The sequence below is a fragment of the Brevundimonas sp. genome (assembly GCF_029946145.1).
In the GTDB taxonomy this organism is placed as follows: Bacteria; Pseudomonadota; Alphaproteobacteria; order Caulobacterales; family Caulobacteraceae; genus Brevundimonas.
In genome coordinates, this window is record NZ_JAQSDY010000001.1 from 1 (window position 1) to 55338 (window position 55338).

Annotated in this window: 53 protein-coding genes, 1 tRNA gene and 1 other RNA gene (1 of these 55 only partly in view); 30 read left to right on the plus strand and 25 right to left on the minus strand. The window is 68.9% G+C overall.

Going from position 1 to position 55338, the window contains the following annotated elements; translation table 11 throughout:
- Nucleotides 1-291: 291 nt before the first annotated feature.
- Nucleotides 292-477 carry a hypothetical protein gene (locus PSV23_RS00005; RefSeq protein WP_300465333.1) on the minus strand — a complete coding sequence of 62 codons (186 nt, stop codon included), beginning with the start codon at nt 475-477 and terminating at the stop codon, nt 292-294.
- 90 nt (nt 478-567) lie between these two features.
- Here PSV23_RS00005 and argB point away from each other — a divergent pair, with 90 nt between their 5' ends.
- From argB to dapD, 3 genes are read left to right on the plus strand one after another with little or no spacing between them, the layout of a single operon-like run.
- Nucleotides 568-1494: an acetylglutamate kinase gene (argB, locus tag PSV23_RS00010; RefSeq protein ID WP_300465335.1), complete on the plus strand. Its 927-nt coding sequence runs from the start codon at nt 568-570 to the stop codon at nt 1492-1494.
- Entirely contained in the window at nt 1491-2183 is a 693-nt protein-coding gene (locus PSV23_RS00015; protein WP_300465337.1) for a pyrimidine 5'-nucleotidase, read from the plus strand. The genes argB and PSV23_RS00015 overlap by 4 nt, the downstream gene beginning before the upstream one ends.
- Nucleotides 2183-3043: a 2,3,4,5-tetrahydropyridine-2,6-dicarboxylate N-succinyltransferase gene (dapD, locus tag PSV23_RS00020; protein ID WP_300465339.1), complete on the plus strand. Its 861-nt coding sequence runs from the start codon at nt 2183-2185 to the stop codon at nt 3041-3043. Before PSV23_RS00015 ends, dapD begins: the two co-directional genes overlap by 1 nt.
- A gap of 45 nt (nt 3044-3088) precedes the next feature.
- On the opposite strand, the gene PSV23_RS00025 is transcribed toward dapD, so the two are convergent.
- On the minus strand, nt 3089-4312 hold the full coding sequence (locus PSV23_RS00025) for a PQQ-dependent sugar dehydrogenase (RefSeq protein WP_300465341.1): 1224 nt from the start codon (nt 4310-4312) through the stop codon (nt 3089-3091).
- A gap of 185 nt (nt 4313-4497) precedes the next feature.
- Between PSV23_RS00025 and PSV23_RS00030 the strand changes: the two genes are divergently transcribed.
- The 5 genes from PSV23_RS00030 (at nt 4498) to aguB (ending at nt 9998) form a co-directional block, all read left to right on the plus strand.
- A tRNA-Met gene (locus PSV23_RS00030) sits at nt 4498-4574 on the plus strand.
- A 233-nt stretch (nt 4575-4807) separates the two neighbouring features.
- Nucleotides 4808-7510 (plus strand): TonB-dependent receptor, encoded by a 2703-nt coding sequence (locus PSV23_RS00035; RefSeq protein ID WP_300465343.1) that lies wholly within the window; start codon nt 4808-4810, stop codon nt 7508-7510.
- A 140-nt stretch (nt 7511-7650) separates the two neighbouring features.
- The gene (locus PSV23_RS00040) at nt 7651-8655 is read left to right on the plus strand and encodes an agmatine deiminase family protein (RefSeq protein WP_300465347.1); all 1005 of its coding nucleotides are present in this window, start codon (nt 7651-7653) and stop codon (nt 8653-8655) included.
- Between the two features lie 60 nt (nt 8656-8715).
- On the plus strand, nt 8716-9093 hold the full coding sequence (locus PSV23_RS00045) for a four helix bundle protein (RefSeq protein ID WP_300465350.1): 378 nt from the start codon (nt 8716-8718) through the stop codon (nt 9091-9093).
- Nucleotides 9094-9128: 35 nt separating this feature from the next.
- Nucleotides 9129-9998: an N-carbamoylputrescine amidase gene (aguB, locus tag PSV23_RS00050; protein WP_300465352.1), complete on the plus strand. Its 870-nt coding sequence runs from the start codon at nt 9129-9131 to the stop codon at nt 9996-9998.
- Here aguB and PSV23_RS00055 read toward each other — a convergent pair.
- The 5 genes from PSV23_RS00055 to PSV23_RS00075 form a co-directional block, all read right to left on the minus strand.
- Entirely contained in the window at nt 9965-10744 is a 780-nt protein-coding gene (locus PSV23_RS00055; RefSeq protein WP_300465354.1) for a PA-phosphatase, read from the minus strand. The two genes, aguB and PSV23_RS00055, sit on opposite strands and share 34 nt — an antisense overlap.
- A complete protein-coding gene (locus PSV23_RS00060) occupies nt 10741-11238 on the minus strand; it encodes a hypothetical protein (RefSeq protein WP_300465356.1) in 498 nt (165 codons plus the stop codon). The genes PSV23_RS00055 and PSV23_RS00060 overlap by 4 nt, the downstream gene beginning before the upstream one ends.
- 110 nt (nt 11239-11348) lie before the next feature.
- Nucleotides 11349-11684 carry a ribonuclease gene (locus PSV23_RS00065; RefSeq protein WP_300465358.1) on the minus strand — a complete coding sequence of 112 codons (336 nt, stop codon included), beginning with the start codon at nt 11682-11684 and terminating at the stop codon, nt 11349-11351.
- Nucleotides 11685-11806: 122 nt separating this feature from the next.
- Entirely contained in the window at nt 11807-12859 is a 1053-nt protein-coding gene (locus tag PSV23_RS00070; protein ID WP_300465360.1) for a deoxyhypusine synthase, read from the minus strand.
- Nucleotides 12860-12958: 99 nt separating this feature from the next.
- Nucleotides 12959-14224 (minus strand): type III PLP-dependent enzyme, encoded by a 1266-nt coding sequence (locus PSV23_RS00075; protein WP_300465362.1) that lies wholly within the window; start codon nt 14222-14224, stop codon nt 12959-12961.
- 384 nt (nt 14225-14608) lie between these two features.
- Between PSV23_RS00075 and phnC the strand changes: the two genes are divergently transcribed.
- From phnC to phnE, 3 genes are read left to right on the plus strand one after another with little or no spacing between them, the layout of a single operon-like run.
- Nucleotides 14609-15406: a phosphonate ABC transporter ATP-binding protein gene (phnC, locus tag PSV23_RS00080; RefSeq protein ID WP_300465364.1), complete on the plus strand. Its 798-nt coding sequence runs from the start codon at nt 14609-14611 to the stop codon at nt 15404-15406.
- Nucleotides 15403-16404: a phosphate/phosphite/phosphonate ABC transporter substrate-binding protein gene (phnD, locus tag PSV23_RS00085; protein ID WP_300465366.1), complete on the plus strand. Its 1002-nt coding sequence runs from the start codon at nt 15403-15405 to the stop codon at nt 16402-16404. The genes phnC and phnD overlap by 4 nt, the downstream gene beginning before the upstream one ends.
- Before the next feature lie 56 nt (nt 16405-16460).
- Nucleotides 16461-17219, plus strand: coding sequence for a phosphonate ABC transporter, permease protein PhnE (gene phnE / locus PSV23_RS00090; RefSeq protein ID WP_300465468.1), 759 nt, complete (start codon nt 16461-16463; stop codon nt 17217-17219).
- Nucleotides 17220-17384: 165 nt separating this feature from the next.
- On the opposite strand, the gene thrS is transcribed toward phnE, so the two are convergent.
- From thrS to PSV23_RS00110, 4 genes are read right to left on the minus strand one after another with little or no spacing between them, the layout of a single operon-like run.
- Nucleotides 17385-19307 (minus strand): threonine--tRNA ligase, encoded by a 1923-nt coding sequence (thrS, locus tag PSV23_RS00095; RefSeq protein ID WP_300465368.1) that lies wholly within the window; start codon nt 19305-19307, stop codon nt 17385-17387.
- The gene (yidD, locus tag PSV23_RS00100) at nt 19304-19552 is read right to left on the minus strand and encodes a membrane protein insertion efficiency factor YidD (protein WP_300465370.1); all 249 of its coding nucleotides are present in this window, start codon (nt 19550-19552) and stop codon (nt 19304-19306) included. Before yidD ends, thrS begins: the two co-directional genes overlap by 4 nt.
- A gap of 44 nt (nt 19553-19596) precedes the next feature.
- A complete protein-coding gene (locus PSV23_RS00105; protein ID WP_300465372.1) occupies nt 19597-20082 on the minus strand; it encodes an iron-sulfur cluster assembly scaffold protein in 486 nt (161 codons plus the stop codon).
- A gap of 18 nt (nt 20083-20100) precedes the next feature.
- Nucleotides 20101-20922, minus strand: coding sequence for a tetratricopeptide repeat protein (locus tag PSV23_RS00110; RefSeq protein WP_300465374.1), 822 nt, complete (start codon nt 20920-20922; stop codon nt 20101-20103).
- 93 nt (nt 20923-21015) lie between these two features.
- Between PSV23_RS00110 and PSV23_RS00115 the strand changes: the two genes are divergently transcribed.
- Together PSV23_RS00115 and PSV23_RS00120 are read left to right on the plus strand one after the other, a co-directional pair.
- Nucleotides 21016-22416, plus strand: coding sequence for a leucyl aminopeptidase family protein (locus tag PSV23_RS00115; protein WP_300465376.1), 1401 nt, complete (start codon nt 21016-21018; stop codon nt 22414-22416).
- Between the two features lie 54 nt (nt 22417-22470).
- Nucleotides 22471-23256, plus strand: coding sequence for an NlpC/P60 family protein (locus tag PSV23_RS00120; protein ID WP_300465378.1), 786 nt, complete (start codon nt 22471-22473; stop codon nt 23254-23256).
- Between the two features lie 59 nt (nt 23257-23315).
- Here PSV23_RS00120 and PSV23_RS00125 read toward each other — a convergent pair whose 3' ends face one another.
- Complete coding sequence (locus tag PSV23_RS00125; RefSeq protein ID WP_300465380.1) at nt 23316-24062, minus strand: cytochrome c family protein; 747 nt, start codon at nt 24060-24062, stop codon at nt 23316-23318.
- 137 nt (nt 24063-24199) lie between these two features.
- Here PSV23_RS00125 and PSV23_RS00130 point away from each other — a divergent pair, with 137 nt between their 5' ends.
- On the plus strand, nt 24200-24952 hold the full coding sequence (locus PSV23_RS00130) for a 3-deoxy-manno-octulosonate cytidylyltransferase (RefSeq protein WP_300465381.1): 753 nt from the start codon (nt 24200-24202) through the stop codon (nt 24950-24952).
- 10 nt (nt 24953-24962) lie between these two features.
- Here PSV23_RS00130 and nudC read toward each other — a convergent pair whose 3' ends face one another.
- On the minus strand, nt 24963-25928 hold the full coding sequence (gene nudC, locus PSV23_RS00135) for an NAD(+) diphosphatase (protein ID WP_300465383.1): 966 nt from the start codon (nt 25926-25928) through the stop codon (nt 24963-24965).
- A gap of 56 nt (nt 25929-25984) precedes the next feature.
- On the opposite strand from nudC, the gene ffs reads away from it, so the two are divergent.
- Nucleotides 25985-26078: signal recognition particle sRNA small type (gene ffs / locus PSV23_RS00140), an RNA gene on the plus strand.
- 9 nt (nt 26079-26087) lie between these two features.
- Here ffs and PSV23_RS00145 read toward each other — a convergent pair.
- Entirely contained in the window at nt 26088-26708 is a 621-nt protein-coding gene (locus PSV23_RS00145) for a hypothetical protein (RefSeq protein WP_300465385.1), read from the minus strand.
- A 129-nt stretch (nt 26709-26837) separates the two neighbouring features.
- On the opposite strand from PSV23_RS00145, the gene PSV23_RS00150 reads away from it, so the two are divergent.
- From PSV23_RS00150 to PSV23_RS00160, 3 genes are all read left to right on the plus strand, one after another.
- A complete protein-coding gene (locus tag PSV23_RS00150; protein WP_300465387.1) occupies nt 26838-27221 on the plus strand; it encodes a DUF3597 domain-containing protein in 384 nt (127 codons plus the stop codon).
- Nucleotides 27222-27304: 83 nt separating this feature from the next.
- Complete coding sequence (locus PSV23_RS00155; protein ID WP_300465389.1) at nt 27305-29194, plus strand: DNA polymerase III subunit gamma/tau; 1890 nt, start codon at nt 27305-27307, stop codon at nt 29192-29194.
- 149 nt (nt 29195-29343) lie between these two features.
- Nucleotides 29344-29886, plus strand: a complete 543-nt coding sequence (locus PSV23_RS00160; protein ID WP_300465391.1) for a hypothetical protein — start codon at nt 29344-29346, stop codon at nt 29884-29886.
- 24 nt (nt 29887-29910) lie between these two features.
- On the opposite strand, the gene PSV23_RS00165 is transcribed toward PSV23_RS00160, so the two are convergent.
- Entirely contained in the window at nt 29911-30495 is a 585-nt protein-coding gene (locus PSV23_RS00165) for a malonic semialdehyde reductase (protein WP_300465470.1), read from the minus strand.
- A 163-nt stretch (nt 30496-30658) separates the two neighbouring features.
- Between PSV23_RS00165 and PSV23_RS00170 the strand changes: the two genes are divergently transcribed.
- The 7 genes from PSV23_RS00170 to PSV23_RS00200 all read left to right on the plus strand — a co-directional run bounded on the left by PSV23_RS00170 (nt 30659) and on the right by PSV23_RS00200 (nt 35253).
- The gene (locus PSV23_RS00170) at nt 30659-30988 is read left to right on the plus strand and encodes a YbaB/EbfC family nucleoid-associated protein (RefSeq protein ID WP_300465393.1); all 330 of its coding nucleotides are present in this window, start codon (nt 30659-30661) and stop codon (nt 30986-30988) included.
- 11 nt (nt 30989-30999) lie between these two features.
- Nucleotides 31000-31431, plus strand: a complete 432-nt coding sequence (locus PSV23_RS00175; protein WP_300465395.1) for a nuclear transport factor 2 family protein — start codon at nt 31000-31002, stop codon at nt 31429-31431.
- A 6-nt stretch (nt 31432-31437) separates the two neighbouring features.
- Nucleotides 31438-32040 (plus strand): recombination mediator RecR, encoded by a 603-nt coding sequence (gene recR / locus PSV23_RS00180; RefSeq protein WP_300465398.1) that lies wholly within the window; start codon nt 31438-31440, stop codon nt 32038-32040.
- 172 nt (nt 32041-32212) lie between these two features.
- Nucleotides 32213-33481 carry a DNA recombination protein RmuC gene (locus tag PSV23_RS00185; protein ID WP_300465400.1) on the plus strand — a complete coding sequence of 423 codons (1269 nt, stop codon included), beginning with the start codon at nt 32213-32215 and terminating at the stop codon, nt 33479-33481.
- A 78-nt stretch (nt 33482-33559) separates the two neighbouring features.
- Nucleotides 33560-34009 (plus strand): hypothetical protein, encoded by a 450-nt coding sequence (locus PSV23_RS00190; RefSeq protein WP_300465402.1) that lies wholly within the window; start codon nt 33560-33562, stop codon nt 34007-34009.
- A 10-nt stretch (nt 34010-34019) separates the two neighbouring features.
- Nucleotides 34020-34211 (plus strand): helix-turn-helix transcriptional regulator, encoded by a 192-nt coding sequence (locus PSV23_RS00195; protein ID WP_300465404.1) that lies wholly within the window; start codon nt 34020-34022, stop codon nt 34209-34211.
- A gap of 58 nt (nt 34212-34269) precedes the next feature.
- Complete coding sequence (locus PSV23_RS00200) at nt 34270-35253, plus strand: TraB/GumN family protein (protein WP_300465406.1); 984 nt, start codon at nt 34270-34272, stop codon at nt 35251-35253.
- Between the two features lie 14 nt (nt 35254-35267).
- Here the strand turns inward: PSV23_RS00200 and PSV23_RS00205 are convergent, their stop codons facing one another.
- Nucleotides 35268-36764, minus strand: coding sequence for a carotenoid oxygenase family protein (locus tag PSV23_RS00205; protein WP_300465408.1), 1497 nt, complete (start codon nt 36762-36764; stop codon nt 35268-35270).
- A 151-nt stretch (nt 36765-36915) separates the two neighbouring features.
- Between PSV23_RS00205 and PSV23_RS00210 the strand changes: the two genes are divergently transcribed.
- From PSV23_RS00210 to PSV23_RS00220, 3 genes are all read left to right on the plus strand, one after another.
- The gene (locus tag PSV23_RS00210; protein ID WP_300465410.1) at nt 36916-38802 is read left to right on the plus strand and encodes an AMP-binding protein; all 1887 of its coding nucleotides are present in this window, start codon (nt 36916-36918) and stop codon (nt 38800-38802) included.
- 37 nt (nt 38803-38839) lie between these two features.
- Complete coding sequence (locus tag PSV23_RS00215) at nt 38840-39652, plus strand: DUF1295 domain-containing protein (RefSeq protein ID WP_300465412.1); 813 nt, start codon at nt 38840-38842, stop codon at nt 39650-39652.
- Between the two features lie 70 nt (nt 39653-39722).
- Nucleotides 39723-40940 (plus strand): acetyl-CoA acetyltransferase, encoded by a 1218-nt coding sequence (locus PSV23_RS00220; protein ID WP_300465414.1) that lies wholly within the window; start codon nt 39723-39725, stop codon nt 40938-40940.
- Here PSV23_RS00220 and PSV23_RS00225 read toward each other — a convergent pair.
- The 8 genes from PSV23_RS00225 to PSV23_RS00260 are packed head-to-tail and all read right to left on the minus strand — an operon-like array spanning nt 40937 to nt 51077.
- Nucleotides 40937-41404, minus strand: coding sequence for a PaaI family thioesterase (locus PSV23_RS00225; RefSeq protein WP_300465415.1), 468 nt, complete (start codon nt 41402-41404; stop codon nt 40937-40939). The genes PSV23_RS00220 and PSV23_RS00225 overlap by 4 nt on opposite strands.
- Nucleotides 41404-42342, minus strand: coding sequence for a nitronate monooxygenase (locus PSV23_RS00230; RefSeq protein ID WP_300465417.1), 939 nt, complete (start codon nt 42340-42342; stop codon nt 41404-41406). Before PSV23_RS00230 ends, PSV23_RS00225 begins: the two co-directional genes overlap by 1 nt.
- Nucleotides 42339-44054 carry a class I adenylate-forming enzyme family protein gene (locus PSV23_RS00235; RefSeq protein ID WP_300465419.1) on the minus strand — a complete coding sequence of 572 codons (1716 nt, stop codon included), beginning with the start codon at nt 44052-44054 and terminating at the stop codon, nt 42339-42341. The genes PSV23_RS00230 and PSV23_RS00235 overlap by 4 nt, the downstream gene beginning before the upstream one ends.
- Entirely contained in the window at nt 44051-45556 is a 1506-nt protein-coding gene (locus PSV23_RS00240; RefSeq protein WP_300465421.1) for a class I adenylate-forming enzyme family protein, read from the minus strand. Before PSV23_RS00240 ends, PSV23_RS00235 begins: the two co-directional genes overlap by 4 nt.
- The gene (locus PSV23_RS00245; protein ID WP_300465423.1) at nt 45553-46779 is read right to left on the minus strand and encodes a thiolase family protein; all 1227 of its coding nucleotides are present in this window, start codon (nt 46777-46779) and stop codon (nt 45553-45555) included. The genes PSV23_RS00240 and PSV23_RS00245 overlap by 4 nt, the downstream gene beginning before the upstream one ends.
- Nucleotides 46776-48434 carry an aldehyde dehydrogenase family protein gene (locus tag PSV23_RS00250; RefSeq protein WP_300465425.1) on the minus strand — a complete coding sequence of 553 codons (1659 nt, stop codon included), beginning with the start codon at nt 48432-48434 and terminating at the stop codon, nt 46776-46778. Before PSV23_RS00250 ends, PSV23_RS00245 begins: the two co-directional genes overlap by 4 nt.
- Nucleotides 48435-48451: 17 nt before the next feature.
- Nucleotides 48452-49606: an acetyl-CoA C-acyltransferase gene (locus PSV23_RS00255; protein ID WP_300465427.1), complete on the minus strand. Its 1155-nt coding sequence runs from the start codon at nt 49604-49606 to the stop codon at nt 48452-48454.
- Between the two features lies 1 nt (nt 49607).
- On the minus strand, nt 49608-51077 hold the full coding sequence (locus PSV23_RS00260) for a carotenoid oxygenase family protein (protein WP_300465429.1): 1470 nt from the start codon (nt 51075-51077) through the stop codon (nt 49608-49610).
- A 140-nt stretch (nt 51078-51217) separates the two neighbouring features.
- Here PSV23_RS00260 and PSV23_RS00265 point away from each other — a divergent pair, with 140 nt between their 5' ends.
- Nucleotides 51218-52153, plus strand: a complete 936-nt coding sequence (locus PSV23_RS00265) for a helix-turn-helix domain-containing protein (protein WP_300465431.1) — start codon at nt 51218-51220, stop codon at nt 52151-52153.
- Nucleotides 52154-52216: 63 nt separating this feature from the next.
- Here PSV23_RS00265 and PSV23_RS00270 read toward each other — a convergent pair whose 3' ends face one another.
- Nucleotides 52217-54442 (minus strand): TonB-dependent receptor, encoded by a 2226-nt coding sequence (locus tag PSV23_RS00270; RefSeq protein ID WP_300465433.1) that lies wholly within the window; start codon nt 54440-54442, stop codon nt 52217-52219.
- A gap of 168 nt (nt 54443-54610) precedes the next feature.
- Between PSV23_RS00270 and PSV23_RS00275 the strand changes: the two genes are divergently transcribed.
- On the plus strand, nt 54611-55338 hold the 5' portion of the coding sequence (locus PSV23_RS00275; protein WP_300465435.1) for a DUF1295 domain-containing protein. 178 nt of this gene lie beyond the right edge of the window; the window shows 728 of its 906 coding nt (coding positions 1-728); its start codon is at nt 54611-54613; the stop codon falls past the right edge of the window.

Consider the following 55338-nt stretch of genomic DNA (forward strand, 5'->3'; position numbering starts at 1 on the left):
AGCCGGCGTCAATCGCCCCATACCAGCCGTTCGGCTCAGCCGCCGCAGCACCGGCCGACAGGGCCAGAGCCCCGGCCGCGCTGGTGGCCATGATGAAAGTCTTTACGCGCATGGGTGGATGCCCTCCGCAGCCCAAATGAATTTTGTGACGGCAGACGAGCAGCCGCTGAGGTCTCTTAACAGCCTCGCCGGCCAAGGTCGAGCGGGGTAAGCGGGATAAGCGGGCAGCGTGGCCATATAGTTACAACCCTGAAATCCGCCTCCGGGTGAGATTCAAGGCGGGCGTGTGCCTCAGCCGCCGCCTGTTCGCCCGGTGGCCTTGCCAGTCCCTTCGCAGACGGCGCAGGTCTCGCCTGAAAAGCTGACGCCGGCGCCCTGGCACTCGGGACAGAGGGTCGGATCGGGGTGCTGCAGCGAGGCGGGATCCGTCGGACTGGACGGAGTCAGATCGCTGTCGTCGATATCGTGCGGGTTCATGCCGATGGAACGGCGCAGGGCCCGTCCGGTTTCATGAGGGCCGGTTTCATGATGACAGCGGCCAGCCTTGGCTTTACGGACCCGCTCATCATGGACGAGACCGAACGGCAATCCGAAGAACGCGGCTGGGATACGGCGAAGACGCTGGCCGAGGCCCTGCCGTACATCCAGATCTATGACCGCAAGACGGTGGTGATCAAATACGGCGGCCACGCCATGGGCGAAAGCGCCGTGGCCAAACAGTTCGCCGCCGACGTGGTCCTGCTGAAGCTGATGGGCGTCAATCCGGTCGTCGTCCACGGCGGCGGGCCCCAGATCAGCGCCATGCTGGACAAGGCCGGGGTCCGCTCCAGCTTCGTCGACGGCCTGCGGGTGACCGACGCCGACACCATGCAGGTCGCCGAAATGGTCCTGTCCGGAGCGGTCAACAAGGAGATCGCCCACTGGATCACCATGGCCGGGCGCGAGGCGGACGTGCGCGGCATCGGCCTGTCGGGCAAGGACGCAGGCCTGCTGACAGTGGAAAAGACCCGCCGGACCAAACGCGACCCCGACAGCATGATCGAACACGAGGTCGATCTGGGTCTGGTCGGCGAGCCGACGAAGGTGGATCCCAAGCTGATCGTGCGCCTGCTTGAGTCCGACGCCGACTGGGTGCCGGTGATCGCGCCGATCGGCGTGGCCGAGGACGGCCAGACCTTCAACGTCAACGCCGACACGGTCGCCGGGGCCCTGGCCGGCTCGCTTAAGGCCAAGCGCATGCTGCTGCTGACCGATGTGGCGGGGGTCAAGGGCGCCGACGGCGAGATCATTCGCCAGATGACCGTCGGCGAAGCCTCGAAGCTGATCGACGACGGCGTCGCGACCGGCGGCATGATTCCCAAGCTGCAGACCGCCATGGCGGCCGTGCGCGACGGGGTCGAGGCCGTGGTCATCCTCGACGGCCGCCGTCCGCACGCCATGCTGGTCGAGCTGTTCACCGAACACGGAGCCGGCACCCTGGTGAAGGCGGAATGAGCGCCGAGGCTTTCGAGGCGACGGAACTCGGAGCCGATCTGCGCCACATCCGCAGCTGGATCTTCGACCTGGACGACACCCTGTATCCGCCCGAGTCGCAGTTCATGCGGCTGATCCAGCAACGCATCAACGACTATGTGGTGCGCACCTCCGGCCTGCCGGCCGACGAGGCCATGGTGGTCCAGAAGGGCTATCTGCATGATTACGGCACCTCGCTGGCCGGGCTGATGGCCCATCATGAGATCGATCCCCACGACTTCCTGGCCGAGGTGCATGACGTGCCCCTGGACGTGCTGACGCCCGATCCGGGTCTGCGCGCGGCGCTGGAACGGCTTGAGGGGCCGCGCATCGTCTTCACCAACGGATCGACGGCCCATGCCCGGCGCGTCATCGAACGGCTGCAGCTGGCGGACCTCTTCGACGGCCTGTTCTCGCTCGAGGACGGCGATCTGATCCCCAAGCCCGATCCCCGTACCTTCGCCCGGATGGCAGAGCGGTTCGGCATCGCGCCCGCCTCGGCCGCCTTCTTCGAGGACACGGTGCGAAACCTCGAACCGGCCCACGCCCTCGGCATGACGACCGTGCTTGTCGGACAGCGGGCCCACGACGCCGACCTCCCCTTCGTCGATCACCGGGCGGCCACGCTCGGCCCCTTCCTCGCCACCGCCCGCCTGCCCGGAGACGCCTGATGCTGGATCGCGCGCACCTTGAAGCCGTCATCGAAACCGCCTGGGGGGGCCGGGCCGACATCTCGGTCTCCACCCACGGCGAGGTCCGCAAGGCCGTGGAACAGGCCCTGGCCATGCTGGACTCGGGCGAGGCGCGGGTCGCGTCACGGGGCGCGGACGGCGTCTGGACCACGCATCAGTGGCTGAAGAAGGCCGTGCTGCTGTCGTTCCGGCTGAACCCGAACGTCCGCATGGGCTCAGCCGTAGGGGCGACCATGGGCGTCACCGACCCCACGCCCGGCCCTTACTGGGACAAGGTGCCGGTCAAATGGGCCCACTGGACCGAGGCGGACTTCGAACGCGCCGGCTTCCGCGCCGTGCCGGGCGCAGTCGCGCGTCAGGGCGCCTTCATCGGCCGCAACGTCGTGCTGATGCCGAGCTTCGTGAACATCGGCGCTTACGTGGACGAGGGTTCCATGGTCGACGCCTGGGCCACGGTCGGATCCTGCGCCCAGATCGGCAGGAACGTGCACCTGTCAGGCGGGGCGGGCATCGGCGGGGTGCTGGAGCCGCTGCAGGCCAATCCGACCATCATCGAGGACGGCTGTTTCATCGGCGCCCGCGCCGAGGTGGCCGAGGGCGTGATCGTGCGCGAGGGCGCCGTGCTGGCCATGGGCGTCTATCTGTCGGCCTCGACGAAGATCATCGACCGGGCGACCGGCGAGGTCTTCCGGGGCGAGGTGCCGGCGTATTCCGTGGTGGTGCCGGGCAGCCTGCCCGACCCGAACGGCGGGCCGTCACTGTACTGCGCCGTCATCGTCAAACGGGTCGACGCGCAGACGCGGGCGAAGACCGGAGTCAACGAACTGCTGCGGGACTGACGCGCGCTCAAGGAGCGAGGCGCCGTGCGCCGGGCGGCAGCGCCCTTAAGACGCCGCCAGCCGGACCAGCTTGCCGTTCTGTTCGTCGGTAATGGCCCAGACGGCGCCATCAGGCCCCACCGCCACGTCCCGGACGCGTTCGCCGAGATCCGTCATCAGCCGTTCCTCGCCGACAACCCGGCCGCCTTCGAGCACCAGCCGCGCGATGTGCTTTTCCTTGAGGCCGGCGACCAGCAGATTGCCGCGCCAGCCCGGGAACATGGCGCCATCGTAGAAGGTCATGCCGCCGGGCGCGATGACCGGGTCCCAGTAATAGACGGGCTGCTCCATGCCCTCGCGCGCGGTGACGCCCTCGTTGATCGGGCCGCCGCTGTATTCGACGCCATAGGCGATGACTGGCCAGCCGTAGTTCCTGCCCCCTTCCGGGCGGTTCAGTTCGTCGCCGCCGCGCGTGCCGTGCTCCATGGTCCAGAGTGCGCCGTCGGGCGCGACCGCCGCGCCCTGGACGTTGCGGTGACCCAGCGACCATATCTCGGGCAGGGCGCCTGCGCGGCCGACGAAGGGATTGTCCCGCGGGACCGAGCCGTCGGCGTTGATGCGAATGACCTTGCCCATGTGCGAGCCCAGGTCCTGGGCCTGTGGCCGCATCGGCCGGTCGGACCGTTCGCCCAGGGTGACGAACAGATGACCCGCCCCGTCGAAGGCCAGCGAGGACCCGAAATGCTTGTCGCCGTCATAGACCGGGACGGCGCGGAAGATGACCTGGACGTTCTCGACCCGGGCGCCGTCCCCGGACAGCCGGCCGCGCGCCACCGAGGTGGCGTTTCCGCCCTCGCGGGGCTCGGCGTAGCTCCAGTAGATCAGCCGGTCCTGGCCGAAGGTCGGGCCGACCGCCACGTCCAGCAGGCCGCCCTGGCCGCGGGCGTCCACCGCCGGCAGGCCGGCGACCGGCTCGCCGGTCACGCCCTCGGCCGTGATGATTCGCAGGCGGCCGGGCCGCTCGGTGACCAGCCAGCGGCCGTCGGGCAACAGGGCCAGCCCCCACGGATGCTCCAGCCCGGACGCCACGACGCTGTGCGCCATCGCCGTTTCGGTGCGGACGCCGGGCGCGCGGGTCTGGCCGGCGAAGGCGGGGCGCTGGCTTGCGCCGTTGGCGGGCCGGGTTTCCAGTGCGGCGCCGGCCGGGGGAGGCGCGTCCTGTCCATTGGCTCCGCAGGCGGCGGAAAGGGCGGCGACGGCGACCGTGGCGGCGAGGGCGAGCAGGCGCATGGGAATCCCCTTGAACGGAACAGCGAACGAACGGCCTGTCCTGCCTAGCCGTTCCGGCCCCGCGGCGTCACGTCCCTCGCCCGTCGGCCATGGTGTTTCATCGACTTGAATCCGCCGCGGCCCGCCTATATAGGCACGCCTCTTCCGGCGGTCAGACCAGTTCCCGCCGGGACTCGAGCAATCGGGGCTGGGTAGCTCAGCTGGTTAGAGCGGTGGATTCATAACCCACAGGTCGGCGGTTCGAGCCCGCCTCCAGCCACCACCCCTTCCCTGACATCCCAGGACCGGACTCTCCGTTCACGGATCAGATCCGACGATCATCCACAGCTAAACCGCCCACAGCAGTGTGTCTCCCGTGTCACCCGTCGAGGCTGTCATATCACTGTCACACGAATGTCGTCCCACTTTCCCACGGCACGCCTAGAGGGGGCGGGATTTCAACCGGCTGCCGCCGGTCGCAGGGCTCGCGCCCATCTTCATCGGGGATAGATGACAATGACGAACCGCAAACGCGTGTTCTGGGCGACGACCGCCCTCTTCAGCGGCCTCCTGGTCGCCGGAGCCGCCTCCGCCCAGTCTTCGGGCACGGTCGCGACCGAAGGCGCCACCGAACTGGACACCGTGGTCGTCACGGGCGCCCGGACGCCCAGCATCGACGGCGTCATCGTCGCCCAGACGGTCCCGAAGACCCGTTCCAGCATCTCGCAGGAGTTCATCTCGACCCAATCCTCGGGCCAGACGATCCTGCAGACCCTGAACCTGGTCCCCGGCCTGAACTTCGTGAACAACGACCCCTACGGCAACTCGGGCGGCAACATCCGCCTGCGCGGCTTCGACGGCAACCGCGTCTCGCTGACCTTCGACGGCATGCCGCTGAACGACACCGGCAACTACGCCGCCTACACCAACCAGATGCTGGACTCGGAACTGATTGACCGCGCCTCGGTCAACCAGGGCACGACCGACGTCGACAGCCCGACCGCCTCGGCGACCGGCGGCACCATCAACCTGCTGTCCGCCCGCCCGCTCGAAGAAGCCGGCGTCGAGGTCAAGGCGACGATCGGCGAGAACAACTACGGCCGCGTCTACCTGCGCGCCGACACCGGCGCCTTCGGCCCCTGGGGCACGACGGCCTACACCACGGTGTCGTACACGAACTATGACAAGTTCCGCGGACCGGGCGAACTGGAGAAGCTCCAGTTCAACGGCAAGCTCTATCAGGACCTGGGCGGCAACGGGAATTTCGCCAGCATCGCGGGCCATTACAACCGCAACCGTAACGCCGCCTTCTTCAACAACTACACGCTCGCGAACTTCAACAGCGGCGTGGAGCCGCTTGAGAACGACATCGCCTGCTTCCGTCCGTTCGCCGCCGCCGGAACGGTTCAGGACGAGAACACCCAGTCGAGCCGCATCCGGTCCGACGGCTCGATCGCCTCGGGCAACTGCACCAGCGCAATCAATCTGCGCATCAACCCGTCCGACACCGGCAACATCCGGGGCCAGTTCAGCTATGCGCTGACCGACAACCTGCGTTTCACCTTCGACCCGTCCTACCAGTACGTCCTCGCGACGGGCGGCACGACCACCAGCCTGGTGAGCGAGCGTGACGACCGACTGGACCAGAACCGCCTGAACAACAACAGCGCGACGGGCCTGTCCGCCATCACCAACGCCCAGTGCGTCACCGCCCTGTACAACACCACGGGCCGCGACCTTAACGGCGACGGCGACACCTGCGACAACGTTCACGTCTATGCGCCGTCGGTGACCAACACCAACCGCTACGGCCTCAGCACGTCGCTGATCTGGGACCTGAACGACGATCACCGCATCCGCGGCGCCTATGCGCTTGACTACGGTCGTCACCGCCAGACCGGCGAGGGCACCTTCATCACCCGCGACTCCCGGCCCTATGACGTCTTCAGCACCGATGGCGCGCCGGACCAGGCCGTCACCGGCCGCGATGGTTCGATCTATCGCTTCCGTGACCGCTTCTCGATCGCCGAACTGCAGCAGTTCTCGCTCGAGTACATCGGCGACTTCTTCAACGACTCGCTGACGATCAATCTCGGCGTTCGCGCGCCCGAGTTCACCCGCGAACTGAACCAGTACTGCTTCTCGCAGAACGGCTCGTCGAACGTGCGTTGCACCACGGAAACGCCCGCGACGACCCTCGCCAGCGGAAACGTCACCTTCGCCTCGACCGGCTCGACCCAGTACATCCCCCCGTACGCCGCCGAGCTGAACTACGACGACGTCCTGCCAAACGTGGGTGCGGTCTATCGCTTCGGCGGCGGCCACAGCGTCTACGCCAGCTACGCCGAGGGCATGTCGGTGCCGCGGACGGACAACCTGTACCAGCCGGTGCGGAACACGACGGACAACTCGATCGACTTCACGACGGTGCAACCGGAAACGACCAAGGCCTATGACCTCGGCTACCGCTTCCGCAGCTCGCGACTGATCGCCCAGGCCGTACTCTGGTACGTCGAGTTCGAGAACCGCATCGTCCAGTCGCAGGACAACGACATCACCTCGCCGACCTTCGGCTTCTCCGTCGACCGTAACGTCGGCGCCGTGAAGCAGCAGGGCTTCGACGGCCAGTTGGGCTACATCTTCAGCGACCGCTTCGCGCTGAACCTGTCGGCCTCGTATAACGAGAGCGAGCTGCAGGACAATCTGTTCCTGGGCAACTTCAACTGCACCACCGCCAACCAGGTTGCGGGCAGCACGCCGGCTTGCGCCACCGCGCCTGCCTCGACGGCGATCCCTCTGTACCTGCAAACCGCCGGCAAGACCCTGGTCGAAACCCCGGACTGGACCTTCTCGGCCCGCGCCGACTGGGACGTGACCGAGAACCTGTCCTTTGGCCTGCAGGCCAAGTATGTGGGCGAGCGTTTCGCGACGGACGTCAACGACGAAATCTCGGACGCCTATACGGTCGCCGATATGGACATCCGTTACGACCTGACCGACGCCTTCGGCATCCGTGGCGCCTATGTTCAGCTGAACGTGAACAACCTGCTGGACGAAGACTATCTGGGCAACATCTCGACGGGCAACAACGGCCTGTCGTCGGTCGTCACGACCGATCCCCGCGTGCCGGCCGCCACGGCCAACCGCTCCGGGTCCGCCCGCACCTACTCGCTGGGTTCGCCGCGCACCGCGCAGATCACCCTGGGCATGAAGTTCTAGTCCAGTACTGACACCAAGACGGAAGAGGGCGGCCTGTTCACAGGCCGCCCTTTTTCTATGGTCGTTCGGGGGCCGCGCGTTGAAGTCGGACCCCGCGCCCTCTATCTGGCGCGATCGGTCATTCGCCGATACGAGGCCCCATGAACCAGTTCCCCGTCCCCGCCGAATGGGCGCCGCACCGCGCGATGTGGGTCGGCTGGCCCAGCCACGCCGAGCTGTGGGAGGACAATCTCGAACCGGCCCGGGGCGAGGTCGAGGCCCTGGTCCGCGCCCTGGCCGGTCCGGGCCGCGAGAAGGTGCGGCTGCTGGTGGGCAAGCCGGAAGCGCTGGACGACGCCCGCGCCCGGTTCGCCGGCGTCGCCGGTGTCGAGATCGTCGATGGCCGCTTCGGCGATATCTGGCTGCGCGACACCGGCCCCATCTTCGGGGCCGGCTCAGCCACGGCCGCGGCCTTCCGCTTCAACGGCTGGGGCGGCAAGTATGAGCTCGAGCATGACGACACGGTCGCCGACCAGATCGGTCGGGCCTCGGGCGCGCCCCTGACCCGCAACGACTTCATCCTTGAGGGCGGGGCGGTGGAACACGACGGTCAGGGCACCATCCTGACCACGCGCCAGTGCGTGCTGAACCGCAATCGCAATCCCGGCTGGACCGAGGAAAAGGCGGAGGCGGCCCTCGCCAACGCCCTCGGCGCCCGCAAGGTTCTGTGGCTCGGCGACGGCCTGCTGAACGACCACACGGACGGCCATGTCGACAACCTGGCCCGCTTCGTCGCGCCCGGAGTGGTCGCCTGCCCGGTCGCGTGGGGCCGCGGCGATCCCAATGACGACGTCTATGACACGGTGGCCCGGACGCTGTCGCAGATGACGGATGCGACCGGCGCGCCGCTCAAGGTGCTGCGCCTGCCCTCGCCCGGCTTCGTCGGCGACGAGAACGAAAAGCCCGTGCCGGCCAGCCACATGAATTTCCTCATCGCCAACGGCGCCGTCATCGTGCCGACCTACGGCGACACCCGCGCCGCCGATCTGGCCTGTCAGGGTCTGGCGACGGCCTTCCCGGACCGCGAGATCATCGCCCTGCCGTCGATCGCCATCCTCTCCGGCGGCGGATCCTTCCACTGCATCACCCAGCAGGAGCCCGCATAGCGGTGGAGTGATTAGTGGATAGTGATTAGTGGTTGTCTCCTCATGGAACCGGAGGTTGGCATGACGGACGGCGTCACAGGGTATCGCGATCTGCACGTTTGGCGCAAAGCTCTGGATTGGGCTGAAGCAATCTACGAAGCGACATCACACTGGCCGCGCGACGAGCGTTTCGGGCTGATCAGCCAAATTCGGCGCGCTGCTGTTTCGGTCGCTTCGAATATCGCCGAAGGAGCGGCCCGGCGCAGCACAGGTGAGTTCATCCAGTTTCTGGGAATGTCCCGGGGCTCGCTGGCCGAAGCCGAAACCCAACTGCTCCTCGCCGAACGTTTGGGATATCTGCCGGGCGCTGATGCTGCGGCCTTGCTCGGTGCGGCCGGAGAAATCAGCCGGATGTTGGTCGCGCTCAATATTTCGTTGAAACAGAAGCAGAGTCGCTAGAAGCGACAATCACTAATCACTAATCACTAATCACCATGACCCGCACGATCTCCGTCGCCGCGCTGCAGACCTCCTACGGCGAGGACCTGCAGGCCAACATCGCCAGGACCATCGACCTGATCCGTCAGGCCGCCGGCAAGGGCGCGCAGGTGATCCTGCCGTCCGAACTGTTCCAGGGCCCATATTTCTGCGTCTCCCAGGAGGAGAAGTGGTTCGCCACCGCCCATCCGTGGCGCGAGCATCCCTGCGTGACCGCGCTTCAGCCCGTGGCGGCCGAGCTCGGCGTGGCCATCCCCGTCTCGATCTTCGAGCGCGAGGGGCCGCACTATTTCAACTCCATGGTCATGCTGGACGCCGACGGCCGCGCGCTGGGCGTCTATCGCAAGAGCCACATCCCCGACGGCCCCGGCTATCAGGAGAAATACTATTTCCGGCCCGGCGACACCGGTTTCAAGGTCTGGGACACGCGCCACGGCCGCGTCGGCGTCGGCATCTGCTGGGACCAGTGGTACCCGGAAACCGCCCGCGCCATGATGCTGCAGGGCGCCGAGGTGCTGTTCTACCCGACCGCCATCGGCTCCGAGCCGCATGACAAGGAGCTGGACACCGCCGACCCCTGGCGGCGCGCCATGCAGGGCCACGCCGTCTCGAACGTCGTGCCGGTCGTCGGCGCCAATCGCACGGGGCTTGAGCGGGTCACCGAGGCCGGCCAGGTCTTCTATGGTTCGTCCTTCATCGCCGATCATCGCGGGGACCTGGTCGAAAGCTTCGGCCGCGGGGACGAGGGCGCGCTGGTCCACACCTTCGACCTCGACTACGTCGACCGGCACCGCGCGGCCTGGGGCTTCTTCCGCGACCGGCGGACCGACCTCTACGGCTCGCTGGTCGCGCCGCGTCCGGCCTGACCCAGGGCGCGGCGCTCCGCGGCGCAGCCCGGGTTCGTCAGCCCTTCGGCGCGCGCGGCCGCGACCTCCGCGCGCGCAGCTTCCAGATCGGCGGCGAACGCCGGTGAACCCGCTTCTGCGGCGTACAGCCGCTGACCCAGGGCGGCGCCGGCGGCCACGTCTCCCGGCCAGTTCATCCGGCAGACCGCGCGGCTCAGTCCGATCTCGCGGCCGGTGCGGCGGACGTCGTCGCCCCGGTCGGGCGCAAGCACCGCGAACATCTCGCCCCAGGCCGCGCCGGCCACAGCGCCGACCGCCGGCCATGAGGGCCCGTCGCGGATCGCGTCATTGACCCTCTGGCACGGCTCCAGTCCCTCGATAACCTTGATCGGTCGCGGTACCGGCCACTGATCGGCCAGCAGGCGCGTCAGGCCGTCGGCGTCGACAAGCAGCCGGTTCATCAGCCGGGTCAGGGCCGGGCGGGGTTTCCGGGCGAACCGGGTTCCAAGGGCGCAATCGAAATGCTGGGCGGCTTCGGGGGCCGCCAGCTGGGCGTGGGCCGTGGCCAGCCACCAACGGTCGGCGCCGGGCTCGCCGGGAAAGACATCGGACGGCGTCCAGGCCGCCGGCTCAGGCGCCGCATCAGCCAGTGAGCGGATCGCCGCCGCCCCGAGATACCCGTGGACCGTCTCCACGGGCGCAGGACCGCCGCCCGTGGCGCAGGCGCCCAGAAGGACGCACGCCGCGAGCGCCGCCCGGGGGCTCACCCGCCGGCGGTCCAGTCCAGCTGAACGTTGGTCTCGCCATTCTCCATCGGCGTGGCCACGACGCGCAGCAGCTTGCTGCTGCCGTCCTCGGCCGCCGCGCCATAGGCGCGGGCCTCGCCCTGGTTCATGGCCATGACCGACGCCAGCCCGGCCGCTTCGGCGGTCTTGCGATAGTAGGCGATGATCGCATCGGGCGAGGACGCCGTGGTGAAGCTGACAATGCCGCCGGGGCCGCCGGGGCCTTGGGCGATCGTCGCAGGGCCGGACGGGATTCCGCCGGGATAGATGACGGCGAACGACGGTGCGCCGGGCGCGACCGGCTTCGGCGTGACAGCCGGGGTTTCGGAGGAAACGGCCTCCGCGACGGGCGCCACGCGCGCCGCTGTATCCGCCGCGGCTTCGTCGGCGGCGGGGGATTCCGCCGCCGGGCCCTGGCCGCAACCGGCCATGGCCAGAGCCGTCGTAAGACCGGCCGCCGCAAGCAAGCGCTTCATCCCGTATCGTCCTTGAAAAGACTGGTGTTGATTGCGCGCACCGTGACCCAAGGCTGCGGCGGCGGCAAGGCGGGTTCGCGCCTTCGGAAAGGCGCGGAATGACGCGGCGGTCAGCCGGTCGCGGCGTCCGCCTGCCCGGACTTGCCCCTTGCCGATCCACCCTGGTCCTCACCAGTGTTCTTGACAGGGTTCGGGTCGGCGGGGGGCGACTGTCTATCGGTCGAGGCCATGCCTTCGCTGGCGAGTGTCTCGTTGATTGCGTCCTGGTCCGGATCGTCGTCCGACCCGGTCGCCGCCCCGCCCTGCAACGAGCCGGCCCGCGTGTCCGACCCCATGCCCGATCCCGACAGCGCTTCGGTCAGGGCGTCCGGCTTGCGGCCCAGATCGGGCTTTTCGCCCATATCGTCGGCCTCGCGGGCGTCCCGGGTCTCGTGCTGGTCTGTCATGGCGAAGCTCCTTCACGGAAGGAAGCGGGCAGGAGGGGCGCGGGTTCCCGATCTCCCGCCCGGGGAGGACCTGGCCGAGGGCCCCGGAAAAAAGGCCGGGATCGCTCCCGGCCTTTCCAGTCCTACTTGCCGAACAGCTTGTTCCAGCGACGTTTGTCGCGGTTCTTCCACGATCCGCGATGATAGGCGTCCGAGCCGATCAGGGGCACCACGGTCGTGGCTTCGGCGAAGACCATCTGCTCGTGCGTGGTCTGGACCTTGCCCCAGGACGCGGCTTCCTTGAGCGTGGACGACGAGCAGGCGCCGTCGCGCACGTCGGCGACCGTGATCTGGACCGCATAGCGGTGCATCTCGGCCTCGACGCCGAGGATCTCGGCGCACACCACCGTATCCTGGGCGAAATTCTTCGGCACGCCGCCGCCGACCATGAACAGGCCGGTGACGCCCGCCGCGATCTTGACGTCGGTCAGCTCGCGGAAGTCCGCGACCGCGTCGATCATCAGATAGGGCTGGCCCGCCGCGATCCGCTCCTTCTGGTGCTTGACCAGGCCGAAGCCGGCCGAGCTGTCGACGAAGGCCGGGCAGAAGATCGGCACGCCTTCTTCATAGGCGGTCTGGATCAGCGAGCCTTCTTTTTTGGCATTCCCTTCGGACAGCCACTTGCCCATCTCCCAGATGAACTCGCGCGAGGAATAGCCGCGCGGCTCCAGCCGGTTGCAGATCTCCAGGATGGTGTGGTCGCAGGCCTGGAGCTCTTCCTCGTCGATATAGGTGTCGTAGATCCGGTCGATGTAGTTTTCGCGCAGGACGTTGTCGTCCACCTCGCCGGCGGCCTGGTAGTGTTTGAAGCCGAGGGCCTCGAAGAAGTCCATGTCGACGATCGAGGCGCCGGTGGCGACCACGGCGTCGATCATGCCGAACTTCACCATGTCGCGGTACACATGCATGCAGCCGCCGGCCGAGGTCGAGCCGGCGAGGATCAGCCAGGGCGAGCAGTCCTTGTCCTCGATGGCCATGTTGAAGATGTCGGCGGCCCGGGCCGTGTCGCGGCTCGAGAACGACATCTTGCGCATGCTGTCGATGATCGGTCGGGCGTCGAAGGACGTGATGTCCACGTGCTCGACAGTGTTCTGGAGCAGCTGGGCCTTCTGGTTGGTCTGAACGGGAGCGTTCATTGCAAGGGTTTCCCTTTGGTTTGAGCGCCCGTCGTCAAGGAAAACAGCGGCCCGGACGGAGCGACGGGCCGCTGCTGAATAGAACGCATGAGTGACGGTTTAGCGCCGCTGCTTCTTCCGCTGGCCGGCCTTGCCCTTGGGACGGGACAGGCGAACCACCTTGCGGGCGGCTTCTTCCGCCGTGGTGCGCACGGTCGGGATGGAGCGCGGCGCCAGGCCGTAGAGCGAGGCCATCGGGGCGTCCTCGACCCCGGCGATGTCGTGTTCGCCATAGCCGTTGAAGCCGGTCGACATCGCCACGCCATAGGCGCCCAGCATGCCGATCTCGATGAAGTCGCCTTCCTGCACATCGGCCGGCAGCCAGAAAGGTCCCGGCATATGGTCGATGGAGTCGCAGGTCGGGCCGTAGAAGCGGAAGGCCTTCAGTTCGCTCGACGCATCACCATCCCGGACCAGCTTGGTCGGGAAGGGCCAGCGCGAATGGGTCGCGTCGAACAGCGATCCGTACGAGCCGTCGTTCAGATACAGGGCGTCGCCCTTGCGCAGGTCGACGCGGCACAGGACCGACGACGATTCCGCCACAAGCGCGCGGCCGGGCTCGCACCACAGTTCGGTGGTGTGGGTGACCGGCATCTCGGCGAAGCCCCGATGGATGGCGTCGGCGTATTCGCTCATGTCCGGCGGGACCATGCCAGGATAGACCGAGGGGAAGCCGCCGCCGACATCGACGATGTCGACGATCACGCCGGCGCGGCTGATGGCGCGGCTGACCTGGGCCATGGCGGCCTCATAGGCGGACGGACGCATGCACTGCGAGCCGACGTGGAAGCAGACGCCCATCAGGCCGTCGACCACCGCCTGGCGCGTGGCCAGCAGCAGCGACGGAGCCTGATCCGGCGAGACGCCGAACTTGCCCGACAGCGAATAGGCCGCGCCGTCGGCCGAGACCGTCATCCGCACCAGCAGATTCAGGTCCGTGGCGCCGCCCGTGGCGTCCAGGATCTTGGCCAGCTCATCATGGCTGTCCAGCGAGAAGGTGCGGACGCCGTGATCGAAATAGGCGCGGGTGATGGCGCCGCGGCTCTTGACCGGGTGCATGAAGGCCAGGCGCGCGTCGGGGCTGACCGAACGGACAAGTTCGATCTCTGACAGCGATGCGACATCGAACGCGGTGACGCCGGCCTCGACCAGGGTCTCGATGACCCAGCGCGAGGGATTGGCCTTCACTGCATAGAAGACGTCGGCCTTGAGATTATCCTGGAACCAGCGCGCCGCTACGGAAACCGAACGCGGCCGCACGAGTGCGACTGGACGTTCAGGGGACCGCTCGCGGACCAGGTCCAGGGGAAATGGATACGTGCGCAATTCACGTAAACCCCTGTAATTGTTAAACCCAGACCGGCGTTAGCAGCGCAACGTTAGACCTACGGGGTCCGCCGGAAGCCGCGATGTAGGGTCACGTGACTGTCATGTAAAGCGGTTTTTTTCAGGCGGGCCTTGGGTTTGCCCGGGATCGTCAGGGTGCGGACTGACCCGCGGAGCGCGAAGGCCCTCCCGGGTTTCCGCCGTTTGCGCGTGTCACGCCCGGCGCGCTCTCCCACAGGCGGGGGGCGCGACAGGCGCCGTCGTCGCGGGTCGGCCCGGCTGCCCTTCCGCTGGACGAAATCCTTGCGGACGTGCCATTAAGACTTGCCTCGCGGGCCTGATCGGGCGATGCGGCGCGCCCTTGCAACCGCTTTCAGCGTGTCCATGACCTCAGCCACTGCCGCCGTCGCGTCCGTGAAGGACGTGTCCAAGACTTTCGGCGCCCGAAAGGCCCTGAACGGCGTGTCCGTCGAGGTTGGGGCCGGAGAAATGGTCGCCCTGATCGGCCCTTCGGGTTCCGGCAAATCGACGCTGCTGCGTTCGATCACCGGCTTGCAGACCATCGACTCAGGCAAGGGCGTGATCACCGTCTTTGGCGAGTGCGTGCAGAAGAACGGCCGCACCACCGGCGCGACCCGCGCCGCGCGCCAGAAGCTGGGCATGATCTTCCAGCAGTTCAATCTGGTCGGCCGGCTGTCGCTGTTCTCCAACGTCATGCTGGGCGCCCTCGGCCGGCTGCCCGGCTGGCAGGGCTTCTTCGGCGCATGGCCCGCGGCGGACAAACAGCGGGCCATGGCGGCCCTGCACCGCGTCGGCGTGTCTGATTATGCGGCCCAGCGCGCCAACACCCTGTCCGGCGGCCAGCAGCAGCGCGGCGCCATCGCCCGCGCGCTGGTTCAGGGCGCCAAGGCCATTCTGGCCGATGAGCCCGTCGCCTCGCTGGACCCGGTGTCCGCCCGCAAGGTCATGGAGCTTCTGGTCGAGCTGAATCAGCGCGACGGCATGGGCGTCATCGTCACCCTGCACCAGGTCGACTACGCCATCCGCTACTGCGAACGGGTCATCGCCCTGAAGGCCGGCCAGATCGTCTATGACGGCCCGGCCACAGGTCTGGATACGAAGCAGCTTATCGACATCTACGGTCCCGAGTTCGAGGACGCGTTCTGGGAAACCAAGGTATGACCGTCGCTCCCGTCACCCGCCGCCTCGGCCTGATCGTCGCCGCAGCCGCCATCCTCGGTCTCGCCGCCTGCGGTGGCGGCGACGATAAATCGTCGGCCGCGCCGACCGAGCTCACCTTCTCCATCCTGTCCGCCGAAGGCCAGGCCTCGGCCGGTCCGCTGTGGCAGCCGCTGCTGGACGACATGTCCAAGGCCATCGGCGTGCCGGTCAAACCGTATTTCGGCTCCAACTACACCGTCCTGGTCGAGGCCATGCGCGGCAACCAGACCCAGGTCGCCTGGTTCTCGGCCAAGCCCGCCGTCGAGGCCATCGACCGCGCCGACGCCGAGGTCATCGCCCGCACCGTCAACAAGGAGGGTCTGGACAGCTATCGTTCGACCCTGATCGTCCGCACCGGTTCGGGCATCACGCTGGATCAGGTGCTGGCCTGCGGCAAACGCTACGACTTCGGCATCGGCGACGCCCAGTCGACCTCGGGCACGCTGGCCCCGATGGCCTTCCTGTTCAACCCCCGCAACATCGTCCCGGCCCGGTGCTTCAAGACGGTGCGCTCGGCCAATCACCAGTCGAACGCCTTCTCGGTCGCCTCGGGCGTGCTGGACGTGGCGACGTCGAACACCGTCAACACCGTCTTCCTGACCAAGCAGAACCCGCAGATCGCCGCCCAGATTCAGGAGATCTGGCAGTCGCCGCCGATCCCCGAGAGCGGCATCCTCGTGCGTGAGGATCTGGATCCCGCGCTGAAGGAGAAGATCCGCAGCTTCTTCCTGACCTACGGCCAGGGCGACACCGTCGAGGCCCGGCGCCAGCGTCAGGTTCTGGCCGGGCTGGAGTATTCGCGCTTCAACGCCGCCGACGACGGCTATCTCAATCCCATCCGCGAGATGATCGCCGACCAGAAGCTGGGCGAAGCCCGGAACAAGGGCGACGCCGCCGGCGTGGCCGCCGCCGAGCGTGAACTGCAGCGCCTGCGCAGCCTGCGCGAGGTCCAGCCTTGACCGACGCCGCCGCCAGACCGGCCGCGACGGCCATCCCCAACCCGCCGACCAGGTCGATGGGCGCCTGGGCCCTGGACGTCCTGATCTGGGGCGGGGTCGGCGCCGTGCTGGTCTACAGCTTCGGCCCGGTCGAGCTGGTCAATGTCACCAAGCTGTTCAGCAACAACGAGAACACCCAGAATTTCGCCCGCGAACTGCTGCGGCCCGACTTCACCGACTGGAAGCTGTTCGTCGCCAAGATGTGGGAGACGGTGCAGATTGCCCTCTGGGGCACCTTTATCGCCGTCTTCGCCGCCATCCCGATGGGGCTGGCCGCCGCGCGCAACATCGCCCCCTTCTGGGTCGTCACCCCGGTGCGCTGGTTGATGAACCTGCTGCGCTCGATCCCCGATCTGGTCATCGGCCTGCTGTTCGTCGTCGCCGTGGGCCTTGGGCCCTTGGCGGGCGTGCTGGCCATCGCCCTCAACACCGCCGGGGTGCTGGCCAAGCTGTTCTCGGAGGCCGTCGAGTCGATCGACAAGGGCCCGGTCGAGGGCGTGCGCGCCACAGGCGCCTCCAAACTTCACGAGATCGTCTGGGGCGTCATCCCCCAGGTCGCGCCGCTGTGGACCTCCTTCGCCCTCTACCGCTTCGAGTCCAACAGCCGGTCGGCGACGGTGCTCGGCCTGATCGGCGCGGGCGGCATCGGCCAGGTGCTGTTCGACAGCATGAACGCCTTCGACTTCCGCGCGGTCTCGGCCATCGTGGTCGTGGTCGTGGTCGCCGTCACCCTGATCGACATGCTGTCCCAGGCCATGCGCAAGCGGCTGCTCTGATCCCGTCCTTCTCCCCTTGCGGGAGAAGGTGGCAGCCGAAGGCTGACGGATGAGGGGTCACGCCGGCTGTGGGCTTGTGGTCAACACCAGACGGCTGCCGCCTGAGCGACCCCTCATCCGACCTCGCTGCGCTCGGCCACCTTCTCCCGCAAGGGGAGAAGGACGCTAGTTCCGCAGATCCGGCGGCGTGGCCTCTTCCGTCAGGATGCGGATGGCTTCGTCCAGCGACACCACCTCCTGCGCCTGCGAGCCCAGACGGCGGAGGGCGACCGTGCCCTGTTCGGCCTCGTTCTTGCCGACCACGGCGATGACCGGGACCTTGCCGACCGAGTGTTCGCGCACCTTGTAGCCGACCTTCTCGTTGCGCAGGTCCAGCTCGGTCCGCAGCCCGGCGGCCTTGAACCGGGCCTGAACCTCGCGGGCGTAGTCGTCGGCTTCCGAGACGATGGTCGCCACCACGGCCTGGGTCGGCGCCAGCCACAGGGGGAAGGCCCCCGCGTAGTTCTCGATCATGATGCCGATGAACCGCTCGAACGATCCCAGAATGGCCCGGTGCAGCATGACCGGCCGGTGCTTCTGGCCGTCCTCGCCGATATATTCCGCGTTCAGACGTTCCGGCAGGACATAGTCCAGCTGCAGTGTGCCGCAGGTCCAGGTCCGGCCGATGGCGTCCTTGACGATGAAGTCCAGCTTGGGCGCGTAGAAGGCGCCGTCGCCCTCGGCGATGACCGGGTCGACCCCGGCCAGCCGCGCGGCCTCGCCCAGCATGGCCTCGGCCTTGTCCCAGAACTCGTCCGTGCCGGCGCGCACCTCGGGCCGGGTCGCCAGGGCGATCTCGTGCGTCGTCATGCCCAGATCGGCATGGATGATCTGCGTCAGTCGGATGAACCGTTCCGTCTCGTCGACGATCTGGTCCTCGCGGCAGAAGATATGGGCGTCGTCCTGGGTGAAGCCACGCACCCGCATCAGGCCGTGCAGGGCGCCCGACGGCTCATAGCGGTGGCAGGCTCCGAACTCGGCCATGCGCAGCGGCAGCTCGCGGTACGACCGCTGGCCCTGGTCGAAGATCTGCACATGCCCCGGGCAGTTCATCGGCTTTAGGGACAGCGTTTCGCCCTCGACCGTCTCGCAGACGAACATGTTGGGCCGGTATTTCTCCCAGTGGCCGGACTTCTCCCAGAAGGTCCGGTCCAGCACCTGCGGCGTCTTGACCTCGACATATCCGGCGGCGTCCAGCCGGCGGCGCATATAGGCTTCCAGCACGCGCCACAGCTCCCAGCCCTTGGGATGCCAGAAGACCATGCCCCGGCCTTCCTCCTGCATGTGGAACAGGCCCATGGCCTTGCCGATCTTGCGGTGATCCCGCTTTTCGGCCTCCTCGATGCGCAGCAGATAGGCGTCCAGGTCCTCCTTCGAGGCCCAGGCCGTGGCGTAGATGCGCTGCAGCTGCGGATTGCGATGGTCGCCACGCCAGTAGGCCCCGGCCAGCTTGGTCAGCTTGAAGGCCTTGCCGACGAATTTCGTCGTCGGGAAATGCGGCCCCCGGCACAGGTCCAGCCAGCCGCCGGAGCGGTAGACGGTGATTTCCTCCGTACCCGGAAGATCGCGGATCAGCTCGGCCTTGAAGGTCTCTCCGACGCTTTCGAAATGCCGGATCGCGTCGTCGCGGTCCCAGACTTCGCGGACCAGCTTCTCGTCGCGGTCGACGATCTCGGCCATCTTCTTTTCGATGGCGGCGAAGTCGTCCGTCGAGAACGGCTCCTCGCGGGCGAAGTCGTAGTAGAAGCCGTCCTCGATCGCCGGGCCGATCGTGACCTGGGTGCCGGGGAACAACTCCTGAACCGCCTGGGCCAGCACGTGGGCGGCGTCATGGCGGATGGTCTCCAGCGCCTCGGGATCGTCGCGCATGATCAGCCTGAAGTCGCCGGAGCCGCCCAACGGACGGTCGAGGTCGCGCTGTTCGCCGTTCAGGGCCACGAGCGCCGCCCGCTTGGCCAGCGACGGCGAGATGGAGGCGGCGACGTCACGGCCCGTGGCGTCGTCGGGATACTGGCGCGAGGCGCCGTCGGGGAATTTGAGATCGATCATGTCTTCGTCTTTACAGGCGGAACCGGGTCGTACCCCGATTGGCCGAATGGGTGGCATTTGCAGAGGCGTCTGACCGTCAGCCATCCCCCCTTGACCGGTCCATGCTGGATCAGCGCGTCCCGGCCATAGTCCGAACAGGTCGGCAGGAACCGGCATTGCTGCCCGATCAGGGGCGACAGCGTCAGCTTGTAGCCGCGATGGGCCAGCCGCACGCCGCGTTCATAGAGAGTTCCGCCGGAAGCCATGTCGCCGCGCTTATCCCCCGCGAAGGCCGCGGGAGCAACGGGCGCTATGCAGCGCCGGCGAGGCTAGTTCGGGTGTCAGGGCTTTTGCGGGCGAGCGCCTGCCGCACGGCGTCCAGCGTGGCCTCGATCGCGACCATGGTCGAGGCGTGGCGGGCGGGATAGTCGGCGACCTGTTTCAGGGCGCGCAGCCCCTCGAAACGGCCTGTCGGACCCTCGCCGCCGGCCTTCAGCATGGCGGACATGGCGTCGCGCGCGGCGACCAGTTCTTCAAGGGAAGCGCCCACCACGGCCTCGCCCAGCACCCCGGCCGCGGCCTGGCCGAGGGCGCAGGCCTTTACGTCCTGGGCAAAGTCCAGAACCCGCCCCGCGTCATCCAGTGTCACGTCCACGATCGCCTTCGAGCCGCACAGTTTCGCAACCCGCTCGCCAGTGCCCCACCTTTCACCGGATCGGGGCGCGGCCAGCCGTCCGCTGTGCGGCAGGTTGGCCGCCAGCTTGAGAATGCGCGCGCTGTAGAGCTCGTCGATCATGGGCCGGAATATAGGCGATCAGCCGCCCTGGAGCGAGCCCCAGGTCCGGGCCTGATCGACGGCGCCGTCCCTGGCGCGGTCCCGCAGCCACTGCAGATTGGCGTCGGCGGCCTCTGGCGGCAGGTCGCGGCGCAGGATCTGTTCGGCCTCGTCCATCTTGCCGGTCAGGCCCAGCACCATGGCCAGGTTGAGGCGCACCTTAAGCGAGGCGCCGGGCTGGGCGGCGGCGCGGCGCAGCAGGGGCTCGGCGGTCGCGGAGTCGCCGTGGGTCATGGCCGATATGGCCATATTGGTCAGGATGGCCGGATTGTCGGGCGAGAGGGCCAGGGCCTGGGCCCAGGCGGCGCGGGCGTCGTCGGGCCGGCGAACCTGCTCATAGGCTGTCCCCAGCAGCGACCAGGCCTGCCAGTCGCCGGGGCGGGCGTTGCGGGCCTGTTCGAGGGCGGCGACGCCATAGAAGGCCTGACCGCGCGCGATATGGGCGCGCCCGACCTCGAGCATGGCGTCGACGTTTCCGGGCTGGATGACCAGCACGCCCTGGGCCATTTCGGCGGCCTGGTCGTACCGGCCGAGATCGCGCAACGCCGCCGCCGCCTTGACCCCGGCGATCGGGTCGCGCGGGTCGACGTCGGCCTGGTCGGTCCAGAACACCGACCGGCTCAGGGCGTCGGAGCGGTCATAGGCCGCTCGCACCTCGGCGGTCGCGGGTTGGCGCGGCGCGGCGGCGGCCTGGGGACGGGCCGAAGCCTGGGCCTGAGCCGTAACCGGATCGGCCGCGGCTGCGCCGGCGGCGCCCGAAAGCAGGACGAGGATTGCGATAGAGGCTGTCGTGCGCGACATGGAGGCGCTCCGGAGGGTTCGGGGGCCAGACTCGGCTCTTCGCGTCAATCCTTGGTTAAGATCGGCCGCCGCCGGCCGGAAAGGCCGCCGTCCATGTCCGTCCTGCATCCCGACCTGCTGACCGCCGACGCCGAGGGCGCGATCCCGGTGCGGTTCGTCGGTCCCGCGGGCCCTGTCGACGAGGCCCTGCAAGGCTGGGCCGAGGCCAACGGCTTCAGGGGCAAGCCCGGCCAGATGCTGGTCGCGCCCGACGGCCGGGGCGGGATCGCCGCCGTCCTCGTCGGCGCCGGAGAGACCTTCGATCCCATGTCAGCCCGCGCCTTGCCGGCGAAGCTGCCGCCGGGCCTCTACCGGCTCGAGGCGGAGCCGATGGACGCCCGCAAGGCGGCCCTGGCCTTCCTGCTCGGCGCCTATGCCTTCGACCGGTACAAGGCCCGCCCGGATCGCGATCGCGTTCGGCTGGTCGCGCCCGACGGCCTCGATCTGGCGGCGACGGCGCGGATCGCCTCGGCCTGCGCCCTCGCTCGCGAGATGGTCGACACTCCGGCCGCCGACATGGGGCCCCTGCAGATCGAGACCATCGCCCGCGAGATCGCGGCGGAGGCGGCGGCGGCGATCACCGTCGTCACGGGCGCGTCCCTGCTGGAGGAAAACTATCCGGCCGTTCACGCGGTCGGCCGCGCCGCCGCCCCGCACCGGGCGCCCCGCGTCATCGAGATCGGGTGGAACCTGGAACGCGCGGACCTGCCGCTGGTCGCCCTGGTCGGCAAGGGGGTGGCGTTCGACTCGGGCGGTCTGGACATCAAGGGCGCCGCCGGCATGCGCAACATGAAGAAGGATATGGGCGGCTCGGCCCACGCCCTCGCCCTCGGCCGGCTGGTCATGCAGACGAACCTGCCCGTGCGGCTGGTCGTGCTGGTCGCCGCCGTCGAGAACGCCATCTCGGCCGACGCCTTCCGCCCCGGCGACATTCTGAACAGCCGCAAGGGGCTGACCATCGAGATCGGCAACACCGACGCTGAGGGCCGGCTGATCCTCGCCGACATCCTGACCCGCGCGGGCGAACACAGCCCCGACCTCACCCTCGACTTCGCCACCCTGACCGGCGCGGCCCGCATCGCCCTCGGACCGGATTTGCCGCCGCTCTATACCGACGACGAAGCCCTGGCCGCCGACCTGCTGGACGCCGCCCGCGCCGTCGGCGACCCGCTGTGGCGGATGCCGCTGTGGCCCGGCTATCGCGGGGCGCTGGACACCGAGATCGCCGACCTGCGCAACGATTCCGCCGCCTGGGCCCAGGCCGGCTCCGTGACCGCCGCCCTGTTCCTGCAGCGCTTCGCCCCGACCACCGGCGCCTGGGCCCATATGGACATCTTCGCCTGGAATCCCCGCGCTCGTCCCGGCTGGCCCGAAGGCGGCGAGGCCCAGGCGTTGCGGGCCTGTTTCGAGATGCTGACCCGGCGGTTTGGACACAACAAAGCCTCCGTTCGTTAACGGCCCTTTCGGCTTCTTGCGTTACGACGACGGCTCAACCGGACGAGCCCACGCTTGACTGCAGCCGCCGCCATTCTCGATCCTCGCACCACGCTCGCCCGGCCCGATCTGGCCGAGCAGGCGCTGGAAGGCGTCGTCCGCGCCTCGGCCTTCCGCGCGGTCCGTCCCATGCATTGCGCGGTTCCCGTCGCCGAGATCCATGCCGACGCCGCCCCCGGGGAACATCCCATCGACCAATTGATCTTCGGCGAGGCCTTCGACGTGCTCGACGGCCGCGGCGAGCGCCTGTGGGGTCGCGCGCGCCGGGACGGCGTGGTCGGCTGGATCGACGCGCGCGCCCTGGGCCAGGGCGCTCCGCGGCCGACGCACCGCGTCGCCGGTCTCGACGCCGCCCTGCCGCTCAACGCCCTGGTCGTCGATCCCGCGGACATGAGCGGGATGACGCCGGTTGGAGAATTCGCCTCTTCGCCCGTGGAGGTCGCCGAGCGTCTGGTCGGCGCGCCCTACAAGCTGGGCGGCCGCTCGTCGCTGGGCACGGACTGCTGCGGTCTGGTGCAACAGGCGCTTTACGCCTGCGGTCTTCCCGGGCCGCGTTACGCCGACCTGTTGGCGGAACTCGGACGGGCCGTGGCGCCCGGCGAGGCCCGGCGCGGCGATCTGGTCATCTGGCTGGACCCCGACGAAGGACCGTGGAACGGCCACGCCGGCTTCATGCTGGACGGCGGCCGCGTGCTGCACGCCGTCGGTCGTCTGGGCGGAGTCGTGATCGAGCCGTTCGCGGACGCCGACGCCCGCCATCGGGTCGAGGGTTCCCCGGGGCCGGTCTTCCGCCGCCTCTGAGCGGAACGAAAAAGGGCGGCCCGAAGACCGCCCTTCCCATCATGTCGAGCCTGCGGGGCTCAGTTGTTCGGCGGCGCCGGGCTGGTCGAGGCCGGCGGGGCGGCGGGCGTGGCCGCCGTGGTCGGCTGGGCCGCGGCGCCCGTGACCGGAGCGCCCCCGGTCTGACCGCCGCTCTCGGCGCCGGCCGATTCGGCGCCGGCGGCCGGGGTCTCGCCTTCGACCGGAGCGGCCGGGGCGGCGCCGGGCTGACGCGCCGGATCGGGCGCGGGGATGGCGAACCCGCCCGAACCCTGGCTGCGCAGCCAGGCGATCAGATTGACGCGGGTGTTGGTGTCGCGGATGCCGGCGAACGACATCTTGGTGCCCGGGACGTGGCGGCCCGGAGCGGTGATGAACTGGTCCAGTTCGTCCAGGGTCCAGGTCGGCGCCGCGCCCTTGTGGGCGGCCATGGCGTCGGAATAGGCGAAGCCGGCGCGGTGCATGACCGGGCCGCCGACCACGCCGAACAGATTCGGGCCAATGCCGTCGGCGCCGCCCGCGGTGGCGTTATGGCAGGCCTGGCAGCGCGCGAAGGCGGCCTCGCCGGCGGCCAGATCGGCGGCCGGAAGCACCGTGCCCCAGTCGGGCGGCAGGACCACCTCGGTGGCTCCGCCGGCTGCCTCTTCGGGCGCGTCGACGAAATAGCCCATCTTTTCAGGGGCCGCCGTGTGATAGATCGCGCCGGTCACCTGCTGAACGCCGATGATGACGAAAGCGGTCGCCAGACCGGCGCCCAGAATCTTGTTCCACTTCAGATCGCCGCTCATGCGCGTCGTCTCATCCCGTTTCTGAGGCCCGACCGTATGACCGGCGGGCGAATTCTTGCGTGGGCGTCTCTTACACGCTAGCGCGGCCTTCGCAACCGGCGGAAGGTCGTCGGAGCGTCGCAGCGGTGGACTTGAACGTGAACCCCCTCATCCTGATCCCCGCGCGCATGGCCGCGACCCGCCTGCCGAACAAGCCGCTGGCCGATATCGGCGGCGTGCCGATGATCGTGCGCGCGTATCGCCAGGCCGCCCTGTCGGGCCTTCCGGTCGCCGTCGCGGCCGGGGATCCGGAGATCGTCGCGGCCATCGAGGCGGACGGCGGCGTCGCCGTCCTGACCGATCCTGACCTGCCGTCGGGGTCCGACCGAATCCGCGCCGCCCTGGACACGATCGACCCCGAAGGCCGGCATGACGCCGTCATCAACCTGCAGGGCGACATGCCCTTCGCCGATCCCGGGCTGGCCACGGCCTGCGCGGCCCTGCTGCACGGTGAGCCGGCCTGCGACATCGCCACCCTGATCGCCCCCGAGGCGGATGTCTCTGACCGGACCAATCCCGACGTGGTCAAGGCCGTGGTGGCCCTGTCCGAAGGCCAGCACCACGGCCGCGCCCTCTATTTCACCCGCTCGACCCTGTTCGGCGACGGCCCCATCTGGCGCCACATCGGCTTGTACGGCTACCGTCGCGCGGCCCTGGAGCGGTTCTGCGTCGCCCCCCCTTCGCCGCTGGAACGCCGCGAAAAGCTGGAACAGCTCCGGGCCCTCGAGATGGGCCTGCAAATTTGGGCCGCCGTGATCGACGAGGCCCCGCTGTCTGTCGACAACCCCGATGATCTGGCCGCGGCGCGGGCGATTGCCGGGAGGCAGCAGGCAACAGGCGACAGGCAGTAGGGAGCCGGGATCAGGCCTCCTCTGTCGCCTGTTGCCTGTCTCCTGATCCCTCAGCCTCGAACCCATCCACCCAGGCCTGCAGCAACGTCCGGGCGATGGCTATTTCCGGCGGAGCCTTGATCGAGGGATGCGTCCCCTCAAGGCAGGCGCGGGCGTCCTCGCGCGTCAGCCAGGCCACCGCCTCCAGCTCGGTCTGGTCGGGCCGGGCGTCCATGCTGTCGACCTCGGCGATCAGGCCGATCATCAGCTGCGACGGAAAGGGCCACGGCTGGCTGGAGTGATACCGCACCGCGGTCACCGTCAGCCCCGCCTCCTCGGCGATCTCGCGGGCGCAGGCCGCCTCGATGGTCTCGCCGGGCTCCAGAAACCCCGCCAGCGCCGACATCCGCCCCTCGGGCCAGGCCGCCTGACGCCCCAGCAGGCAGATCGGCTCGGCCCCGCCCCGGAACACCGGCAGCATGATGGTCACCGGATCGACGCGCGGAAAATGCTCGACGCCGCAGGCCGGACAGACCCGCTTCCAGCCGCCGCAGGCATTGTCGCTCTCGACCCCGCAGGCGGCGCAGAAACCATGCCGCCGCCGCCAGTCGAACAGCGACTTGGCCGTCCCCGCCATGGCCGCGTCGGGCCCCGGCAGCATCGCCGCCGCCTCGCGCATCTCGTGAAAGGCGCCCAGTCCGGCCAGCGGCCCCGCCGCCGGATCGGTCGAGCCCTCGATCTCGACCGCGAAACAGGGCGCGCCCTTCCACAGGCCGAGGAACAGCTCGCGGTCCGGGGCCACGGCGCGGGCGTGGGTCAGGCCCAGCCAGGCCAGCCGCGGCTCGCCCGCCTCCACCAGCGGCCGCCCCTCCCACAGCACCATGGCCACGGCCTCGGGATTGGCGGCCTGCTCGGCCAGCCAGTCCGGATCGTTGCGAAGGTCGCCGGCCCGATCGAGGGGATTGCCGGCGAAGGTATTCAGGACGGGAAGGGCCATGGCATCATCTAGCAAGCCGCCGCTTGCATCCGCGAGCCGGAATCGTCATATCCCGTCCCGGAGATCGCGGGCGAAGGTTTCGCCAACCTGGTCAGGGCCGGAAGGCAGCAGCCACAACGAATTCCCCTTCGGGTCGCGGTCTCCACCTTTCCCCGGAATTCAGCGATCCTGCGCCTTCGCCTCGGGACGCACCGCGCCGACGAACAGGCCGGCCAGTCCGTCGTCTTCAAACACATAGACGGCGTACACGCTGCGCTGGCGGACCGCCGCCAGGAAATCCTCGTCTCCGACCTCCCCCAGGGCCGCCTCGGATACGAATCGATCGCCTTGCCGGGAATACAGCCACACGGGCATGTTCTCGCTGTCGTCCTCCGAGGCCGGCAGCCCCAGATGATCGGTCAGCTGTTTGCTCATCCTCAGCGGGTCCCCTTCGGGCGACATCACCCCGCAGACGTCCAGCACCACGCCCTTGATCTCCAGTATGGCTTCGCCGTCCGCCCAGCCCGTCATCAGGACCTCCATGTCGCCTGGCGACACGCTCGCCGGGTTGGCCGGATCGAAGTTGAGAAAGACGGTGGTGTTCTGGAACTCCTCATCCTCGTCGGCGGGCATCAGCGACGTCGCATCCCGCCATCCGGCGCCCTTGGCGACGAGCTCGGCGGCGTCCGCGTCGGCGTCCGTCGACACGCACATGTCCGCGAAAGACTGGAACGGTTCCGCGGAGGCCGCGCCGGCCAGCGTCAGGGCGAGCACCGCCCCCATGATTCCAGACTTCAGCACGACGATCCCTTTTCAACCCACGGTCCGGCTTAGCATGGCTTTCGCACGCCGCAAGGCTGCATTGGCGCGAGCGTGGAACCGGGTCCCCCTCCAATCGCTCTGAAGGCTCACCCCCTTCAGGAGCGGACAATGAGCATTCTCGGCAACATCCTCGGCAAGATATTCAAGCGGCGCGAGACCGCGACCCCGACTGCCGCTCCGGCTCCGACCGCGGCTCCGACGACCACGACGACCACCTTCGCTCCGGCTCCCGCCGAACCGGTCGACGTCGACGGCATCCTCGACTTCATGAACGACCAGCGGGACCAGAAGCTGAACTGGCGCACCTCGATCGTCGATCTCATGAAGCTGACCGGCATGGACAGCACCTTGGCCGAGCGCAAGGAGCTGGCGAACGAGCTGGGCTATACCGGCGACACCTCGGACACCGCCTCGATGAACATCTGGCTGCACAAGCAGGTGATCGCCCGCATCCGGGCCGATGGCGGCCAGATTCGCGACCTGACCGACTGATCCACTTCGTCATTCCCGCGAAAGCGGGGACGCCTTGCGGCGAGGGGGTGCGCGACCCCGCCCTCTCGCTGTAAGACGGATGGATGAGCGACGCCGACCCGAGTCTCGATGGCCCTCCGTGGGAGGAAGACGCCCCCGACGGCGACGTCGTCGAGCGCGATCCCGACACCGACGACATGTTTGGCGCCCCCGAACCTGCCGGCATGCGCGAGGCCGAGGCCGCCGCCGCGCCTGTGAGCCAGCCCGAACGGCCGGAACCGGCGAGGGTCACAGCGCCCGCTGACAGCGGCCCGCTCGCCCATGTCGACGACGGCGAGGCCTACACCGTCCTGGCCCGCAAATACCGGCCCCACACCTTCGAGGACCTGATCGGCCAGGAGGCCATGGTCCGCACCTTGACCAACGCCTTCGCCACCGGCCGCATCGCCCACGCCTTCATGCTCACCGGCGTCCGCGGGGTCGGCAAGACCACCACCGCCCGCCTGCTGGCCCGCGCCCTCAACAACGAAACCGACAGCATCGACCGCCCGTCGCTGGCCCTGACCGATCAGGGCCGCCACGACGCCTCCATCATGGCCGGCCAGCATATGGACGTGGTCGAGATGGACGCCGCCTCCCACACCGGCATCGACGGCATCCGCGACATCATCGAGAGCGTCCGCTACGCCCCCGTCGAGGCGCGCTACAAGGTCTACGTCCTCGACGAAGTGCACATGCTGTCCAACCAGGCCTTCAACGCCCTGCTGAAGACGCTGGAAGAGCCGCCGCCCCACGCCAAATTCATCTTCGCCACCACCGAGATCCGCAAGGTCCCGGTGACCATCCTCAGCCGCTGCCAGCGCTTCGACCTGCGCCGCGTCGAGCCCGAGATCCTCGTCGACCACCTCGCCCGCATCGCCGACCGCGAGGGGATGAAGATCGAACAGGACGCCCTCGCCCTGATCGCCCGCGCCGCCGAGGGCTCGGTCCGCGACGGCCTGTCCCTGCTGGATCAGGCCCTGGTCCAGGGCGACCGCGGCGAGACGGTGAAGACCGAGGTGGTGCGCGACATGCTCGGCCTGGCCGACCGCAGCCAGACCATCGCCCTGTTCGAATCCGTCATGGCCGGCCGCACGCCCGAGGCGCTGGAGCTGTTCCGCACCCTCTACGGCTACGGCGCCGATCCGGTGCAGATCACCAACGACCTGCTGGAGCATTGCCACGCCGCCTCGGTGGCCAAGATGCTGGGGCCCCAGGCCACCCGCCTGCCCAACGACCAGGCGCAGAAGCTGACGGCCCTGGGCGCGGTCATCTCGGCCGGCACCCTGGCCCGCGTCTGGCAGATGCTGCTGCGCGCCCTCGACGAGGTCCGCCGCGCGCCCAACCCGGCCGACGCTGTGGAAATGGCCATCGTCCGCCTCGCCTACGCCGCCGACCTGCCCGGACCGGAAGAGGCGCTCAAGGCCCTGCGCGACGGCGAGCCCATGCCCGGCGGCGCGGCTCCGCGCGGCCCTTCGGGCGGTGGTGGCGGAGGCGGCGCCTCCGCCCAATTGGCGCCCCGCCCGGTCGCCGCCCCGACCCTGCCCGACCCGCAGTCGTTCGAACAGGTCGTCGCCCTGATCGGCGAGAAGCGCGAGGTCGGCCTGCAGATGGACGTCCAGCGCTACGTCCGCCCCGTGGCCTTCAAGCCGGGCGCCATCACCTATGAAAGCCTCGACGGCGCGCCGATGGATCTGGCGCGCAAGCTGGCCTCCCGGCTCAAGGACTGGACCGGCCGCACCTGGCTGATCGCCGCCAACGGCCAGGGCGGCGGCGAGACGATGATCGAGATCGACCGCCGCAAACGCTCCGAGGAGCGCGCCGGCGTCGAGGCGGACCCCTTCGTCATGGCGGTGATGGAAGCCTTCCCGGGCGCGAAGATCGGTGAAATCAAGACCCTCGCCCCGGCGGTGGAGCTGCCGGCGATTCCGGATGAGCCGGGGGACGAGGATTGAGCGTCGGCGGCATGCGCGTCCTCTTTCCGCTTCTCATCGCCCTGGCTGTCTGCGGCTGCGCGACCGGTCCACAGGCCGTCCGGGCCACAATGCCGCTCGAGATATGGAGAGCGGAAGGCGAGTCGCCTCATATGAGGCCAGCGCGCGTCGTGGCCGGCAGCACCGAAACAGGCGCCCCTTTCCAGTTCACCATCCGGTTCGACAGCGACGACCTCACCCTCGGCAAGGCCAGTTCGGTTACTTGGCAGATGTCTCTGGACGGCTATTGCCGTGACAAGCCCACCATCGTCCGTTCGGTTCTGATCGGTCCCTCGGGGCAGGTCTGGCGTTTGGGGCCGGTCTTTGTACCGGCGGGACCCGATCGCGGCCAGAACTGGTCGAGCGGCGGGTTCGCGCATGACTATGGCCGGCCGGGTACCCAGGACCTGCTGGACGCCGTTACCGCCGGGGGTCGCTTTACGCTCGCGATCGAGGACGACGAGGGTCAGATCTGGAACCCCTCGCTTATCGACACCCCGGCGCCTGCTCAGCGGGAGCGCCTGTTTGCCGCTAACCGCGCGGCCTTTGGAGCGACCGATCCTGAGACCGTCCCCGTGGCCGGCGAAACGCCGCTGATCGCGGTGTACAGCCAGCCGTTTGTGGCGCCATGGCCGCCACGTCCCTGCCCGGAACCTGCGGCACGGGTCCGATAGCCGGCTCGATCTTGCGTCCGGCGTCTAAAGAATCCGCGCCGCTTCCTCGAAGCTCAGCCTCGGCGAACGCGGGAACAGGTTCTCGTCCGTGCCATAGCCGAGGTTGACGATGAAGTTCGGCTCCACGGTCGTCCCGCCGAAGAACTCAGCCTTCACGCCCTCGGCGTCGAAGCCCGACATCGGCCCCACATCCAGCCCCAGGGCCCGCGCCGCCAGCAGGAAATAGCCGCCCTGCAGCGAGGCGTTGCGGAAGGCGGACTCGCGGCGCGAGGCCTCGTCGGGGAACCAGTCCTTCGCGCCCGGCGCGTGCGGGAACAGGCGCGGCAGGGTGTCCGGGAAGGCCAGATCCTGGCCGATGATCACATTGACCGGCGCCTGCAGCGTCTTGGCCTGATTGCCCTCGCTCATCAGCGGGATCAGGCGCGCCCTGGCCTCGGGCGATGTCACGAAGACGAAGCGGGCCGGGGTGTTGTTCACCGCCGTCGGGCCGAATTTCGTCAGGTCATAGAGTTTGCGCAGCAGCGCCTCGGGCACGGCCCGGTCGGACCATGCGTTGCGGGTGCGCGCGCCGGTGAACAGTTGCGTCAGCGCGGCGTCGCTGAGGGGCATATCGCGGACGGGGAGAGAGTCGAAGGCCATGGCAGGCTCCAATCAGAAACGGTTACAGTTGCTAACTAGGTCGGTCCCTATCCTTCGCAAGGGGTTCAGGCACATAAACTGTTACTGATTTTCCGATCTGTCGTTCGGGCGGTCAAACGCCTATCTAGACCGCATGAAAGATCTCAACGCCCTCATGCAACAGGCCCAGGCGATGCAGCAGAAGCTGCAGGACGCCCAGGCGAAAATGGCCGAAACCACCTCGTCCGGCACGTCCGGCGGCGGCCTCGTCACCGTCGCCCTGAAGGGCGCGGGCGAGATCACCTCGGTCGTCATCGACGACAGTCTGCTGGTCCCCGGCGAGGGCGAGATCCTGGCTGACCTGATCGTCGCCGCCCATGCCGACGCCAGGCGCAAGCTGGACGAGGTCAACAGCGCCCTGATGCGCGAGGCCGCCGGCCCCATGGCCGGGATGAACATCCCCGGCATGCCCAAACTCTTCTGAATGAGGTGACGATGCGTGCCTTGCTGACCGCCGGTTTCCTGATGCTCGCGCCCGGGATCGTCCTGGCGCAGGTTCCCGCCGACCTTGCCCGCGAGGCGCACGAGTATGAGCGCGCCCAGATCGAGGGCGACCGGGCGTCGCTCGAACGCCTGATCGCCGACGACTATGTGCTGGTCGGCGGCGACGGCTCGCGCACCGACAAGGCGGGCCACATCGCCGAATTCACCGCCCCGGAAATGAACCTTCAGCCCGTCACCGTGCGCGACGCGGTCGAGCATGTCTGGACCGACGGCGCGGCCCTCGGCGGCACGGTCGACGTGGTCGGGACCTTCGCCGGCTCGCCGTTCCGCCAGACCCTGCGCTATGTCGACGTCTGGGCCCTGCGCGACGGTCACTGGCGCGTCGTCTATGGTCAGGCCACCCGCGTCTCCGCGGCGAACTGAGCCGGCATGGCCGCCTCAGCCGGACCCGAGATCGAACGGTTGATCAGCCTGCTGGCCAAACTGCCGGGCATGGGTCCCCGCTCGGCCCGCCGCGCGGCCCTGGCCCTGCTCAAGAAGCGTGAGCAACTGCTCGTCCCTCTGGCGGCCTCCCTCGCCGAGACGGCGGAAAAGGTCTCTTCCTGCTCGGTGTGCGGCGCGCCGGACACCCGCAACCCCTGTTCGATCTGTTCCGACGGCGCGCGCGACAACGCCCTGATCTGCGTCGTCGAGGAGGCCGGCGCCCTGTGGGCGATGGAGCGGTCCGGCGCCTTCCGCGGCAAATACCATGTGCTGGGCGGCCTGCTGTCGGCGCTGGACGGCGTCGGTCCCGATGCGCTGCGGGTGGCCGAGCTGGTCGGACGCGTGCGCGGCGGCGAGGCGAAGGAGGTTGTGCTGGCCCTGCCCGCCACCGTCGACGGCCAGACCACGGCCCACTACCTCGCCGAACGGCTGGTGGACACCGGCGTCGTCATCACTTCGCTGGCGCGCGGCGTGCCGGTCGGCGGCGAACTGGACTGGCTGGACGACGGCACCATCATCCAGGCCCTGAGGCAGCGACGGCCGGCCTGACCGCTACGACCGATTCTGACGTGGAGGTGGTGCAGTCTGGGCCGATGACGGCTGAACGCACCTTCACGACGCTCCAGACCATCCGACTCTTCGGACGCCTGGGACGCTGTAGACGCTGTAGACTGTGTTTTTTCACTTCGCGGGCTCCGGCGACTCCCGGTAGGAACGGAGCATGAACGCATATCTGGCCCTCGCCGTCGCCGCCGGCCTCGTCGCCGCCATCGCCCTGTTCTGGGCCCTGATGGAGCGCCGCCGCGCCTCCGTCGCTGATGCCCGGGCCTGGGAACTGCGCGAACGCTACGCCGGGAGCGAGGCCCGCATGCGCCTGTTCGAGGATCAGGCCGCGACCTCGACCGAACTGCTCCGGGCCCAGGCCGCCCAATCGGCCAACACCGTGGCAGAGGAGCTTCTCAAGCGCACCGACGAGACCTTCCGCACCCGCGAACTGATGTCCCAGCAGCGGATGGAAGCCCAGCTCAAGCCGGTCGCCGACACTCTCAAACTCTTCCAGGAGCATGTCGCCGCGCTGGAGAAGGCGCGCAACGAGGAGACCGGCGGGCTGAAGGAACAGCTGGCCCTGCTGATGACCGCCTCGACCGCCACCCGCGACGAGGCCCGCCGCCTGACCGAGGCCCTGCGCGGCAACACTGGCCGGCGCGGCCGCTGGGGCGAACAGACCTGCCGCAATGTGCTGGAAGCCGCCGGCATGGCCGGGCGGTTCGACTTCGAGGAACAGTCCTCCAGCGCCGACGACGCCGGCCGCCAGCAGCGCCCCGACTTTGTCGTCCGCCTGCCCGGCGGCGGCATGTTCGTCATCGACGCCAAGGTTTCCCTGGCCTTCGGCGACGAGGCCGACGGCGACGAGGAAGCCCAGGCGAAGGCCGCCTCCCTGCGTACGGCGACCAGCATGAAGACCCACGTGCGCCAGCTGTCGTCCAAGGCCTATCAGGACCAGTTCAAGCCCAGCCCCGACTTCGTCGCCATGTTCGTGCCCGGCGACGCCTTCCTCGCCGCCGCCCTCGACCATGAGCCGGACCTGATGACCACGGCCATGGCCTCGCGCGTGGTCATCGTCACCCCGACCACCCTGTTCGCCCTGTGCAAGGCCGTCGCCTACGGCTGGCGCGCCGAGGAGCAGACCCGCAATGCCGAGGAGGTCGCGAAGCTCGGCAAGGAACTCTACAAGCGGCTCTCGGTCATGGGCGGCCACGCCGCGGCGGTCGGTCGTGCGCTCGACACGGCGGTTGGCAAATACAACCAGTTCGTGGGCTCGCTCGAGAGCCAGGTCATGGTCTCGGCCCGCCGCTTCGAGGACCTTCAGGTGGACCACGAAGGCAAGGAGCTGCCCGAACTGGCCCCCGTCGACCAGTCGCCCCGCGCCCTCAGCCGGGCCGAATTGGTTACAGCCGAAAGCCGGCCCGCCGCCCTGCCCAAGGGCTGACAGGCTATAGACAAGGACGCTCGACATCTTTGTACGGCAGTGTAAAACACACTTGTCAAATCGACAGGGAGTCTTGTCATGAATGAGATCGCCAAACCCAAGCGCCCGCATGGACCCGGCGTCTTCGTCGCGGTGCTCGCCGTCTCCCTCGTTCTGGGCGGTCTGGCCGGATTGGGCAGCGCCTTCCTCGGCGACCAGCCGGGACCGGTCGGCGTGGCGCTCACCGCGGCCATGATCTCCGCCGCCATGGCGGCCGGGCTCGCGGGCTGCGTCTGGTGGTGGCGCGGCATCGACGAGGCCGCGCGCGAGGCTCACAAATGGGCCTGGTGGTGGGGCGGCACGAGCGGAATGGCTGTCGGCGCCGTGCTGCTGCTGACCCTGATGATGCGGGCGCAGGACGTCCCGGTTCCCTCCGGCTTCGGCTCCAGGGCCGCCGACATCTTCGTCTCGGGCATGATGTCCATCCTGCTGTTCCAGCTGGCCGGTTACACCCTCGCCTGGGCCGGCTGGTGGCTGAAGCACCGCTAGGAGCGCGCGAATGAACAACCGCCTCAAGGTGCTGCGCGCCGAACGCGACTGGAGCCAGGCCGATCTCGCCGACGCGCTGGGCGTCTCGCGCCAGACCGTCAACGCCCTCGAAACCGGCCGCTACGACCCCTCCCTGCCGCTGGCCTTCCGCATCGCGAAGGTGTTCGGCCAGCCCATCGAATCCATCTTCACCGAGGACTGATCCTCCGGATCAGGCCCCGACACAAAATCGCTTTCGAACCCTTCCAAGGATTGCCCCCATGACCGTTTCCGCCTGCCTGAAGACCCGCGCCGCCTGCCTGGCCCGCACCGCCCTCGGGGCCGTGCTCGGTCTCGGCCTCGCCGGCGCCGTCGTCTTTCAGCCCGCCCAGGCCTTCGCCCAGGCCGTCGAGCCCGCGCCCGCTCCCGTCGCCGCTCCCCGCGCCGTGCCCCAGGCCGACGGCGCCGGCCCGGGCCTGTGGGTGATCCGCGACGCCGACTCGACCCTCTATCTGTTCGGCACGGTCCATGTGCTGCGCCCGACCACGGCCTGGGGCTCGGCGAAAGTGGACGCCGCCTTCGCCAGCGCGGACCATATCTGGTTCGAGATCTCCAATCCCGACGACCAGGCGGCTCTTGTCCCCCTGATCCAGCAGCACGGTCTGTCGCCGGCCCGCCCGCTGTCCAGCCTGCTGACGGCCGAGGAAATGATCGCCCTGAACGCCGCCGCCTCCGGCGCTGGCCTGACCGCCGCCCAGATCGACCCGTTCCGCCCCTGGCTCGCCGGCCTGACCCTGTCGGTCGCGCCCTTGGTCAAGGCCGGCTACGATCCCCAGTCGGGTGTCGAGCTGATCCTCAAGGCCCGCGCCGACGCGGCGGGCAAGCCCGTTCACGGCTTCGAGACCATCGACAAGCAGATCGGCATCCTCGCCGGCATGTCGGAGGCCGACCAGCTCTCCTTCCTGCGCTCGACGCTTGAGGCCTATGGCGACGCCACGGTCGAACTTGACGAGATGGTGGGGGCCTGGGCCACGGGCGATGTGGCCACCCTGGAACGGGTCGCGGTCGACGAGATGCGCGACGAAGCCCCGGCCGTCTATCAGGCCCTGCTGGTCCAGCGGAACACCGACTGGGCAGGTCAGATCCAGACCCTTCTCGCGGGCTCGGGCACGGCCTTCATCGCCGTGGGCGCGGCCCATCTGGCGGGCGACGACAGCGTGCAGGAAATCCTCGCGGATCGCGGGGTGGCCGTCACCCGCGAATAGGGCGACGGCTGGAGCTAGCGGGCCGAGCCCCGGGTCCGGGGCAGGAAGCCGTTCTCGATGAAGCGCCGGTCGGCCCAGGTCGAATGGGTGCCACTGGAGATCTTGTGCGGCAGGGCGATGCGGACCACCGGACCGGCGGCGAAATCCTTGCAGTCGATCAGGACGCACTCGGAGGTCCGGGTGTTCTCGTCGATCAGGAAGCTGACCAGATAGCCGTCGTCCTCGTCCCTTGCGTCGATGCGAGGCACGAAGGGCGACTCGCTGGCGTAGACGCCTTCGGGAAGGGCGAACTCCTGGGACTCGCCCGTGTGCAGGTCATGCTTGACCAGGCCCTTGAACAGGAACCAGCCAGGCTTGGTAAAGGTGCTGTAGGCGTAGCGGTAGGGGATTCCGGCGTAGCGCTGGTTGAACATGCCGAACTCGAGAATCCGCTCGTCCAGCCGCTGTTCGCGGGTCTCGCCGGTCTTCAGGTTGAAACGCCAGCGGTGCAGTTTGGGGCGGAAGCTGTGCTCATCCAGGAAGGCCATCATATGGCCCATGCCCTTGGGATATCCCTCCAGCGGCGGGGGGCAGGGGTCTTCCTGGAAATAGCCGTCGAGGACGATCTCGTCGCCTTCCTCATACGCGTTGAGGAAGTGCAGGACATAGGTCGGCTCCGCCTCGAACCAGCGGATCTCATCGGGCCGGCCGTAGCGGGGAATGATGCCGAAGCGCGACTTGACCCCCTCGTGCATGCGCGAGACGTGGATGTCCTGCTTCAGCAGCGCCTCATCCCAGAACAGCGGGAAGTCGTTGAGGATCGAATAGTTCTCGGTGAACGCCATATCGTGCGGCAACCGGGCGCCCGGCAGGTCGATCGGCACGTAATGGGCCAGCTTTCCGGTCCGGTCGACGACGCCATAGTGCATGTAGGGCGCGTGGGTCCCGTAGTTGAAAAACAGCATCTCGCCCGTGGCCTCATCGACCTTGGGATGGGCCGAGACGCCGTCGAGCGGTCCCCATGAGGCGACGCCCGACTGCTCCAGGGTTTCCGGGTCCAGCAGATAGGCTTCGCCGCACTGGTAGAAGGTCGAGGCGATCTTGCCGGCATGGACCACCACATCGGTGCTGGAGGAATCCTTGATCGCCCCGTGCGCACCGAACCCCGGGCGCTTCGAGGTCCCCGGCGGGTCCATCAGCCCGCCCCAGAGCGACCCTCCGGTCTCCTGCTCGGCCTGGAAGCAGCGGGTGCGGACAAAGCGATTGCGATAGTCGGCCTTGCCGTTCCGGAAGCTGATGGTGTGCACCATGCCGTCGCCGTCGAACGGATGGTAGCGGCCGATCGGCTCATGGACCTGGTTTTCGGTGTTGCGGACGTAGACCCCGTCGATGTCGTCGGGGATCCGGCCCTCGATCACCTTCAGATCCGTGGCGTCCACCTCCGTGAAGATCGGGGTCCAGGCCCCCGTCAGATAGGGGTGGTTGGAGGGCTTCAGGGAAGACTTGATGGGCGGCAGGGTGTGGACGGTCATGGCGGATTCCCGAACGGCGGTGATCGAACCTAGGCCTGAATGGTATGTTTACGCAAGTCACGTGGCGAGTTCTTGCGGGTAGCTTGCACTGCCGGACTATCGTCGCTAGCGTGCTTTCATAAGCAGACCAATAAGCGACATAGAGGGATTCATGGGACCGCTTGACGCAGCTCATTCGGGTCAGGAATCCGCTCCGGCCGACCTGCCGCCATTCCGCGACGCCGGTCTGATGCCGGTCGATCTGGAGGTCGACGCCCGGGCGGACGGCGCCCTGTTGGTGCGCTCCCGTGTGCCGATCGCCGAGCATGACTGGAACGTCCCGCGCGCCATCCGGGCGGCGGCCCGCTCCCATCCCGACAAGCCGGCGCTGGCCCGGCGGGAGGGCGGGACAGGCGACTGGCGCTTCACTTCCTACGGCGAACTGGCCGACCGGATCGACGCCGTAAGCCAGTGGCTGCTCGACCAGTCGCTGCCGGCGGGCGCCGCGGTGATGATCATGGGTCCGAACTCGCCAGCCTTCGCCGCTGTCGCCCTGGGCGCGATGGCCGCCGGCGCGCCCGCGGCTCCGGTCAGCCTGCAGTACGCCATGCTGGGCGGCGACCTCGGCCGGCTCCGTCACGTGCTGGACCGGGTGCGCCCCGCGGTTCTGTTCATCGAGGACGCCCGCCCCGTCGCCGCTGCGCTGGAGGCGCTGGACCTTCGGAACATCACGCTGATCACGGCGACGCCGGAGGCGGTTCGCGCAGCGCGGGTCGCGCCTCTGGCCGAGGTGTTCGCCACCCGGGTCACGGCGGCCGTCGAAGCGCGGGTGAACGCGCTGCGGCCGGACGATCACGCCCACTATCTGCTGACCTCCGGTTCGACCGGCCTGCCCAAGGTGGTGGCGATCTCCTACGCCAACCTGGCGGCCAATACGGCCCAGGGAACCCAGGCCACCGGCGAAGTCCTGCGCTGGGACGGCGCCATCCTGAACTGGCTCCCCTGGCACCACACAGCCGGCGCGAGCGTGCTGCGCTCCACCCTGCTGGCGGGCGGAACCTTCTATATCGACGACGGCAAGCCCCTGCCCGGCCTGCTGGAGATATCGTTGCGGAACCTCAAGGAAATTCCGGTCGAATATTACACCAACGTGCCGCTGGGGTTCACCCTGCTGGCCGACGCCCTTGAGGCCGATCCCGACCTGCGCAAGGTATTCTTCTCCGGGCTTCGGCTGATGCTGTTCGGCGGCGCCGCCCTGGCCCAGCCCGTCTACGACCGGATCCAGAAGATGGCGATCTCGGAAACCGGCCATCGCATCATGATGACCTCCGCCTACGGCTCGACCGAAACCACGGCGGGCTTCCTCGCCGGCTACGCCTATACGGACAAGGTAGGGCTCGGGCTGCCCCTGCCCGGCGTAACGTTGAAGCTGGTTCCGCACGACGGCCCGGGAAGCCAGCGCTGGGAGGTCCGGGTCAAGGGGCCGAACGTCACGCGCGGCTACCTCAACGATCCCGAACGCACGGCCGCGGCCTTCGACGACGAGGGCTTCTACTGCATGGGCGACCTGGCCACCTTCATCACGCCGGGAGAGATCGCCGGCGGCCTGGCCTTCGCCGGCCGGCTGGCCGAGGAGTTCAAGCTGTCGACCGGGGCGTGGGTTTACGGCGGTCCGGCGCGCGAGGCCGTCCTGAACGCTCTCTCGCCCCTGATCACCGAACTGGTTCTGTGCGAGGAGAACCGGCCCTGTCTCGGCATCCTGGCTTGGCCGTCGGCGGAGGGGGTGAAGCGCGAACTCGGCCTCGACCTTCCTGAGGCGATCGCCTCAGGCCGACTGGCCGGGGCCATGCGCGAGCGGCTGGCCGCGCATAACGCTGTCCATCCCATCGCCTCGATGCGCATCGCGCGCGCGGTGATCCTGTTTACCCCGCCCGATCCCAACGCCCACGAGGTGTCCGACAAGGGCAGCATCAATCGCCGCGGGGTCATCGACAATCGCGCCGTCGAGGTGGCGCGGCTCTACGCCGACGCGCCGGACGCGGGCGTCATCGTGGTCTGAACGCCGCCGCACCGGTCGGCCTGCTGAAGGGATACCCATGGACATCGCCCAGGCGCTGCTGATCAATTTCGCCGTCGCGCTCGGCCTGCTGCTCATGGTGTGGCTGGTCTGTCTGCAGCTCAGGGACGCGACCATCGTCGACGCCTTCTGGGCCTTCGGACATGTGGCCGTGGCGATCGCCAGCTTCGTGCAGGCGAAACAGGGCTACGAGCCGCGCAAGCTGCTGATGCTGGGGCTCTGCGTTCTCTGGGGCCTGCGTCTCGGCGGCTACATGTTGTGGCGCTGGCGGGTCCACGGCCCGGATCGGCGCTACGCCTCCCTGATCGGCAAGGCCGGCCGCGATCGCGGCTGGGGCTTCGCCAGGGCGTCGCTGCTACTCGTCTTTCTGACCCAGGCGCCGGTCATGTGGCTGTCGTCGCTGCCGGTGCAACTGGGCCAGTTTGCGGCGACGCCCGCGGCCCTCGGTCCGCTGGCCTGGGCCGGCGGCGCCCTAGCCCTGTTCGGCCTGGCCTACGAGACCATCGCCGATGTGCAGATGCAGCGCTTTCGCGGCCGCGCCGACGCCCGCGACCGGGTCATGAACGAGGGCCTCTGGCGCTACTGCCGGCACCCCAACTATTTCGGGGAGGCGCTCGTCTGGATCGGCATCTTCCTGATCGGCGCGGAGACGGCGCTTGGCTGGTTCGCCCTGCCGGGGGTTCTGTTCCTGGTCTGGACGCTGAACAAATGGAGCGGCGCGGCGACGCTGGAGCCGCGCCTGACCCGCACCCGCGCCGGCTATGCCGACTACGTGGCGCGCACCAATCGCTTCATCCCCGCCCCCCCGCGGAAGGCCGTCGGCCCGGGCTGAGCCATCCCCGAAGGCCTTGCCGGTCGGCGGCGCCCGCGCCTAGACTGGCTTGCAACAGGAGACTGATTTCATGGTCTACATCCTCGGCGGCCAACAGACCGACTTCCGCCGCAACTGGGCGCGCGAGGGCCTGGAGATCGCGGACGGCTTCTCTGAGACCCTGGCCGCCGGCCTTGAGTCGACGGACCTGGAGCCTGCTGACATCGACGTCGGCCATGTGGGCAATTTCGTCGGCGACCTGTTCGCGGGTCAGGGCATGCTGGGCGGCTTCTTCGCCCTGGCCGATGAGCGCTTCAACGGCATGCCGGCGTCGCGTCACGAGGGGGCCTGCGCCTCCGGTTCATTGGCCATCCTGGCCGCCATGGCCGACATAGAATCCGGCCGTTACGGCACGGCCGCGGTGCTGGGGCTGGAGCTGATGCGCAACGTGCCGGGCCAGACCGCGGCCGGGCACCTCGGCGCCGCCGCCTGGGCCGGACACGAATACCAGGACGCGCGCTATGTCTGGCCGCGCGCCTTTTCGGATCTCACCGAGGAATACGATCGGCGCTACGGCATCGACGAGGCGCATCTGCGGCGCATCTCACAGATCAATTTCGCCAACGGCCGGCTGAACCCCAACGCCCAGACGCGCGACTACGTCTTCCCCGAGGAAGCCTTCACCGCCGACGACGAGGTCAATCCGGTGATCGAGGGTCGGGTGCGCAAGACAGATTGCGGCCAGGTGACCGACGGCGCGGCGATTGTCTTTCTCGCCTCGGCCGAGCGCGCGGCCGACTATGCACGTCGCCGCGGCGTGCCGCTGGAATCCCTGCCGCGCATCAAGGGCTGGGGTCACCGCAATGCGCCGATCAGCTACGCCCGCAAGATCGCCGCCAGCGCCGGCGACGCCTACGTCTTCCCGCAGGTGAAGCGGGCCAGCGACGAGGCGCGGGCCCGGGCCGGCCTGGGGCTGCCGGACATCGACGCCGTCGAGACCCACGACTGTTTCTCGATGACCGAATACATGGCCATCGATCACCTGGGCCTCACCGCCCCGGGCGAGGCCTGGAAGGCGGTCGAGGCCGGCGACATCGAGATCGGGGGCCGCCTGCCGATCAACCCTTCGGGCGGCCTGATCGGCTGCGGTCATCCGGTCGGCGCGACCGGCGTGCGGATGGCGCTGGACGCCTTCAAACAGACCACCGGAACCGCCGGGGACTACCAGGTTGAGGGCGCCCGAAACGTCCAGACCCTGAACATCGGCGGCTCGACCACCACCACCGTCAGCCTGGTGGTCGGGGTCTAGGGTTCGCGCCGCCGGATGGCGATGGCGGCCGTGCCGTGCACCACGACCCGGCCGTCCGGCAGGGCCACGGTGACCTCGGCCACCACCTTGCGCGCATCGGCATAGGCGGCGCGACCTTCGATCATCAGATGGCCTGCGTCGATCGGGGCGGCGTTGAGGAATCGCAGGTTCAGGTCGGTCGACAGCAGATATTCGCCGGGTTTGAGCAGCGTCATGGCCGCGCCGCCGCCGGCGATGTCGACCAGGGCGGCCGTCACCCCGCCGTGCACCAGGCCGACGAAATTGGCGTGGCCGTCGTCGAGGTCGCAGCGGACCACCATCCGACCCTTGCCGACCTCGACCGGCCAGGCCCGCAGCCGCTCGGTGAAACCGCCGGCGAACCGGGCCTCGGCCCAGCGCCGCGCCAGCTCCAGCCCGTCGGCTTCCGGATCGAGCCGGAAGCGCGAGGCGAGGGAGGGCGGCATCACGCCGCCGCCGGGGCGGTCAAGCTGTTGAATCGGTTCGCCGCCGTGCGGTACTCGCGCTCCAGCCGCGCGACCACCTCGGCGGTGGACTCCACCGCGTCGATGCGGCCGAGGCCCTGGCCGGCCGCCCATATGTCCTTCCAGCGTTTGTTCTGTCCGCCGGAATAGTCGCGCTGGACGGCGCCGCCGAGCGCGTCGGGGTCCAGGCCGGCGGCCCGCAGGCTGGGCTTCAGCCACGAGGCGTCGGTGCCGGTGACGGCGGGCGAAACGATCAGATCGTCGGCGTCGCAGTCGACCACCATCTGCTTGTAGGCGTCCTGGGCGAGGCTCTCGCGCGTGGCGAGGAAGCGGGTGCCCATGTAGACCATGTCCGCCCCGGCCGCGATCGCCCCGGCGACGCCTGCGCCATCGGCGACGCCGCCGCCGATCACCAGCGTCCCGTCGAAGAATTCGCGCACAGCCGAGACGAAGGCGAAGGGTGACAGGTGGCCGGTGTGCCCACCGGCGCCGGCGCTGATGCAGGCCAGGCCGTCGACCCCCGCCTCGGCCGCCTTGCGGGCCAGCCTCATATTGACCACGTCGGCGAAGACCTGGCCGCCGTAGGCCTTCACCGTCTCCATCACCGGCTTGGGCGAGCCCAGGGCGGTGATCACGATCGGCGGCTTGTAACGCGCCACCATGGCGAGGTCCTCGGGCAGTCGGGCGTTGGTCGAATGGGTGATCAGATTGGCGATCCACGGCCCGTCGCCCGGCGACACAGCCGAGGTGATCTGGTCCATCCAGCGGTCCAGATCCTCGATCGTCCGGCAGTTGGGAGTCGGAAAGGCGCCGCCGATCCCCGCTTTGCAGGCGGCGATGACCAGGTCCGGGCCGGAGACCAGGAACATGGGCGCTGCGATGACGGGCAGCCGCAGGGCGTGAGGGAAAACGGAACTCATACCGGGGACGCTTCTCCGAGGCGGTCGCGCAGGTCTCGCTTCAGGACCTTGCCGACCGGGTTGCGCGGCAGGGCGTCGATGACCTCCAGCCGCTCGATCTGTTTGTAGACGGCGACCTGCTTTTCGTCGGTCAGGTAGCGGTTGATGTCTGCCAGATCGGCGGTCTGATCCGGACGGAAGACCGCGAAGGCGCACAGCCGCTCGCCCAGGCGCGGATCGGGCGCCCCGACCACGGCGACGTCGGCGATCGCCGGGTGGCCCAGCAGGTGCCCCTCGATCTCTTCCGACGAGATGTTCATGCCGCCGCGGATGATGATGTCCTTCAGCCGCCCGACGAAGCGGATGAACCGCCCGTCGCCGCCCGCCAGTTCGAACAGGTCGCCGGAGCGGAACCAGCCCTCCGCGTCGAAGGCCCGTTCGCTGACTTCAGGCGATCGCCAGTAGCCCGAGAACACCGTCGGTCCCTTGATCCGCAGTTCGCCGGGACGACCGGGTTCGGTGATTTCCTCCTCGGTCTCGGGGTCAACGACGCGGGTGGTGATCCGGTCGTGAAGCAGGGCCTTCCATTTCCGGCCCTGGCCGAAGCGCGGGAACACGGTCGCCCGCTCGGCGGGGTCGGGAACGTCCTGCCAGGCGCTGGGGAAGGAACAACCCTCGTTGGAGCCGAAATAGTTGACGATCTGGACGCCGTACTTCTCGTGGAAGGTGGCCACCATCCACGGCGACAGGGGCGCCGACCCGGAGCCGATCGACTTCAGCCGGGTGAAGTCGATCCCGGCCAGCAGGGCCTCGTTCTGCAGCAGCAGGTTCAGCACCGCCGGCGGCGCGACCGTATAGTCGATGGCCTCGTCGCGCATCTGTTTGAGCAGCACGGGCAGATCAAACGGGTGGTGCTGGATCAGCCGCCCGCCAGTGATAAGCCAGCTGATGAAGCCGGTCGATATCCCGGCCATGTTGACCATGGGAAACGGATTGAGGATGCGCGCGCCGGGCCGCAGGTCGGCGGCGTCCGAGACGCCGGCGCCCATGATGATCCACTCGTTGTGGCTGCGCGGCACGCCCTTGGGCTGGGCCTCGGTCCCGGAGGTCCAGCAGATGGTGACGACGTCGTCGGCGGTGATCTTCGCCGCCTTCATGGCCCCCCGGGCGGACCTGAGCTGCTTCGCCGTCACGGCGTCCAGGCGTGGCTCCAGGTCGATAGCCCCGGTCGGGCAGGTCTCGCCCAGCACGAAGATATGCTTCAACGCCGCCGAGCGCTCGCTGACGCTCAGCAGCATCTCGCCGTGGGCGTGCTTGCCGATGCGGTCGGTCGTCAGGGCGGCGACGGCCCCGGTCTTGCCGGCGATATAGCCCAGCTCGTTCTCACGATACTGGACCGGCGCCGGCGAGACGATGACCCCGAGCCGCAAGGCCGCCAGATAGGCGATGCTCAGTTCGTTGATGTTGGGCAGCTGGACGATCAGAACGTCGTCCTTCTTCAGGCCGTGGTCGTGCAGGACGGCGGCCAGCTGATCCACCGCCTCATCGACCTGTCGCCAGGTCAGGCGTTCGGGCGTTCCACCCATGATGTCGGCGGCGTTGATCGGGTCGATCAGCGCTTCCGCGTCCGGGTGGGCGGCCAGGTGTCGCCGGAACAGGCCGTCCAGCGTGTCCTCGCCCCACCAGCCTTTCGCCTTGAATTCGCGGATGCGGTCCTGCGGGACGACGATCATCGGGCAACCTCCACTTGGTCTTGCGGTTCCCGGTCGTTCGAAGCCGGGTAGATCAGGCTGCGCACCGCGCCGCGCACCACCTTGCCGACCGGGTTGCGGGGCAGGGCGGGAACGATGTGCAGGCATTTGGGCGTTCGCACCGGGCCCAGGGCGCGGCGCACATGGTCGAGCAGGCTGTCGGCGTCGGCGAGGGCCGGGTCGAAGGCCACGGCGACTTCCAGCCGCTCGCCCCAGACCGGATCATCGACGCCGAAGGCGCAGGCCTCGCGCACGGCCGGATGGGCCCCCAGCGCCGCCTCGACCTCGGCCGGATAGATGTTGTAGCCGCCCGAGATGATCATCTCCCGCGACCGCCCCAGGATGGTCAGGCGGCCGTCGGCCTCCAGCCGCCCCAGGTCGCCGGTCTTCAGCCAGCCGTCGAAGCGCGCCGCCGCCGTCGCCTCGGGATCGTCCAGATAGCGCGTGTCGGCCAGGTCGCCGCCGACCAGGATCTCGCCCTCGCCGATCCCGGCCACGGCGCCGTCGGCGGTCAGAACCCGCACCGGAGTCTTCGGGAAGGGATAGCCGGCGCAGGCCTGCAACTCCGGCCGCGCCGCCTGGGCCGGGTCGAGAGCGCTGATCGCCATCGGCGCTTCGGTCTGGCCGTAGAGGGCGCCCAGCACCGGGCCAAAGCGCTGGATGGCCTCGCGGATGCGGGCCGGAGGCATCGGGGCCGCGGACCAGGTCAGGTGGCGCAGTCGGGGAAAGTCTTCGGGACCGAACGCCGCCTCCTCCATCAGCAGATAGATCAGCGTCGGCGGCATGAAGGCGACGGTGACGCGGCGCTTCAGCTCGGCGAGAATTCCGGCCCTGTCGGGACGGGCCATCAGAACATGGGCGCCCCCGGCGGCCAGCACCGGCAGGATGTAGTGGGATGAGCCGTGGGTCAGGGGCGCGACGGCCAGGTTCACATCCGAAGGGCCGAACCCGTAGAACGCCTGCATCGAACGCAAGGCGGCCAGGGCCGAGCGCCGGCTCTGGACCACCCCCTTTGGCGTCCCGGTGGAGCCGCCGGTGAATTTGATCGCGAAGTCGGCTGCGGGGTCGTCGTCCATCGGCGGCGCGGGCGCCCGGGCAGCGGCGAGGGCGAGCCAGTCTTCAAGGTCCACGACCGGAGCAGCGGCGTCGAGCTGGGCCCGGGAGTCTTCGTCGACCAGCAGCAGATCGAGCCCGGCGCGACGGCGCAGGTCTCCGTTCAGACCCGGCCCATTGCGCGGGTTGAGCGGAACCCAGACCGCGCCCGCCCTGAGGATCGCCAGGTAGGCGACGACATGAGCCCAGCTGTTGCCGGCGCACAGGCCGACGCGGCGCCCTCGGCCCAGACCCCGCCGGAACAGGTCGCCGGCGAGGGCGTCTGTCAGCGCCAGAAGCTCGCCATGGCTGACGGTGCGCGCACCGTCGATCAGGGCCGGCCGGTCGAGGCGCTCCTGCGCCCCCTCGTAGATCACCGCCACCGGGTTCACGCCGCACGCTCCAGCACGGTGACGACCGTGGCCGCCTCCTCGACTCCGAGGAAGCCGCCGCCGTTCTCGGCGACGGCGATCCGGGCGCCGGCGACCTGGACCGGGCCGGCCTCGCCGCGCAGCTGGCGCGTCAGGTCGTGCAGCTGGATGATGCCGGTGGCCCCCACGGGATGGCCCTTGGCCACCAGCCCGCCGGTGGTGTTGACCGGGCTGCGGCCGCCCAGCGCGAAATCGCCCCGCCGCAGTCGCGCGCCCACCGTCCCCGGTTCGGCCAGTCCCAGATTCTCGATCTGCTGCACCTCGGCGTAGCTGGTGGCGTCATGGACCTCGACGACATCGACATCCTCGGGCCCGACGCCGGCCTGGGCCCAGGCCGCCAGCGCCGCGCGTCGGCCGATGTGGTTGTCGAGGTCCGAGGCCTCGCGCAACGAGGCGCTGACGAGGGCGCAGCCGCGCACCCGCACCGCCCGCGCGGCGGCTCCCAGCCGCATCAGCCCGGCGAGGTTGCAGACCACCGCGGCCGCCGCCCCGTCGCTGACCGGGGCGCACATGGCGCGGGTGAAGGGATGGACCACCGGCTTGTCGGCCAGCACCTGCTCGACCGTCATCGCGGTCCGGTACTGGGCGTAGGGGTTCAGGGCGCCGGCGGCGTGGTTCTTGGCGGCGGCGCGGGCGAAGTCCTCGACCGTCGTGCCGTGGCGCGCCATGTGGGCCCGGGCCTGGGCGGCATAGAGGTCCATGAACAGGCTGCGGCCCTCGCCCGGCGCCGCGCCGCCCAGCTCGCGGATGAAGGCCAGCACGCCCTCCCGGTCGTGGATGTCTGTCCCGCCGGCGAACGCGGCCGCCACCCGGTCCGGCCGGTCGGGCCAGACCATCTTCTCGGCCCCGACGATCAGGGCGATCTCGCCTTCTCCGGCCCTGAGCCATTGTATCGCCAGCCAGAGGGCGGTGGACCCCGAGGCGCAGGCGTTCTCGACATTGACGATCGGAATCCCGGCCAGGCCCAGCGGGCGCAAGGCGATCTGGCCGCGCACGGTGTTCTGACCCTCCAGCATCGGCTGGCGGGTGTTGGAGAACCACGCCGCCCCGATGTCGGCCCGATCCGCGCCAGCGTCCGCCAGCGCCGCGCGCACGGCTTCGGCGGTCAGCGACTTGACGCTCTGGTCCAGCCGCTTGCCCAGCGCGGTCATGCCGACCCCGGCGATGAAGACCTCGGTCGTCATGCCGCCGCCGGTCGGCGCCGCTGCACAATGCGGAAGCGCGAGGCCACGAAGGCCAGGTCGGCGAGGCAGGCGTTGCCCGCGGGATTGAGACCCGTGACGTGATAGTCGCTGTAGGCGGCGGCGAAGTTGATCCACATGGCGCCGGTCAGGTTGATCGTCAGATTGGCGCCGGCCTGCTCATAGTGCGGGATCGACCGGTCGATGAAGGTCTCATCGGTCGAATAGAGGTAGGACGAGATCGATCCCTGCTCGCGCGCCAGCCGCGTCGCCTCGGCCACCGCCTCATCCCCATCCATCGCCACCACGAACAGCACCGGGCCGAAATGTTCCTCTGCGTAGAGGTCGGGCGCCGGGCCGTCCACGGCGACCACCAGCGGTGTCAGGGTCCGGGCCTTGGGGAAATGTGGATGGGCGTAAGGCGCGGCCTCCCGCAACACCCGCGCGAGGGGATGCTGGTCGAGGGCTCCGCGTACCGCGGACACGGCCTTCAGGCTGACCATCCCCTGGATGGCCCCCATAATGCCTGCGGCCTGGGCCGGGTCGTCGGTGATAGCGTCGATCTGCTCGACCAACGCCCGGCCGAACCCCGCGGCGAGGTCCGGGCGGACGTAGATCACCTGCGGGCTGGTGCACATCTGGGCCGAGAACAGGCAGGCGGCGCGGGCTACGGCGCGGGCGACGGCGGTCAGGTCGTCGACCGAGTCCACGACCACCGTGTTGACGCCCGCGGTCTCGGTGAACAGCAGCTTGCCGGTGACCGTACGCTCGAGATGACCGCCGTAGCGGGGGCTGCCCGTGAAATCGACGATCTGCACCGCCGGATGGTCGACCAGGACCTGCGCCACCGGGTCTTCCAGGGTGTCGACGGCCAGGGTCACCAGATCGGGGTCGAACCCGTGGTCAGCCAGCACGCGGCGGCATTCGCGCACCACGATGGCCATGGGCAGGACGGCCACGGGGTGCGGCTTGACGATCACCGGATTGCCGGTGGCCAGGCTGGCGAACATCGCCGGATAGGCGTTCCAGGTCGGGAAGCTGGCGCAGCAGATGACCAGGCTGACACCACGCGGGACCAGGGCGTAGGTCTTGTCCAGCACGACCCGCTCGCCGCCGAATTCGCGCTCGTAGCGGCCCGAGACGGCCACGTCGCGCATCGCCTTGACCGCATAGGCCAGCGCCTCGATGCCCCGGTCCAGCGCATTGGGGCCCGAACCGCTGAACGCCTGGGTGTAGCTCTGGCCAGCGACATGCATGATCGCCTGGGCCATCTCGAAATTCACCTCATAGAGACGAACCGCCATCTCGGCGCACAGGGCGGCGCGCAGTTCAGGCGCGGCGGCGGCCCAGGCGGGCATGGCCGCCCCGGCGGCGGCGATCAGGGCGTCGGGCGCGCAGACGGGATAGGTCACCCCCAGCGGTTCCAGCGTATAGGGCGAGACCTCGGCGCCGGCCCGGCCGACGACGCCCGGCAGGTCCAGCTCGAACGGCCGCCCCAACTGGGCCTCGAACGCCGCCTTGCCGGCCGCCGGCTTTTCGGCTCCATGAATCTTCGTCGACGGCGAGTCCCGGAAGGGCGACCAGGCGCGGCGCGTGCGGATCGCCTCAAGCGCCGCTTCGATCAGGGGTGCGTGGCGCTCGACGACGGCTTCGCGCATGCGCGGGACATGCTCGTTCATCGGGCGACGGTCGCCAGGCGTTCGACGACCATCGCCGAGCCGACGCCCTGGGCCCCGGCGGCGACGACCAGGCCGTAGCGGCCGTCGCAGGCGTCGAGCGCGTCGAGAAGCGAGGACAGCAGGATGGCGCCGGTCGCGCCCATTGGATGTCCCTTGGCCAGATGGCCGCCGCCGACGTTGACCCTGTCCGGGTCCACCGCGCGCTCTCGCAGGAATTTCACGATGGTGACGGCGAAGGCCTCCATGAACTCGATACGGTCCATGTCCGCCAGCGACAGGCCGGCGCGCTCCAGCACCCGATCCATGGCCGTGAAGCCGGCGGTGAGGGAGGCGGCGGGATCCCCTCCGACCTCGACGTGGGCGACGATGCGGGCGCGGGCGCCCCGGGCGTCGGACGACACCAGCGCCAGGCCGGCCCCGTCGGACATCGGCGGGGCGTGGGCGATCGTGTGGCGGTGGTCGATCTTCCGCCCCTCCAGCGCCTCGGCATAGGGGACCGCCATCTCTGCGAAGGCCGGCTCCAGCCGCTGCAGCTTCTCGATCGTCGTCGGCCGGGCGCATTCCTCGGCCTCGAGGCCGGCCAGGGTGATCCGGGAGGCGACCAGCGGGCCGCCCTCGGCCTCCGCCGTCCGGGTCTGCGACACCAGGGCCGCCCGATCCATCTCCTCGCGGGTCACGCCGATGTCCTCGGCGAGCCGGTCCGCCGCCACCGCCACGGGCACGTAGCGAGCGCGGGGGGTGAAGTCCGGATCGGCGTAGTAGTCGGCGCGATCGGCCATGAAGGGTACGCGCGACATCATCTCCACGCCGCCGGCCAGCACCACGCGGGCGCGGCCGGTCTCGACCATGTCCGCGGCCTGGCCGATGGCGGTCAGGCCCGAGACGCAGTAGTTGTTGACGCTCCACGCCGCGGTTTCGTCCGGCAGGCCGGCGTGCAGTTTGGAGACCAGGGCGATATTGCCCCCTTGGGCCCCAACCTGGCCGACGCATCCGACAATCAGGGCTTCGGCCGCGCGCGGGTCATGGCCGCGCGCCTGCAGGGCGTCGATCAGCCCCGCGATCAGCGCCTGCGGTTTCAGCCCGGCCAGACCCCCGTCGGGGCGGGCCTTGCCACGCGGCGTTCGGACGGCGTCATGGATCCAGGCCGTCACGTCAGCCGGCCTCGAGCTGGTCGCCGCGCGCCCAGGCGCCATGGAATCCGGCGGGCACCCGCACGGGCAGCAGCACCCGCGCCACCGGCCCCGCCTCCATGTCCCGGGCGTCGATCACCTGCACTTCGGACTTGCCCGTTTCGGCGTCGGTGACGAAGGCGATGACATAGCCGTCGTCCTCGGCGGTCGCGCCCACGCGCGGCGCGAAAGCCGGCTCGGAACCGAACTGGGAGGGGGCGTAGTCCCACGTCCGGGCGGCGCCCGTCTCCAGATCGTATTTGATCAGGCCCTTGAAGCGCTGCAGTTCGGTCGGGGCCATGGCCACGTGGTAGGACCACTTCGTGCGCCGCCCGACGTAGTCGAGATTGACCACCGGGAACTCGCCGATGCGGTCGTCCAGCTGCCGCTTCCTGACCTCCCCGGTGCGCATGTTCATGCGCCACTCCACCGGCACGGCGTGCAGGGCCAGTACGTTCACCATCGCCGCATAGGGCCCGTATTCCGGATTCGGCGGGAAACCGTTGGGCGTCATCATGCAGGCGGTCATCACCACCTCGTCGCCGTCCTCCCAGGCGTTGACGACGTGATAGATGTAGCAGCTGTCGGTTTCGAACCAGCGGATCTGGTCGCCCGAGCCGTTGCGGGGGATGACGCCGAAACGGGCCGGCTGGTCGGCGAAGTGAATGTTCCAGGTGCTGCGCCGCAGCCCGCCATCGGTGAACACCACCGGCAGGTCATGCAGGATGACGTAGTTTTCGGTCAGCCCCATGTCGTGGGGCAGGCGCGGACCGGGCAGCTCGACGCGCGCGAAGTGCGTCAGCTCGTTGGCGGGGCTGACCACGCCGAAGCTCATCCACGGCTCGTAGAGGGAATAGTCGAAGAAGACGAACTCGCCGGTCTTCGGATCGACCTTGGAGTGGGCCGAGACATGACGCGGCAGCTTGCCGCCAAAGGTTTCGGCGCCGATGGTCTCGAGCGTGCGCGGATCGACGCGCACCGGTTGGCCCGAGATGTACCACAGCGCCATCAGCGAGCCGTTGTGCAGCACGACATCAGTATTGGCCGTGTCCTTGTAGACCTTGTCGCCCCGGCTCGACGAGGGGTTGGCCCGGGTCGAGGACTCCATCACCCCGCCCGCGCCGCAACCGCCCTTCAGGTCGGCGAGGTGGTCTTCGGAGCGTATATAGCGGTTGCGATACCGGGCCTTGCCGTTCTCGAACCAGATGGCGTGCAGCATGCCGTCGCCATCGAACCAGTGATGCAGCCCTTCGGGCGCCTGCGCCGGGTTGGGGCCGTTGCGGTAGAAGGCGCCGTGCAGGTCCTTGGGGATCTCCCCGATCACCGGCAGATCGTCCGCGGTCGTCTCGCGGGCGACCGGTTCATAGACCCCCTGCAGGTAAGGATTGAGCGCGTTGAGGGGACTGAGCGGGCCCGTCTCGATCCGGCGGGCGAGGGCGGCGTCATTGGCCATGGCGGTTCTTTCCCGGAAGCTTGTTCTGACGAACCATCAGGCAAATGGTCCTTTTACGCAAGCGTCGATTAGGACCTGTTGCGGGTGACGGGCCGGCAAATCAGGCTATGCAGGTCAGGAACATCGCCGGTGGTTGGAGAATGAGCGAGACAGACATCCGGGCCCTGATCATGGGCAACCCCGTGGCCCGGGCCTTCGCCATCACCGGAGACGCCTGGACCCAGCTGATCCTGCGCGAAGCCTTCTACGGCGTTCGCCGTTTCAGCGTCTGGCGCGAACGCCTTGGCGCGCCCCGCAGCGTGCTGGCCGACCGGCTGCAGCGGCTGACGACCGCCGGCCTCCTCGAGATGCAGCCGGTCGTCGAGGGCGGGGCGCGCATGGCCTACCGCCTGTCGCCGATGGGGCTGGATATGTTCGGGGTCGCCCTGATGCAGGGGCAGTGGGAACGGAAGTGGGCCCGCTCACCCTTGCAGGACCGCTACGCCCTGAACTTCTTCGATCGCACCAGCGGGGCGCGGCTCATCCCCGTGGTGCTGGGCCGCGAGCACGGACGGCCTTTCACCACCTCGGAGGTCGAGTGGAAAATCATGCGTCCCATGAGCCCCATCGGTCCGCCCACCTCGCGCCGGCGGCGCTCCCAACCCATTGAAACCGATCGGCCGATCATCGACCGCTCCACCGAGATCATGGGCGACTACTGGAGCTGGGCCGTCGTCTCCGCGGCCTATTTCCGCCTGCGTCGGTTCGACGAGATTCACGCCGCGCTCGGCGTGGCGACGAACATCCTGGCGGACCGGCTGTCGCGGCTGGTCCTGCACGGCATCCTCGCGCGCGTGCCCTATCAGGACGCGCCGGTACGTTACGAGTACCGCCTGACGGAGGCGGGGCGGGACATGTATCCGATCGTGCTGGCCATGCATGGCTGGAGCGAGCGGTGGCTTTACCCGAACGAGGAGCCGCACATGCGACTGGTCGATCGGGCGACCGGGGAATTCCTGACCCCTGTCGTCTGTGACAGCCTCACCGGACGGCGGCTGGACCCTCGCGAGATCCGCTGGGAGATGGACCGGACCTGACAGGCGAAAAAGGGCCGCCTTCGCACAGGGCGAAGGCGGCCAGTCCGACCAGGAAGTCAGTCGTCAGAAGCTGCGCGTCAGGGCGACGCCGAAGCTGCGCGGCGGAGCGAAGACGCTGAAACCGACGCCCACGTTCTTGATGACGTGGACCGGGTAGACCTCGTCGGTCAGGTTCTTGCCGTAGATGGCGATCTTGTAGCCGCCCGGCGATTCCCACGATGCAAAGGCGCCCAGCAGCCCGTAGGAGGGGACCAGCACTTCCGGGTTGTTCGAGGGGTCGAAGTAGAAGTCGTCGGTCCATTGGTAGTCGACGCGCGCCCCCAGGGTTCCGCCCCAGGCCTGCCATTCGCCGTCGGCGTAGAGGGTGAACTGGCTCTCGGGCGAGCGGGGCAGGATGTGGCCGTTGTAGGGAAGGAGGCCGACGCCGGCGACGGCGTCCGACGTGTATTGGGCGTCGAGGCTGGTATAGGAGCCGCCGATCGTCAGATTGTGAGTGATCGCCAGCGCCGTCTCGACCTCGAAACCACGGATTTCCGCCTGGGCGTTCGAGGTCACCAGGTTCAGGCCCGACAGCTCGTAGACCTGCAGGTCTGTATAATCGAGCCAGAAGGCGGCAGCATTCAGCCGCAGGCGGCCGCCCAGCAGGGTGGTCTTGGCGCCGAGCTCGTAGTTGTCGAGCAACTCCGAGTTCAGCGGACGGACGGCCTGCGTCCCCGTCTGGGCGCCCGATACATAGGCGCCGGCCTTGTAGCCGCGGTCATAGCTGGCGTAGAGGCGCACGTCCTCGACCGGCTCGACCGACAGGGCGACGCGCCACGTCGGCTCGTCGAAGGCGGTTTCCGCGCGGACGTTATAGGGCGAGCCCGTCGGTCCCAGCGGAATGCCCGGCGGCGGGCTGAGGCCATTGTCGTTGTCGATGGCCACCTGATGGATCTTGCGCTCGTCCTTGGTCCAGCGCGCGCCCAGGGTCAGCTCCCAGATCTCGGCGAACGGAATGTTGGCCTGGCCGAACAGGGCGTAGCTGGTGTTGACCCCCTCCTGGTTGAAGTTGGTGTCGCCGCCGAAACTCGGGGGCGCGATCGGCAGCGCGGTCTGGACCACGAAGCGTTCGGTGCGATCGACGTTTTCGCGGAAATAGTAGAGGCCGGTGACCCAGTTGATGGCCGAATCCGGACCGGAAACGAACCGGAATTCCTGGCTGAACTGGTCCGCCTGCTCGCTGGCCTGATCGTCCACGCGCAGCGGGAAGGCGGGGTAGGGCATTCCCCCCAGATTGTCCCGCCAGTCGTAGTCGTTGTCGCGATAGGAGGTCAGCGAGACGAAGCCGAAACGGTCACCCTGCCATTCCGCGCGCCCGGTCAGGCCCCAATTGGTGCGGTTCTGGTAGGTGAGGGCGCTGTCGGTCGTCTCTCTCGGCCCCAGTCCCGTCCGCAGGCTGTTGATCAGCGCCGCGAAGGCCGGAGCGGTTCTGGCGGTCAGCACCGGTATCCGGGCCTGGCCGTCCATCTCCTCCTTGCTGCCGTCGACGGCTCCCAGGAAGGTCCAGTCTCCGGCGTTATGCAGGATCTGTGCGCGCAGGCCGTAGGATGTGCCGCCATGCAGGTCCTCGCCCGTCGGGACGTTCTCGGCATAGCCGCTGTCCGTGTTGTAGCGGAACGCCAGGCGGCCGGCGGTGTCGTCCCCGATCGGGCCGTTGATGACCCCCTCGATCCCGTATTCCTCGAAGCTGCCGATGCGCCCGGTGATCTGGCCCGAAGGAGTCATGTCGGGACGATTGGTGTGGACGTTCAGCGCCCCGCCCGAGGCGTTGCGTCCGTACAGGGTGCCTTGCGGGCCGCGCAGCACCTCAACCCGCTGGATGTCCATGAAGGCGAGGGCGCTGGCGCCCGCGCGGCCGATCGAGACCTCGTCGATCGAAACGCCGACCGACGGGTCGCTGGCCGCGGAATCGCTGGTGGTGCCGACCCCCCGCACGAAGATCTGAGGTTCGCCGACGTTGAACTGGGTCATGGTCACGCCGGGCACCTTGCCGGCGATGTCCTCCAGCCCGCTGGCCGCCGTCCGCTCCAGCACCTCCTCGCTGAAGGCGGTGACGGCGATGGGCACGTCCTGGAGGCGCTGCTCACGCCGTTGCGCCGTCACGATGATCTCGTCCAGCACGGTTTCCTGCGACCGCGTCTCCTGCGCAAAAGCCGGAGTCGCGAGACCTGTGGCGAGCGCGAGCGCCAGCATCGACGCCCCCCTCAGACCCGTCCGTTCCCCCGCACGCACGCCCCTGTAGCTGACCATGAGTTCCCTCCGCTCCCAATGCCTGATCCGTTGTCGGACTCTCTGCAGTCGCAGCTTGCGCTAGCGAACCAACTTTGCAAGTCTTTTTATGAAAGTGACAATCAGGGGAGCGGTGGTGGCGGTTGGAGCGATTTACGGAGTCCTGTGGATTGCGGTCACGGCGATGTGGTGGCTGGCGATCCCGAAGGAGCCCCCGGCCGGTCGTGGCATTACGTCCTGCCTGTTATTCCTCTCGCGGTCGGCGCGGCCGTCCCGTTCCTGCCGACCTCGGCCCTGCGGGACAGTCTGGACCTCTGGCTCCTGTCGGGCGGCGGGGTTCTGCTGATCGTGCTGGCGGCCTGGGCCTGGGGCGCCGCGATCCGCAACCACGGCGTCATGGACATCTGCTATCCGGCGATCCCGGTGGCGGTCGCGGGGGCCGTCCTGTGGGCGAGGGGCAGGTCGCCCGACGCGGGCACGGCCCTGCTCCTGATCCTGCTGCTGGTCTGGTCGGTTCGACTGATCGCCCAGACCTGGGGCCACAATATGGGGGCGGAGCGTCAGCCCTACGCTCACTGGCGGCGCCGCTTCGGTCGGCGCTGGATCTGGTGGAGTCTGTTCCAGATCCATCTGCTGCAGGGGATCACCGTCTGGCTATGGTGCGCGCCGCTCGTCTTCGCCCTGACGGCGCCCGAACCCATCCCTTGGCCGGTCGCGCTCGCCGGCGCGGGAGTCTGGCTGGCGGGCTTTCTGCTGCAGTGGACCGCCGACCGGCAACTGGCGGCGTTCAAAAGCGCGGCCGACACCCGCGGCCGGCTGCTGGACACCGGCGTGTGGCGCTGGGTGCGTCATCCCAATTATCTGGGCGAGACCCTGATGTGGTGCGCCTGGTTCGTGTTCGCCCTGGCCCATCCCTA

Excerpts from the sequence above, each read along its gene's own strand:
- PSV23_RS00165 (WP_300465470.1), bottom strand. The coding sequence starts at position 30,495 with ATGCCCCTCAGCGACGCCGCGCTGACGCAACTGTTCACCGGCGCGCGC.
- PSV23_RS00060 (WP_300465356.1), bottom strand. The coding sequence starts at position 11,238 with ATGAAGCGCTTGCTTGCGGCGGCCGGTCTTACGACGGCTCTGGCCATG.
- PSV23_RS00185 (WP_300465400.1), top strand. The coding sequence starts at position 32,213 with ATGAACGCATATCTGGCCCTCGCCGTCGCCGCCGGCCTCGTCGCCGCC.
- PSV23_RS00260 (WP_300465429.1), bottom strand. The coding sequence starts at position 51,077 with ATGGCCAATGACGCCGCCCTCGCCCGCCGGATCGAGACGGGCCCGCTC.
- PSV23_RS00115 (WP_300465376.1), top strand. The coding sequence starts at position 21,016 with ATGTCCGTCCTGCATCCCGACCTGCTGACCGCCGACGCCGAGGGCGCG.
- PSV23_RS00210 (WP_300465410.1), top strand. The coding sequence starts at position 36,916 with ATGGGACCGCTTGACGCAGCTCATTCGGGTCAGGAATCCGCTCCGGCC.
- phnE (WP_300465468.1), top strand. The coding sequence starts at position 16,461 with ATGGGCGCCTGGGCCCTGGACGTCCTGATCTGGGGCGGGGTCGGCGCC.
- PSV23_RS00070 (WP_300465360.1), bottom strand. The coding sequence starts at position 12,859 with ATGAACGCTCCCGTTCAGACCAACCAGAAGGCCCAGCTGCTCCAGAAC.
- PSV23_RS00150 (WP_300465387.1), top strand. The coding sequence starts at position 26,838 with ATGAGCATTCTCGGCAACATCCTCGGCAAGATATTCAAGCGGCGCGAG.
- dapD (WP_300465339.1), top strand. The coding sequence starts at position 2,183 with ATGCTGGATCGCGCGCACCTTGAAGCCGTCATCGAAACCGCCTGGGGG.
- PSV23_RS00230 (WP_300465417.1), bottom strand. The coding sequence starts at position 42,342 with ATGAGTTCCGTTTTCCCTCACGCCCTGCGGCTGCCCGTCATCGCAGCG.
- aguB (WP_300465352.1), top strand. The coding sequence starts at position 9,129 with ATGACCCGCACGATCTCCGTCGCCGCGCTGCAGACCTCCTACGGCGAG.
- PSV23_RS00045 (WP_300465350.1), top strand. The coding sequence starts at position 8,716 with ATGACGGACGGCGTCACAGGGTATCGCGATCTGCACGTTTGGCGCAAA.
- phnC (WP_300465364.1), top strand. The coding sequence starts at position 14,609 with ATGACCTCAGCCACTGCCGCCGTCGCGTCCGTGAAGGACGTGTCCAAG.
- PSV23_RS00105 (WP_300465372.1), bottom strand. The coding sequence starts at position 20,082 with ATGATCGACGAGCTCTACAGCGCGCGCATTCTCAAGCTGGCGGCCAAC.
- PSV23_RS00220 (WP_300465414.1), top strand. The coding sequence starts at position 39,723 with ATGGTCTACATCCTCGGCGGCCAACAGACCGACTTCCGCCGCAACTGG.
- nudC (WP_300465383.1), bottom strand. The coding sequence starts at position 25,928 with ATGGCCCTTCCCGTCCTGAATACCTTCGCCGGCAATCCCCTCGATCGG.
- argB (WP_300465335.1), top strand. The coding sequence starts at position 568 with ATGGACGAGACCGAACGGCAATCCGAAGAACGCGGCTGGGATACGGCG.
- thrS (WP_300465368.1), bottom strand. The coding sequence starts at position 19,307 with ATGATCGATCTCAAATTCCCCGACGGCGCCTCGCGCCAGTATCCCGAC.
- PSV23_RS00125 (WP_300465380.1), bottom strand. The coding sequence starts at position 24,062 with ATGAGCGGCGATCTGAAGTGGAACAAGATTCTGGGCGCCGGTCTGGCG.
- PSV23_RS00190 (WP_300465402.1), top strand. The coding sequence starts at position 33,560 with ATGAATGAGATCGCCAAACCCAAGCGCCCGCATGGACCCGGCGTCTTC.
- PSV23_RS00155 (WP_300465389.1), top strand. The coding sequence starts at position 27,305 with ATGAGCGACGCCGACCCGAGTCTCGATGGCCCTCCGTGGGAGGAAGAC.
- PSV23_RS00065 (WP_300465358.1), bottom strand. The coding sequence starts at position 11,684 with ATGACAGACCAGCACGAGACCCGGGACGCCCGCGAGGCCGACGATATG.
- PSV23_RS00025 (WP_300465341.1), bottom strand. The coding sequence starts at position 4,312 with ATGCGCCTGCTCGCCCTCGCCGCCACGGTCGCCGTCGCCGCCCTTTCC.
- recR (WP_300465398.1), top strand. The coding sequence starts at position 31,438 with ATGGCCGCCTCAGCCGGACCCGAGATCGAACGGTTGATCAGCCTGCTG.
- PSV23_RS00235 (WP_300465419.1), bottom strand. The coding sequence starts at position 44,054 with ATGATCGTCGTCCCGCAGGACCGCATCCGCGAATTCAAGGCGAAAGGC.
- PSV23_RS00215 (WP_300465412.1), top strand. The coding sequence starts at position 38,840 with ATGGACATCGCCCAGGCGCTGCTGATCAATTTCGCCGTCGCGCTCGGC.
- PSV23_RS00225 (WP_300465415.1), bottom strand. The coding sequence starts at position 41,404 with ATGCCGCCCTCCCTCGCCTCGCGCTTCCGGCTCGATCCGGAAGCCGAC.
- PSV23_RS00250 (WP_300465425.1), bottom strand. The coding sequence starts at position 48,434 with ATGCGCGAAGCCGTCGTCGAGCGCCACGCACCCCTGATCGAAGCGGCG.
- PSV23_RS00270 (WP_300465433.1), bottom strand. The coding sequence starts at position 54,442 with ATGGTCAGCTACAGGGGCGTGCGTGCGGGGGAACGGACGGGTCTGAGG.
- PSV23_RS00110 (WP_300465374.1), bottom strand. The coding sequence starts at position 20,922 with ATGTCGCGCACGACAGCCTCTATCGCAATCCTCGTCCTGCTTTCGGGC.
- PSV23_RS00035 (WP_300465343.1), top strand. The coding sequence starts at position 4,808 with ATGACGAACCGCAAACGCGTGTTCTGGGCGACGACCGCCCTCTTCAGC.
- PSV23_RS00195 (WP_300465404.1), top strand. The coding sequence starts at position 34,020 with ATGAACAACCGCCTCAAGGTGCTGCGCGCCGAACGCGACTGGAGCCAG.
- phnD (WP_300465366.1), top strand. The coding sequence starts at position 15,403 with ATGACCGTCGCTCCCGTCACCCGCCGCCTCGGCCTGATCGTCGCCGCA.
- PSV23_RS00245 (WP_300465423.1), bottom strand. The coding sequence starts at position 46,779 with ATGACGACCGAGGTCTTCATCGCCGGGGTCGGCATGACCGCGCTGGGC.
- PSV23_RS00170 (WP_300465393.1), top strand. The coding sequence starts at position 30,659 with ATGAAAGATCTCAACGCCCTCATGCAACAGGCCCAGGCGATGCAGCAG.
- PSV23_RS00200 (WP_300465406.1), top strand. The coding sequence starts at position 34,270 with ATGACCGTTTCCGCCTGCCTGAAGACCCGCGCCGCCTGCCTGGCCCGC.
- PSV23_RS00040 (WP_300465347.1), top strand. The coding sequence starts at position 7,651 with ATGAACCAGTTCCCCGTCCCCGCCGAATGGGCGCCGCACCGCGCGATG.
- PSV23_RS00265 (WP_300465431.1), top strand. The coding sequence starts at position 51,218 with ATGAGCGAGACAGACATCCGGGCCCTGATCATGGGCAACCCCGTGGCC.
- yidD (WP_300465370.1), bottom strand. The coding sequence starts at position 19,552 with ATGGCTTCCGGCGGAACTCTCTATGAACGCGGCGTGCGGCTGGCCCAT.
- PSV23_RS00015 (WP_300465337.1), top strand. The coding sequence starts at position 1,491 with ATGAGCGCCGAGGCTTTCGAGGCGACGGAACTCGGAGCCGATCTGCGC.
- PSV23_RS00005 (WP_300465333.1), bottom strand. The coding sequence starts at position 477 with ATGAACCCGCACGATATCGACGACAGCGATCTGACTCCGTCCAGTCCG.
- PSV23_RS00205 (WP_300465408.1), bottom strand. The coding sequence starts at position 36,764 with ATGACCGTCCACACCCTGCCGCCCATCAAGTCTTCCCTGAAGCCCTCC.
- PSV23_RS00175 (WP_300465395.1), top strand. The coding sequence starts at position 31,000 with ATGCGTGCCTTGCTGACCGCCGGTTTCCTGATGCTCGCGCCCGGGATC.